The organism is Nonomuraea sp. PA05 (genome assembly GCF_008086045.1).
Taxonomy (GTDB): domain Bacteria; phylum Actinomycetota; class Actinomycetes; order Streptosporangiales; family Streptosporangiaceae; genus Nonomuraea; species Nonomuraea monospora.
Window position 1 is genome coordinate 168,086 of record NZ_VSEY01000023.1, and the last position, 49,186, is coordinate 217,271.

The following is a 49,186-nucleotide window of genomic DNA, read 5'->3' on the forward strand; positions in this document are numbered from 1 at the left end:
GCTTCTCCGTGCAGGAGGTGATCTCGGTCTGCCGCGAGGTCACGGGGCACGAGATCCCGGCCGTGGTCGGCGACCGGCGGCCGGGCGATCCGGCGGTGCTGGTGGCCTCGTCCGCCAGGATCCAGCGTGAGCTGGGCTGGAAGCCCGAGCGGGCGGCGCTGCGCGACATCGTTTCCGACGCCTGGGGAGCGCTTTCTGGGAAATGACCATACGGAGCGGGAATGTGTGCTGTGATACCGAAATGTGAGGAGCTTTTCACCAAGGGTCACGAAGCTGATCTTCGGTGCCCTCATCATGGTCTGCAGCGCCCTGGCCGCGGCAGGCGTCGTCTTCGCCACCCCGCCGCCCGCTCCGGCCACCGAGCCGGCGTCCTGCCCCGAAGTCGTGCCGCCGTGACGAACGCGGAACGCGCGCCCCACGGCCGGGGGCGCGCGTTCTGAACAAGCAGCTCAGATGAGGCCCAGGTCCTTGACCGCCTGGCGCTCCTCGGCCAGCTCGGCCACGCTGGCGTCGATGCGCTCGCGGGAGAAGGCGTCGATCTCCAGGCCCTGGATGATCTCGAACTTGCCACCCGCCGCACGCACCGGGAACGACGAGATGAGGCCCTCCGGCACGCCGTAGGAGCCGTCGGAGACCACGGCGGCCGAGGTCCACTCGGTGCCGTTGACCCAGTCGTAGACGTGGTCGATCGCGGCGTTGGCGGCCGAGGCGGCCGAGGACGCGCCACGGGCGTCGATGATGGCGGCGCCACGCTTGGCCACCGTCGGGATGAACGTGTCCTTCAGCCACTCGGACTCGACCTGCTCGGCCGCGACCTTGCCGCCCACCTCGGCGTGGAACAGGTCCGGGTACTGCGTGGCGGAGTGGTTGCCCCAGATCGTCATGTTCCTGATCTCGGAGACGGGGACCTGCAGCTTGGCGGCGAGCTGCGACAGCGCGCGGTTGTGGTCGAGCCTGGTCATCGCGGTGAAGCGGTCGGCCGGCACGTCGGGCGCGTTCTGCTGGGCGATCAGCGCGTTGGTGTTGGCCGGGTTGCCCACGACCAGGATCTTGATGTCGTCGGCGGCGTGGTCGTTGATGGCCTTGCCCTGCGGGCCGAAGATGCCGCCGTTGGCGCCGAGCAGGTCGCCGCGCTCCATGCCGGCCTTACGCGGCATCGCGCCGACCAGCAGGCCGACGTTGGCGCCGGCGAAGGCGACGTTCGGGTCGTCGGTGATCTCGATGCCGGACAGCAGCGGGAACGCGCAGTCGTCCAGCTCCATCGCGGTGCCCTCGGCCGCCTTGACCGCCTGCGGGACCTCGAGCAGGCTGAGCTTGACCGGCACGTCGGCGCCGAGAAGCTGCCCCGACGCGATGCGGAACAGCAATGCGTAGCCGATCTGGCCGGCGGCTCCGGTGACGGTCACCTTGACGGGCACAGTGGCTGACGACGCCATGGCCTTCCCCTAACTCCCAGCACGATTCGTTGACGCCTGGGATGTTACCCGCTCGTCATCAGCAGGTTTCCATCGCGGGCACCTTCAGCTCCGCGTCGAACTCCACCTTCTCGAAGTACCTGGTCAGAAGCTGCTGGATGTAACCCTTGGCGTAGAAGTCGGCGATGAGCGCCTGCACCGCCTGGCAGGTGCGCACGTCGCCGTTCCTGATGCCCACCCCGTAGCGCTCGTTGGTCAGCTTCGCGCCGAGGATCTTGTAACGCATGTTCTCCCTGGCCGCGAACCCGGCCAGGATCAGGTCGTCGCCCGGCACCGCGTCGACCTTGCCGCTCCTGAGCAGGTCCATGCAGGCGGCGTAGTCGCTGGCCGTGACCGGCTGCACCTTCACCCGGTCCTGCACCGCGCCGACCGACGGGCTGTTGGGCGCGCAGATCCGCTTGCCCTTCAGGTCGCCGAGCTCGTCGACGCCCGCGCCCGCGCGGACCAGGATGTCCTGGTGCGCCAGGTAGTACGGGCCCGCGAACTGCGTGTCGCCCTCGTCGATCGAGTACGTGGCCACCACCAGGTCGACCCGGCCCTCGGCCAGGGCGGGCGCGCGGTCGTCCCTGCCGACCCGGACGAACGTCGTCTGCTTGGCGCCCAGCTCCGTCGCGATCCGCTGGGCGATGTCGATGTCGAAGCCCTGGAACAGGTCGCCGTTCTGCAGCGCGACGCCCGGCAGGTCGCCCTTGACGCCGATCACGATCTTCCCGGTCTGCGCCACCTTGTCCGCCACCGTGGAGTAGCCGGTGCCCGACTTGGGGCCGGGTGTCTCGTCGGCGGGGTCTGATCCGTTCAGGAAGGTCAGTCTCGACAGGCCGCCGTTCAGCACCAGCGCGATCACCGCGGCGGCGATCAGCACGATCGCGGTGGTCAGCGCCAGCCACACCTTCGCCCGCCCGCGTCGCGGCGGTTCGACGGGCTGCTCGGGCATCGGGTACGGGTGCCCCGGCCCGCCCGGCTCCGGCGGCGCCGTGGCCGTGTGGCCGCCCGACTGCGCTGTCATGGCGGGCTGCTGCCCCGAGGGATCCTGCGGCGCCACGCCCGAGGCGGCGGTCGGCGCCGACCGCACCGGCGAGGCACCCGTGTGCGGGCCGGACCCGCCGGAAGGGCCAGGCACGGGGGAAGGTCCGGACGTCGGGGAAGGCCCGGACACGGGGGAAGGGCCGAGCGTCGGGGAAGGGCCTGTGTGCGGGGACGGCGCGGCAGGGGCACCCGTCTGAGTGGACGGCGGCACCACGGACCCCTTGTGCCCCGGCTGGTCGGTGATCGACCTGGCCGACACCCTGATGAACGGCATGGTGTCGTCACTGGCCACCTCGACACCCCTGGCGAGCACCGCCGTGGACGCCCCCACCGTGGACGACTGCCCCAGCAGCCGCAGCAGGATCTGGTCGGCCGACGGCCGCTCGGCGGGCGACTTGGCCAGCGCCTCGCGCACCACGCCCCGCAGCGGCTCGTGCAGCATCTGCACGTCCACCTCGTGGTTGAGGATGCGGTTGAGCACCGTCGCGATGGACTTGCCCTCGAAAGCCACCTTCCCCGTCGCCGCGAAGGCGATGGTGGCCCCCCACGAGAAGACGTCGGTGAACGGCCCGATGTCGTCGCCGGCGATCTGCTCGGGCGCCATGTAGGCGGGGGTGCCGATGGCGCGGCTGGTGATCGTGCCGGTGGAGTCGATGATCCGGGCGATGCCGAAGTCGACCACGCGCGGCCCGTCGGCGGCGATCAGCACGTTGTCGGGCTTGAAGTCGCGGTGCACGATCGAGGCGTGGTGGATCGCGGTGAGCGCGGTGGCGGTGCCGATGGCCAGCCGGTCGAGCACCGTGCCGGTCAGCGGCCCGTCGGTCTCGACGACCTCCCGCAGCGGCCGGCCGTCGATGTACTCGCTGGCGATGTACGGCGTGTTGCCGTCGAGGTCGGCCTCCATCACCCGGGCGGTGCAGAACGACGCCACCCGCTGCGCCGCCTTCAGCTCCCTGGCGAAGCGCGACCTGGCGATGGTGTCGCCGCTGAACTTGACGTGCAGCAGCTTGATCGCGGCCCGCTCACCCTGGTCGTCGACGCCCAGGTAGACGATGCCCTGGCCGCCTTCGCCGATCCGCCCGGACAGCCGGAAGGACCCCAGCTCGGTGGGATCGCCGGCGACCAGCGGCGAAATTTGCGGCATTCGTCATCCCCACGTGTACAGAACCCCATCGACGCAAACTTTACGACGCTCGGCTACTTCTGAGGGATCGGTTAAGGTTTGGCTACATCACGGCTTCGTGTCTTTCGTGCGGCAGCTTGCTTCCTCACCCCGTTCGGGGAAGCCTCAGGATCATGGATCGCCCCTATGACATCGTGCTGTTCGGCGCCAGCGGGTTCACCGGCGCGCTGACGGCCGCCTACCTCGCCAGGGCCGCCGGCCCCGGCACCCGCTGGGCGCTGGCCGGACGCGACAGGGCCAAGCTGGAGCGCCTCGGGCTCGACGTGCCGGTCCTGACCGCCGACGCCACCGACGCGGCCTCGCTCGCCGCGCTCGCCCGCCAGACGCGCGTGCTGGCCACCACGGTCGGCCCGTACGTGCTGCACGGTGAGCCCCTCGTCGCCGCCTGCGCCGACGCCGGCACCCACTACCTCGACCTCACGGGCGAGCAGGAGTTCGTGGACCGCGTCTACGTGCACTACCACGAGCGGGCCGTCAGGAGCGGCGCCAAGCTGGTGCACGCCTGCGGCTTCGACTCCATCCCGTTCGACCTCGGCGTCCTCCACACGGTCAGCCGGCTCCCCGAGGGCGAGCCGCTGAAGATCAGCGGCTTCCTGCGGGTCAACGGGCGCCCCTCGGCCGGCACGGCGGCCAGTGTGCTGACCATCATGGGCCGCGCCCGCCAGGCCGTCGCCCAGGGCACCCAGCGCCGCTCCGCCGAGCCCAGGCCCAAGGGCCGCAGGGTCAGCTCGCTGCCGGGCGGCCTGCGTTACGTGGGCGGCTGGGCGCTGCCCATGCCCAGCGTCGACCCGCACATCGTCGGCTACTCCGCCCGCCTGCTCGATCGCTACGGCCCCGACTTCACCTACCGCCAGCACTACGCCGTGCGCACCCTGCCGAAGGCCCTGGCCACGGTGGCGGGCGCGGGCGCGTTCGCGGCGCTCGCCCAGATCCCGCCGGCGCGCCGCTGGATGCAGGGGCGGGTGCGGCCCGGCGAGGGGCCGTCACCCGCGCGGCGGGCCAGGAGCTGGTTCAAGGTCACGTTCCTGGGCGAGGGCGGGGGCGAGCGCGTGGTCACGGAGGTGTCCGGGGGTGACCCCGGCTACGACGAGACCGCCAAGATGCTCGCGGAGTCGGCGCTGTGCCTGGCCTTCGACGACGTCCCTGACCGGGCGGGGCAGCTCACCACGGCCTCGGCCATGGGGCAGCCCCTCATCGACCGGCTGCACCGCGCGGGTATCAGGTTCATCAGGAAATCCTGATTCCGGCCTGGCACCCCAGATCACAAGATCGCTAACCTGGCCTCCCCTCTCCTGAGAGGAGCGCTCCAGCATGCGCCGATCCAGCACGGTGGCAGTGGTTCTCCTCGCCATGGCCCTCAGCTCGTGCAGCGCCCCGGCCACCACCGCCGCTGCCGGGCCCACCACCCCCAGCCCCACGCTCGGTCCATGGGATCATCCGCGCACGGAGTTCGTCGTCCACTACGCGCTGCCCAAGAAGGACGGCTGCCGCGCCGACCTCGAAGCCTGGCCGCCTCCTGGCACGGCCACGTGCGTGGGCTGGCAGCTTCACCTGATCGCCAAGGAGGGCGTCCACGCGGGCGAGCTGGGCGGCAAGGCATGCGACCTGAACGACTGCAGGTCCGGCAACGTCATCCCCGACGCCGTGTCGGGGGTCAGCACGGGGCCGGGGGCGTCGCGCTCGGTGACCATGGCCGTCAGCGCGGACGGCCGGCGAGTGGCCTACCTCAGCGCCGTCGAGCGCCGCTTCGTCGGCGTCGACCTGCGCAAGAAGCTCAAGCGCCACCTCTCGCCCGTCCTGACCCCGGACGAGATGACGAAGACCTCGATCCTGGCCGACGGCGACACCTTCACCGTCTGGTACGGCGCCAAGGGCCTGCGCACCGACTTCACCACGGGCAGGACCACGCCACGCCCCGAGCCGAAGGAGGAGTGGGGCTACGACGCCTCACCCAGCGGCGAGCGCGACGCCGGCGTGAACGACGAGGCGTCCAGGAACGGCACCCTGGAGTTCCGTGACACCGCCACCAGGCGCGTGACCAGGCGACTCGTGCTCCCAGGTCTCGGCGGTGCCACCGACTCGTCCGTCATGGAGTGGCGCGGGAACGACGAGATCCTCCTGAAGATGGAAAGCGCCGAAGGCGGCGACCATCTCGGCTGGTTCCTCGTCAGCGCCACCTCCGGCGGGCTGCGCCGCCTGCCCGGGTTGCCGGCCGGCGACGAGACCGTCGTCGGCGCGCCCCGCCCTCAGTAGGGCAGGCTCCACGTGGTGAAGGACTTGCGCAGGTACGGAGCCTTGTACTTCGGATAGGCCACCGTGCGCGGATCCCCGTCCGAGGTGTAGCGCATGTCCGGGTTCTTCTTCAGCCAGTCGAGCCAGGCGTGCGAGCAGAACTGCGCGCAGTCGCCCTTCTTGTCCATGGCCTTGATCCGCGGGATCCCGGCCGCGTCGAAGGACTTGCTGAACGGCGCCGGCGCGGGCGTGTACCCGGCCAGGAAGGCGCCCTGGTGGTTGTAGAGCTTGCCGCGCATCGCCCAGTCCTTCTTGTTCGGCTGGTTGCCGTACGGCAGGGCGATCGTGGTCGGCTTGGTGTAGGACAAGGAGTTGATCTGCGCGGCGATCTTGCCGATCTGGTCCTCGACCTCCTTGTGCGAGCGGCCACGCAGGTTGAGGTGGTCGCTGGTGTGGTTGCCGATCTCGTGGCCGTTGTCCTTGAGCCAGAGCAGCATCTGCGCCTGCTCCTCGCGCACGGTCTTGCCGAACATGTCGCGCGTCACGTAGAAGGTGCCCTTGGGCTTCCAGCCCGGGTGCGCGTCGGCGACCTCCTTCATGATCGCCACCGCGGTGTCCTTCTGCGGCTCTCCCATCTGGTTCAGCGTGAGCTGCGAGGGCGAGGAGTCGTCGAAGGTCAGCACCACCGGGTGCTTGCCCGCCGGGATGTCGATCTTCCCGGCCACCATCTCGGCGGCCGTGATCGGCACGTAGTCCTCCTTGACCAGCCGCTCCAGGTCGGCCTTGAACTGCTGCGGCGACCTGTCGTCCGTCGTCTGCGGCTTCGGCACGATCCGGTGGAACATCAGCACCGGGATCTGGCCGAGCTCGTTCGCCCGCACCTGGGCGGCTTGCTTGACCTTGGCGGCCTTGGTCGCCTTGAGCTTGGCGGCGGCGTCCACCTTGGTCTCGGCCAGCTTGGTGGTGTCCGGCTGAGAGTCGCAGCCGGTCAGGATCGCGGCGGCGGTGAGCGCCCCCAGCCCACTCAACATTCTCAGTCGCATCCGAACCCCCCGAAACGCGTACGACTGTCTTGAGCTGCCTCATACCCACGTGATCAACAGCGCCACGCCGCCGTACGCGTCAAGACATGGAAAAGGGCCGCACAGGGGCGGCCCTCGTCCTGGGGGTCACTACTTCAGGCGCGCCTCGATGGCCTCGATGACGCGCGGGCGCAGCTCGGCCGCGCCGATGACGGCGTCCACGGAGCCGACCTCGACCGCGCGCCGGATGTTGTGCACCCGGTCGAACTCCGCGGCCACCTCGCCGAGCTTCTCCGCCCGTACGGACGCGCGCAGCTCGTCCAGCTCGGCGGTCAGCGCGGCGCGGTCGGCACCGGCGGCGGCCGCGACGCGCGCCTCCAGGCCCTGTACGCGCCCGTCGGCCGCGGTCCTGGCGTTGACCTCGCCGGAGAAGACGACCGCGGCGGCGGGGGCACCACCGAGCACGGAGGCGAACGAGCCCTCCAGCGCCAGCACGGTCATGTTCGGGTTGAGCGCCTTGGAGAACACCACGAACGCGCCACCGTGGTACCGCGAGATCACGCAGAACACGATGGGCCCGCGGAAGTTCACGATGGCCCGGCCGATCTCGGCGCCGTACTCGAGCTGGAGCTTGCGCATCGACTCCGGCGAGCCGTCGAAGCCGGACAGGTTCGCCAGCACCACCAGCGGCCGGTTGCCGCTGGCCGCGTTGATCGCCCGCGCGGCCTTCTTCGACGAGCGGGGGAACAGCGTGCCCGCGGTGTAGGTGTCGGGGCCGTCCGTGGGAGGGAAGCCGCGCCGCGGCACCGAGCGCGACTCGATGCCGAGCAGGCACACCGGCATGCCGCCGAGGTGCACGTCCTGCACCACCGCGGTCTCCGCGTCGGCCATGCCCGCCCAGCGCTCCAGCACCGGGTGGTCCTGGTCGGACAGCGCCCGCATCACCGTGCGGATGTCGAACGGCTTCTTGCGGTCGGGGTTGGCCGTGCTGGAGAAGATCTCGCCGACCGTGGTGAAGTCGCTGCCCTCCACGACGTGCGGGAAGTCGGAGACGTCACGGTCGATCGGGTCGTTCGTCCTGGCCCGTCGCGGCCCCTGCTCGCCCGGGGCGACGTAGGTGTGGTCGTAGTGCGACATGAGCACGTCGCGGGCGGCGGACAGGTTCGGCGCCCAGTACTGGGCCTGCCCGTTCGGGCCCATCACGCGGTCGTAGCCGCCGATGCCGAAGTTGTCCTCGGCCGAGACGCCGCCGGAGAAGTCGAGCGACTGCTTGCCGGTGAGCACCATCGCCGAGTCGGGCGTCATGACGAGGATGCCCTTGGTGTGCATGAGCATCGTCGCCTCGGCGTTCCAGTACGGCTGCGCGCCGACGTTGATGCCCGCGACCACGATGTTGATCTCGCCGCCGTCCTGGGTGAACTCCACGATGCGCTTGAGCGCGGCGGCCACCCAGTCCATGTTCTCGGTGCCCGACTCCATGGAGATCCGGGCGCCGGCCGACAGCGCGTACCACTCCAGCGGCACCCGCATCCGCTCGGCCAGGTCGAGTGCGGCGATCACGCGGCGGCACTCGGGCTCCGACAGCGCGCCGAGGGACTTGGTCGGGTCGCCGAGCAGCACGACCCTGGTGATGCCCTCGGGGTGGAGCCTGGTCCGCGTGGTGACCACGCCGGCGACGAGCGCCGCGGTGTTGCGGCCCTTGGGCCGATCGACCGGCACCAGCGTGTGGTCCGCGTCGAGGTCGTGCTCGGCGAAGTCGCCGAGCACGCCGGTCAGCTCGTACGGGTAGACGGTGTTGCGGCTGCTGGCGCGCAGCACCTTCTGCCGGTAGTCGTCGAGCGGCTCGATCGGCTCGTCCGACGGCTGGCTGATCGTCAGCTTGGGCGCGCCGGTGGCGTCGAGCGAGATGCGCACGGCGACCTTGGTCAGCGCGCCGGTCTCCGGGTCGCGCTGCCGGGCGATGAACAGCGTCTCCTCCAGGCCCGCGCCCGCCGTGGTCGGCAGCACGCGCCTGGCGAGCATCTCCATCTCGGCGCGGGTGAGGTTGCTGGGCGGCCAGACGTAGATCACGATCCGGTTGGTGTTGAGCCGCTTCTTGGACGGCCTGCGGGCCTGCGCGCGGCGGATCGAGTCGACGCAGGCGGCGATGATGTCCTCGGCCGTGGGCAGCGCGACGAGCCTGCCGTCGTGCTCGCGCAGCTCGGTCAGGTCGCGGACCTGCGCGAAGGCGATGAGCCTGTCGTCGGACGGGTTCTCCCTGGCCACGCACTGGAAGAGGTAGACCTCCTCGTCCGACGACGGGAGCCGGGTGAGGTCGAACTTGTTCAGCCGCTCCAGTTGCATGCGCTCGGCGATGTACGGGTGCAGGCCGCGGATCAGCCGCTCCTCCGCCATCCCCTCGGGCGACGGGCGGAAGGTGAAGTGGTGGTGCATGACCGCCCCGCCACGGCCCGCGACGGTGGTGGTGATCCTGCGGACCTGCTCGGGCAGCGGGTGCGCGGCGATGACCTCGTGCAGGGCTGCCGCCGCCGCGTCCGGGTCCTCGGGCTGGCCCTCCCAGACGAGGTAGATGTCGGCGTCCACGACGTCCTCGCGGGCGCCGGTCAGCTCCGCCAGGCCGCGCAGCGCGCCGCCCAGGGCGTCGAAGCCGACGGCGGAGGAGACGACGCACGAGCCCGCGCGCTCGGCGATCAGGAACGTGCAGCCCGCGACCTCGCTGGTGCGAACGGCGATGAGCGGCTTGTTGCCGTAGTACCGCCGGGTCAGCACCTCCAGCATGACCGCGTTGTCCAGGTTCTCGCGGACCAGGCGCTGGCCGAGCAGCCGCACCAGCGGCTCGGTGCTGCGGACCATCTCGGCGACGCGCTCGGCGCGGTCGGGCGCGCCGGGGTGCGCGTCGAGGTGGCGCAGGTGCTTGCGGACGCCGGCGTAGACGCGGGCGCGGTTGCGGCGCAGCAGCGGCTGGCCGAACCAGGCGAACACCACGCCGCGCGCGAGGTCGGAGATGACGGGGAAGCGGACCTGGGTCGCGGCCAGCAGCCGCTCCAGCACCAGGCCTGCGGGCTCGCGCAGCGCCTCGTCCGGCGGCGGCTCGCGCAGCCAGGAGCGCAGCAGGCTGACCAGCACCGCGGCGTCGGCGGACGCGCGCTGCTGGGCCAGGAAGATTCGGAACACGGCGCCTTCCAGCTCGCCGGTGCGCTCCAGCTCAGTGACGCCGTAGTGGCGCAGCGCCTTGGCGAGCCTGGCCTGGAAGGTGGAGGGCAGCCCGGCCCGCTCGACGTCGAGGCTCTGCAGGTAGGTGTGGAAGTACTCGCGCGGGCTGTGTACGTGCTCGTCGCCGTCCTCGCCGGCGAGCCGGTTGCGGCTCAGCTCCGCCAGGTCGGCGAAGACCTCGAACAGCTCCAGCTCCTCGGCCAGCGGCCGGTGGCCTTCCTCGATGAGCGTACGGCGGGCGGCGAGGTAGTCGTCGAGCACGCGGCGCTCGTCGTGCGGGTCGAGGTCGTAGCCCAGCAGCAGGCTGCGCAGGCCGTCCTGGCCGCGCCTGGCGCGCTCGATCGCCGGGACGGTCTCGGGCGCCACGGGCAGGTCCAGCTCGACGGCGCCCGCCGCCGAGACCTCGTCGGCAGCGGCGTCGTCGGCGAGCGGCTCCAGCCGCAGCAGCGGCGCGCCGGTCTCGACCTGGCTGCCCACGGAGACGGCGATCTCCTTCAGCCTGGCCTTGAACGGCGCCCGCAGCACCGTCTCCATCTTCATGGACTCCAGCACCAGCACCGGAGCGCCCGCCTCGACCTCGGCGCCCACCTGCAGCGGCGTGGCGACGACCAGCGCGGGCGCGGGCGAGCGGACGACGCCGCCCTCGTCGCGGCTGACGCGGTGCGCCACGCCGTCCACCTCGATCAGGTGGGTGGCCCCGTGCGTGCCGATGAGCAGGCGGTAGCGGCTGCCGTTGACGACGATCTGCCCGGTGTAGCGGTCGAAGCGGTCGAGCTCGACGTCGGCGGTGCGCAGCTCGCCGCCCGCCTCGACGGCGACGCGGAAGCGGTGCGCGCCGACCCGGGCGACGCGCACGCGGTAGCCGGCGCCGCGCAGCTTGAGGTCCAGCGGGCGGCTGCTCTTGTGCTGCACCTGCGGGCGCCCGCCGAACGCCGTGGCCAGCAGCCGCTGCCGCTCGGCGCGCTCCTCCTCCTCGTACGCCTCGATCGCGGCGGTGGCCAGCGCGACGCCGGAGTGGCGGTGGGAGACGAGCCTGCCCTCGCCGCGGACGCGGTCGATCCAGCCGGTGTCGGCGCTGGCGTCGATCACCTCGGGCTGGTCGAGCAGGTCGAGCACGAAGCTCTTGTTGGTGGCGCCGCCCTCGATGATCACCGAGGTGCGGGCCATCGCCCGGCGCAGCCTGCCGAGGGCCTCCTCGCGGTCGCGGCCGTAGGCGATGATCTTCGCGATCATGGAGTCGAAGTCGGCGGGGATGGTGTCGCCCGCGCTGACGCCCGTGTCGACCCGGATGCCGGGCCCCGCGGGCAGGTCCAGCCGCGCGATGCGGCCGGGGGACGGCGCGAAGTCGCGGTCGGGGTCCTCGGCGTTCAGCCGGGCCTCGATGGCGTGCCCGCGCTCCGCCGGCGGCGCTCCTTCGAGCCTGCCGCCGGAGGCCACGTGGAGCTGCGCCTTGACCAGGTCGAACCCGGTGGTGGCCTCGGTGATCGGGTGCTCGACCTGCAGCCGGGTGTTGACCTCCAGGAAGGCGAACATCCGGTCGCCCGGGTGGTAGAGGAACTCGACGGTGGCCGCGCCCCGGTAGCCGACCGCGACGGCCAGCCGCTCGGCCGACGCCTTCAGCTCGGCCGCCTGCTCGGGGGCGAGCACCGGCGACGCCGACTCCTCGATGACCTTCTGGTTGCGCCGCTGCACCGAGCAGTCGCGCACGCCCAGCGCCCACGCGGTGCCCTGGCCGTCGGCGATCACCTGCACCTCGACGTGCCTGGCGCCGGTGACCAGCCGCTCCAGGAACACCACGCCGCTGCCGAACGCCCGCGCGGCCTCCTGGCTGGTGCGCTCGTAGGCGTCGTCCAGCTCCGCCTCGTCATGGATCACGCGGATGCCGCGTCCGCCGCCGCCCGCGGTGGCCTTCAGCATCAGCGGATAACCGATCTGCGCCGCGACCGTGCGGGCGGCCTCCAGGCTCTCGACCGCGCCGCGGCTCCACGGCGCGACCGGCACGCCGACCTCCTCGGCGATCAGCTTCGCGCCGATCTTGTCGCCGAGCTTGCGCATGGCGTCGGGGCTCGGCCCGACGAAGGTGACCCCGATCCTGTCGCACAGCTCCGCGAACGCCGGATCCTCGGCGACGAAGCCCCACCCGACCCACGCGGCGTCGGCCCCCGTCTCCACCAGGGCGCGCTCCAGCGCCTTCAGGTCGAGGTAGGGGCGCGCCGAGGCGGGGCCGAGGTCGTAGGACAGGTCCGCCTCGCGGACGAAGGTGGCCGTACGGTCGACGTCGGTGTACAGGGCGACGGTCTCCATCCGCGTCCCGGTCTCCGCGGCGAGGTCCCGTACGGCGTGGATGAGGCGCATGGCGGCCTCACCACGATTGACGATGGCGACACGATTGAACACCCGACCGAGCCCTCCTGTAGACCAACCCTGTAGATCAAGATGCGTGCCTCACGGCACGACAGCCCCGTGCAGTATCAACTCTTCCGTCTCTCCGCCACTGACGCCCATGTCGTACACAGCGCACGCTGCGGGGCTGCATTTGTGGGAAACCCCCAAAAAGCCGACTGCGCGCGAAGCGGCGGCAGACAGTGAAACGACCTCTACCATGCGGCGTAACCGCAGGTAGAGGTCGTTTTCGACGGCGTTTAGGCCGACATCTTCTTCTTGAGGTTCTCGTCGAGAGCCGCCAGGAAGTCCTGAGTGGTGAGCCACTTGGCGTCGCCGCCGACGAGCAGCGCGAGGTCCTTGGTCATCTGACCGCCCTCGACCGTCTCGACGCAGACCTGCTCCAGCTTGTCGGCGAACTCGGTCACCGCGGGGGTGTTGTCGAGCTTGCCGCGGTGGGCCAGGCCACGGGTCCACGCGAAGATCGAGGCGATCGGGTTCGTGGAGGTGGGGTTGCCCTGCTGGTGCTGGCGGTAGTGGCGGGTCACGGTGCCGTGCGCGGCCTCGGCCTCGACGGTCTGGCCGTCGGGGGTCATCAGGACCGAGGTCATCAGGCCGAGCGAGCCGAAGCCCTGGGCGACCGTGTCGGACTGGACGTCGCCGTCGTAGTTCTTGGCGGCCCAGACGTAGCCGCCCTCCCACTTCAGCGCCGCGGCGACCATGTCGTCGATGAGGCGGTGCTCGTAGGTGAGGCCGGCCTTGTCGAACTCGTCCTTGAACTCGGTCTCGAAGACCTCGGCGAAGATGTCCTTGAAGCGGCCGTCGTAGGCCTTGAGGATCGTGTTCTTCGTGGAGAGGTAGACCGGGTAGCCGCGGTTGAGGCCGTAACGCATCGACGCGCGGGCGAAGTCGCGGATCGACTCGTCCAGGTTGTACATCGCCATCGCGATGCCGCTGCCGGGGAAGTCGTACACGTCGAGCTCGATCGGCTCGGAGCCGTCCTTGGGGGTGTACGTCAGGGTCAGCGTGCCCTCGCCGGGGATCTTCAGGTCCGTCGCGCGGTACTGGTCGCCGAAGGCGTGACGGCCGACGACGATCGGCTTGGTCCAGCCGGGAACGAGCCGCGGCACGTTCGACATGATGATCGGCTCGCGGAAGATCACGCCGCCGAGGATGTTGCGGATGGTCCCGTTGGGGGACTTCCACATCTTCTTGAGTCCGAACTCCTCGACGCGCGCCTCGTCCGGGGTGATGGTGGCGCACTTCACACCGACGCCGTACTTCTTGATGGCGTTCGCGGCGTCGATGGTGACCTGGTCGTCCGTGGCGTCCCGGTGCTCGATGCCGAGGTCGTAGTACTTCAGGTCGACGTCGAGGTAGGGAAGGATCAGCTGGTCCTTGATGAACTGCCAGATGATCCGGGTCATCTCGTCGCCGTCAAGCTCGACGACGGGGCCCTCCACCTTGATCTTGGGCATGCGAATGGTTCCCCTTCAATGAATGGATGCGTTGAGGCTATCGGACCGCCAGGTCACGGTGCGAAAAGGGACAGGATGAGCGCCTTCAGCTCGTTGTTGTAAAGCAGGAGCGAGGTCAGGACCAGCACGAACCCGAACACGGACAGCGTGATGACGTCGGCCTTCTTGCTCCTCAGCGCGAGCTGCCCGCCGTACCCGGCGAAGCGCAGCGCGGCGGCGACCATGATGACGGCGCCCAGCACGAACCCGCCCCAGCGCGGGTTCACGATGACGACCACGAGCATGCCGACGGCCGCACCCGCCAGGATCAGCGGGTACGGCCCCCAGCTCTCGCGCTTCTCAGTCCCGTGGCTCAACGTTCTTCTATCGGCTTCCACTTCTGGTCGGTCTCACCGATGTACTCACTGTCGGGGCGGATCAGCCTGTTGTCGGCGTGCTGCTCGATCACGTGAGCGGTCCAGCCGGACATCCGGCTGATGGAGAAGACCGGCGTGAACAGATCGGTCGGGATGCCCAGGTAGTGGTAGACCGAGGCGGCGTAGAAGTCGACGTTGGGGTAGAGACCCTTGGTCTCGAAGACGACTTCCTCCATTTCCTTGGACATCCGGTAGTACGTGTCGTCACCGCTGGATTCGCCCAGCTCCGCCGACATCCTACGCAAATGCGTGGCGCGCGGGTCCTCGGTCTTGTAGACGCGGTGACCGAAGCCCATGATCTTCTCGCCGGCGGCGAGCTTGTCGCGCACGGCCTGCGCCACGCCTCCCGGCGACAGCGACTCCAGGGTCTTCATGACCTGCTCGTTCGCCCCGCCGTGCAGCGGGCCCTTGAGGGTGCCGATGGCGGCGACGATGGCGGAGTGCATGTCCGACAGGGTCGCGGCGCAGACGCGGGCGGCGAAGGTGGAGGCGTTCATGGTGTGGTCGGCGTGCAGGACCAGGCACTCGTCGAAGATCTCGACCTCGCGCGGGCCCGGGGTGCGGCCGGTGACCTGGAGCAGGAAGTTCGCGGCGATGCTCAGCGACGGGTCCGGCTCCGGCACGTCGGTGCCGTTGCGGGCCGCGTGGTAGCGGGCGACGAGCAGCGGCTGCTGGGCAACCAGCCTGGCCGCCTTGCGCAGGTTGGCGTCGGGCGCGATGGAGTCCTTGTCGGGGTCGTCGGCTCCCGACAGGGAGACCAGCGAGCGCAGCGCCTCCATGGGTTTCTGTTTCTCGGCGATCTCGGCGATGTTCGCGGACACCAGGGCGCCCAGCTCCCGGCCCCGTGCCAGCTCGGCGCCGTACGCGTCGAGGTCGGAGCGGGTGGGCAGCTTGCCACGCTGGAGCAGGTGTGCGGTCTCCTCGAACGTCGCGCGGCCGGCCAGGTCGTGGATGTCGTATCCACGGTAGAAGAGGCGACCGGCCTTTCCGTCGATGTCACTCAGCGCTGTGGACGCCGCGACGACATCGGCCAGACCTTTCGTGGGCTTGTCCGCCATGAGTGTTTCCTCCGCTTATCTTCGCCCGAAGTCTACCCGTGAGCAGGCAAAACCGACCGCAAAGGTCCAGACCAATTTCACGTCGGATTCTCCTTTCGGCAAAGGAGATTCCGCATCCCCTCGGTTGGGTAAGCCGGAGCTGTAGTAATAGTTACGGCGGGCTACCTGGGGAGGAACTGCCGTGGAGGGGCCGTTCATACGCATCGAGGACACTGGCGAGGTGGTCCCGTTGCGCCCCGAGATCACGACGGTCGGAAGGGGCCGGGGTGTAGACATCCGGCTCACCGACCCCAGCGTGTCTCGACTCCATGCCGAGTTCGTCAGACGAGGACCCTACCTGTACGTGGTGGACCTGGGCTTGTCCAGGAACGGCACGCGGGTGAACGGCAGGCCGATCGCCCGGAGGGTTCTTGACGACGGCGACGTCGTCTCCTTTGGCGCGGCGCGGGGTCGCATCGGTGGAGTCCCCCGAGAGGACTTCACCCCCGAGGTCGAGCTGCGCAGGGCGGCGGCGCCCGAGCTGACCAGGCGCGAGGTCGATGTGCTGACCTCGCTCTGCAGGCCGGCGCTGTCGGACGAGGCGTTCGTCGCTCCGGCGACCGCTCGCGAGATCGCCGACGACCTGGTCGTGACGGAGGCCGCGGTGAAGCAGCATCTGCTGCGGCTCTACCAGAAGTTCAGGATCCCGGAGGGCACCAACCGGCGCACCCGGCTGGCCAACGAGGTCGTGGCGCTCGGTCTGGTGCGCCCGACCCCTGTGGTCCCGCCACAGCGGGCGTCGGGCAACTCGGCCGAGCAGCCTTCGGCGGCCGGGCGCAGGGCGTCTTAACAGGGATTCTGAGTTCGCGACCGGGGCTACGGCGAGGGGTTCCGGCAGCGTCGGACCCCGAGCCCCCACCGTGCCGGTGAAACGGCACGGATTCGAGCAGCGGTGACCGTCCGAAAGGGCGTGTACGCCGGGCTCGTCGCCGGTCAGGAAAACGGCCAGCGACGCGCGCAGGCGTAGCACGCCCTCACTTCAACTCAGTTCAATCCGGGCAGCACCCCTCAGATCGCCCGGAACCCGTTGCTCGGCTTGCTGGTCCGGTTGGCCCGGTCCACCGCCACGGCGTAGTAGTGGTCGCCACGCTCGCCGTCGGGGTCGGTCCAGCGGATCTGCCGGTCGCCTGGCACGATCGCGACGAGGTTGCGCGCATCGGCGAAGGCGCTGGCGGAGTGCGCGTGCCGGTCGAAGCGGTAGATGGCGAACAGGAACGGCTCGTCCCTGCCTGTGGCCACCGCCCGCACCTCGACCCCGCCGGAGCGGCGCTTGGCGTAGGCCAGCACCGGCCGCCTCGGCGGCTCCCCGTTCGCCAGCCTGGGCAGCACGGGCGCGAGCGCGGGCCGCTGGTAGTGGTCGTTGACGGCCGTGGAGATGGACCCGATCCTGTCCACCTTGACGTCGTTGGCGTTGTACCAGATGTCGCCGCCGATCTCGGGGTGCTCGCGGTTGAGCGTGAGATGCCTGGACAGCTCGTCCGGCACCTGCCACTCGGCCGCCTGCGCGGGGTCGCCCGCCTTGTACGCGGCCTGCCCGATCCACAGCAGCGTGCTGGTGCCGCTCGCCACGTCCGACCACCAGGGCACGAGCTTGGAGTAGTCGGCCGGCGGCTGCCCGATGTACCAGTAGAGCTGCGGCGCGATGTAGTCCAGCCAGCCCTTCTTGACCCAGCCGCGGGTGTCGGCGTGCAGGTTGTCGTACGACTGACCGCCGTTGGTCTCCGAGCCGAGCGGGTCGGTGGCCTTGTTGCGCCAGATGCCGGACGGGCTGATGCCCCAGGCGATCTCCGGCTTGGCGGCCAGCACGCGTTGCTGCATCTCCTGCACCATGAGGTCGACGTTGTTGCGCCGCCAGGAGGCCAGGTCGGGGAAGCCCGCGCCGTACTTGGCGAACTCCTCGGCGTCGTCGAAGGCCGTGGTGTTGGTCGGGTAGAAGTAGTCGTCGAAGTGCAGGCCGTCGATGTCGTAGCGGGTGACCGCGTCCATCATCGCGTCCTGGCAGAACTTGCGGACCTCGGGCATGCCCGGGTTGTAGTAGAGCTTGCCGCCGAACGGCAGGATCCAGTCGGGGTGCTGACGGCCGGGGTGGTCGGGGTGCAGCTTGGCGGGGTCGGCCTGCATCGAGACGCGGTACGGGTTGAACCAGGCGTGGAAGGCCAGGCCGCGCTTGTGCGTCTCCTCCACGGCGAACCCGAGCGGGTCGTAGCCGGGGTCCTGCCCCTGGGTGCCGGTCAGGTACTGCGACCACGGCTCGTACGGTGACGGCCAGAACGCGTCGGCGGTCGGCCTGATCTGCACGAACACCGAGTTGAGCTTCCTCTGGACGGCCACGTCCAGCCAGGCGAGGTACTCGGCCTTCTGCTCGTCGGCGCTCAGCCCGGGCTTGGACGGCCAGTTGATGTTGACCACGGAAGCGATCCACATGCCCCGCATCTGCCGTAACGGCGGCACGTAGCCGGCTTCTGCGAAGGCGGGCAGCGGGACGGCGGAAGCGGCGGCGGCGAGGGCGAGACCCTTCAGGAGAGTCCTTCTGCTGGGCATGGGGGGTGGCCTCTCGGAAGTGGTTGTGTCGAGGCCGACGATGACAGAAAATTACCTTCAGATCAACAACCGTGAAGGAAAATGCCGATGAGCCGTGACCTGTGCAGACTGGCGATGACGGTGCTGCATCCGGGGTTCGACGGGACCTCCGCCCCCGACTGGCTGCGCCGCGCGCTGGGAGAGGGTCTCGGCGGCGTCGTGCTGTTCGCGCGCAACGTCGTCAACCCCCGGCTCGTACGGGAGCTGCGCGCCGAGCACCCCGGCACCGTGATCGCCATCGACGAGGAGGGCGGCACCGTCACCCGGCTGGAGGTCATGGCCGGCAGCTCCTTCCCCGGCAACCGGGCACTGGGCGTCGTGGACGACGTGGCGCTCACCGAGCAGGTGGGCCGCCAGATCGGCCGGATGCTCGCGGATCTCGACATCACGCTCGACTACGCGCCCTCCGCCGACGTGAACGCCAACCCCGCCAACCCGGTCATCGGCGTGCGCTCGTTCGGCCCAGAACCGGACCTCGTCGCCCGCCACACCGTCGCCTACGTGCGCGGCGTGCAGGGCGCGGGCGTGGCGGCCTGCGCCAAGCACTTCCCCGGCCACGGCGACACCGTCACCGACTCCCACCTGGCGCTGCCCACCGTGCACGCCTCGCGCGAGGTGCTCGCCGAGCGCGACCTGCCGCCGTTCCGGGCCGCGATCGACGCCGGGGTGCGCTCGATCATGTCCGGCCACCTGCTCGTGCCCGCGCTCGATCCGTCGATGCCGGCGACGCTCAGCCGTACCGTCCTGACCGAACTCCTGAGGGGCGAGCTCGGATTCGACGGGATGCTCGTCACCGACGCGATCGAGATGCGGGCGGTGGCCGCCATGTTCGGCCCCGGCGAGATCGCGGTGCGCGCGATCGCCGCCGGCGTGGACGCCATCTGCGTCGGCCTGACCACCGAGGACGGGCTGCGCGAGCTGCGCGACGCGCTCGTGGACGCCGTCCGCGACGGCAGGCTGCCCGAGGAGCGGCTGGCCGAGGCCGCCGCGCGGGTGAGCGCGCTGTCCGGCTGGTACGACGGGCAGTCCCGCGCCAGGGCCGAGGCGCACGACGACCTCGACGAGGGCGTCGGCCTGCGGGCCGCCCGCAGGGCGCTGACCACGTCGGGGGCCGCCGGGCTGGACCGGGCGCCGCTGGTCGTCGAGATCAACACCCGGCTCAACCAGGCCGTGGACCCCGCCACGCAGACCGGCGTCACCGCCGCGCTGGCCGCCCTCCTGCCGAACACCGGCAGCGTCCGGCTGGGCCCCGACGGCGAGCTGCCCGTCTTCGACGAGCGGCCGGTCGTGCTGGTGGTGCACGACGCCGCCCGGCACCCCTGGGTCCGCGACACCGTGGCCAAGGCGCTGGCCGTCCGGCCCGACGCGATCATCGTGGACACCGGCGTCCCGGCCCCGCCACCGGGCGCCACGCACGTCGCCACGCACGGCATCTCCAGGGTCTCCGCGCTGGCCGCCGCCGAATGGCTGGTCGCATGAGCGCCGAACCGGCGAACCCGGTCGCGGCCGTACGCGCCGTGCTGCCCTCGCTCACCCCGGCGGCCCAGTCGATCGCCCGCCTCATCCTGGACGACCCCGGGCTGGTCGTGCGCAGCACGATCACCGAGTTCAGCGCCGTGTCCGGGACGAGCGAGGCGACGATCGTGCGCACGGCGCGGGCGCTGGGCTTCACCGGCTACTCGCAGCTCCGCTTCGCGCTGGCCGCGGCCGTGGCCAAGGAGCCGGAGCGGCTGGTGCCCGGCGACCTCGGGCCCGACGACCCGCTGACGGACGTGATCGCCAAGGTGGCGCGGGCCGAGTCGGAGGCGCTGGCCGACACCGCCGCCCAGCTCGACCCCGACCAGCTCGGCGAGGTCGTGACCGCGATCTCCGAGGCGCGGCGGGTGGACGTGTACGGCGTGGCGGCCTCGGGGCTGGTGGCGGCCGACATGTCGCAGAAACTGCTGCGGATCGGGCTGTCCAGCCACCCGTTCAGCGACGCCCACCTGGCGCTGACCAGCGCGGCGCTGCTGAAGACGGGCGATGTGGCCGTCGCGATCAGCTGCACAGGAGAGACGCCCGACGTGCTGGTGCCCGCCCGGACGGCGGCCGCGGCGGGGGCGATGGTGGTGGGCATCACGAACAATCCCCGGTCGTCGCTGGCCGAGCTGGCGGATCACACACTGGTGTCCGCGGGGCGGGAGACGGCGTTCCGGCCGGGGGCACTGGCCAGCCGGATCAGCCAGCTGCTGATCGTGGACTGCATCTTCGTGGGGCTCGCCCAGCGGCGCTACGAAACGGCCGACGCGGCGATCCGCGCCACCCGGCTGGCCACGGACCGCTACCGTGCCCGCTGACCCGCCCACCCCGAGGTGGCCGCGATCTGAGGTGCAGGTCCTGAGTGAAGAGGGCAGGTGGGCGGTGATCAGGCGCGGGTGGGGGACAGCGAGGCGAGGTCGGCCTCGATCCGGCCCGCCGTGGCCAGCAGCGGCGGCAGCAGGTCGCGCTCGGCGGCCTGCAAGCTCGTCCGGGTGGCGTGCGTCGAGACGTTGACCGCCGCCACCGTCCGTCCCGTCCGGTCCCTGATCGGGGCGGCGATCGAGCGCAACCCCTCCTCCAGCTCCTGGTCCACCATCGCCCACCCGCGCTCCCGCACCCCGTCCAGCTCCGCCCGTAACGCCGCGGGCAGCACGATCGTGCGGGAGGTGAGCCGCCGCGGGCAGACCCGCGACAGGTACGACTCCAGCTCCTCCCCGGGCAGCGCCGCCAGCAGCACCCGCCCCATCGACGTGCAGTAGGCCGGGAACCGGGTGCCGATGCTGATGCTCACGCGCATGATCCGCGCCGTGGCCACCCGCGCCACGTACACCACGTCCTCCCCGTCGAGCACCGCCACCGAGGCCGACTCGCGCACCTCGGCGGCCAGCCGTTCGAGGTGCGGGTCGGCCACCTCGGGCAGCGACAGGCTGGACAGGTAGGCGTAGCCCAGCTCCAGCACGCGCGGCGTCAGGGCGAACAGCCGCCCGTCGGCGCGCACGTACCCGAGATCGGTCAGCGTGATGAGGAACCGTCTGGCCGCCGCCCTGCTGAGCCCGGTCGCGCGGGCCACCTGGCTGAGCGTGAGCTCGGGCTCGGCGGCGCTGAACGCCCGGATCACCGCGAGCCCGCGGGCCAGCGACTGCACATGATCGACCATGGTGATCCCCTTGACAGGAGCCGACAAAGGCGTAGCTTCCGCGATACGGGGTTGTTCGAGCAGAGAATACCTGTGCGCATCGCGAACAACTAGGAGCAAGCCGTGCGTCGCGCTCTCGTGATCCTCGCCGCCTTATCCGTGACCGCCTGCGGCGGCTCCCCGCCCGCCACGCCCACCCAGGGCGCGGGCCCGACCAAGGTCAACGCCGGTGTGATCGCCATCGTCGACACCGCGCCCATCCACCTCGGCAAGGCCAAGGGCTACTTCGCCGAGCAGAACATCGACCTCACCATCACCCCCGTCCAGGGCGGCGCGGCGGCCATCTCCGGCGCGGTGAGCGGGCAGTTCCAGTTCGCCTTCGCCAACACCACCTCGCTGCTGACGGCGACCCAGCAGGGGCTGGACGTGAAGGTCGTCACCAACGGCGTCTCCTCCACCGGGGAGCAGGGCAAGGACTTCAGCGCCGTGCTGGTCAAGCCCGACAGCCCGATCAAGACGGCCAAGGACCTGGCGGGCAAGAAGATCTCCGTCAACCAGCTCAAGAACATCGGCGACACCACCGTGCGCGCCTCCGTGCGCAACGCCGGCGGCGACCCGACCGGCATCGAGTTCGTCGAGCTGCCCTTCCCCGACGCGCCCGCCGCGCTGCAGAGCGGCCGGGTGGAGGCCATCTGGGTCGTCGAGCCGTTCGTCAGCCAGGCCAGGAGCCAGGGCGCCCGCCCCGTCGCGTGGAACTTCGTGGACGCCGCCCCCGACCTGACCGTGGCCATGTACTTCACCACCGGCAAGGCCGACGCCGACCTGACCAAGCGGTTCACGGCGGCGATGACCAAGTCGCTGGAGTACGCCGACTCGCATCCGGACGAGGTGCGCGAGGCGCTGAAGACGTACACCAAGATCGCTCCTGAGGTGATCGCGCAGATCGTGCTGCCGAAGTGGCCCGTGGCGGTGAACAAGCAGTCCGTGCAGACCATCGCCGATCTGGCGGCGGCGGACGGGGTGCTCAAGGAGAAGGTCGACGTGTCGGCGCTGGTGCCGTGATCCGTCGCAACGGCCTGCTGCCCAGGCTCGGGTACGGCGCCGCCGGGCTCGCCGGCCTGCTGCTCCTGATGGAGGCCGTGCCCCGGCTCGGCCTGGTGGACCAGCGTTTCCTGCCGCCCGCGTCCGAGATCCTGGCCACGCTGGCCGGGCAGCTCCGCACGGCCGGGCTGTGGCTCGCGCTGGGCGAGACCATGCGCGGCTGGGCGATCGGGCTGGCGCTGGCGTTCTGCGCGGCGGTCGTGACCGGGGTGATCATCGGCATCGTGCCGGGCCTGCGGGCGCTGACGAACTCGACCGTCGAGTTCCTGCGCCCCATCCCGTCGGTCGCGCTGGTGCCGCTGGCCACGCTGCTGTACGGGCCCTCGCTCGGCTCGACGCTGATGCTGGTCGTCTACGCCTCGTTCTGGCAGGTGCTCATCCAGGTCCTGTACGGCGTGGCGGCCGTCGACCAGGTGGCCTTCGACACCGCCAGGTCGTACGGGCTGTCGGCCTGGGCGCGGGTCAGGCACGTGGTGTGGCCGACCGCGCTGCCGTACGTGATGACCGGGTTGCGGCTGGCGGCGGCGGTGGCGTTCATCCTGGCGGTGACGGCGGAGCTGGTCATCGGCAGCCCAGGGCTGGGCGCCGAGATCCAGGTGGCGCAGAGCAGCGGCGCGGTGCCGTCCGTGTACGCGCTGATCGTGGTGGCCGGGCTGGTCGGCATCGCGGTGAACGCGGCCGTGCGGCTGCTGGAGCGCAGGGTGCTGGCCTGGCATCCGGCCGTGCGCTCGGAGGTGGCGGCGTGAGAAGTGAGGCCGGCCGTGCGCTCGGAGGTGGCGGCGTGAGGGTCGTCCGCTTGCTGGCGCTTCCCGGGTTGCTGGTGCTGTTGTGGTGGGCGGTCAGCGGGAGCTCCTTCTACCTGCCGAGCCCGGCCGCCGTGGGCCGGGCGTTCGCCGAGACCTGGTTCTCCGCGCGGATCGTGGACGACGTGCTGCCCAGCGTCGGGCGGCTGCTGGCGGGCTACGCGGTGGCCGCGCTGCTCGGCGTGGGGCTGGGCGTGCCGATCGGGCTGTCGCGGCGGCTGCGCGCCACGCTGGAGCCGGTGCTGGAGTTCTTCAGGGCCGTCCCGCCGCCCGTGCTGGTGCCGCTGATCATGCTGCTGGCCGGCATCGACACCCCGATGAAGGTGCTGGTCATCGTGTCGGGCTGCGTGTGGCCGATCCTGCTCAACACCGTGGAGGGCGTGCGGGCGCTGGACGAGGTGCTCTCCGACACGTGCCGCATGTACGGCATCAGGGGCGCGTCCAGGATGCGGCGGTTCGTGCTGCCCGGCGCGAGCCCGCAGATCATGACGGGGCTGCGGCAGGCGCTGTCCATCGGGATCATCCTCATGGTCATCAGCGAGATGTTCGCCAGCTCCAGCGGCCTGGGCTTCACGATCGTGCTGTTCCAGCGGCAGTTCCAGATCGCCGAGATGTGGAGCGGGATCCTCCTGCTCGGGCTGCTGGGGCTCGGGCTGTCGCTGCTCTTCCGCCGTGTGGAGCGGTGGGTGCTGGCCTGGTACTACGGCAGTGGAGCCGCCCGTGCTTGAGATCCACGACCTGCGCAAGGTGTACCAGAGCCCGGGCCGCCGGGTGGAGGCCATCGGCTCGATCACGCTGAGCGTGCGCGCAGGCGAGCTGGTCTGCGTCGTCGGCCCGTCGGGCTGCGGCAAGACCACGCTGCTGCGCTGCGTGGCCGGGCTGCTGCCGGCCACCGGCGGCGAGGTGTGGCTGGACGGCAGGCGCGTGACCGGCCCGCCGCCGTCCATGGCCGTGGTCTTCCAGGAGTACGGCCGCAGCCTGTTCCCCTGGATGACCGTCCGCCAGAACGTGGAGCTGCCGCTGAAGGAGAAACGGCTGCCCGCGAGCAGGCGGCGGAGCCTGGTCGCCGAATCCCTGCACGCCGTCGGGCTCGCCGACGCAGCCGGCGCGCATCCCTGGCAGCTCTCCGGCGGCATGCAGCAACGGGTAGCGATCGCCCGCGCGGTCGCGTACGAGCCGCAGGTGCTGCTGATGGACGAGCCGTTCGCCGCCGTGGACGCCCAGACCAGAGCGGACCTGGAGGACCTGATCCTGCGGCTGTGGCGGGACCTGGAGATCACCACGCTGTTCGTCACCCACGACATCGACGAGGCCGTCTACCTGGGCCGCCGGGTCGTGGTGCTGTCCTCGTCGCCGACCACGGTGCTGGAGGACGTCAAGATCGACCTGCCCGCCGAGCGCGACCAGCTCACGACGCGGTCACTGCCCCGCTTCGGGGAGCTGCGCGGGCACCTCTACCGGCAGATCCAGCGAGCCAGAAGGGCACCATGAGAACCGTCAGGGACGCCGTCTTCGACATCTTCCGGCGCTACGAGCTGACCACCGTCTTCGCCAACCCGGGCTCGACCGAGGTGCCGCTGCTGGCCGGGCTGCCCGACGACCTGCGGTTCGTGCTGGCCCTGCACGAGGGCTCGGTGGTCGGCCTGGCGATCGGGTGGGCGCTCGGCCGCGAGACCCCCGCGCTGGCCCTGCTGCACAGCGCGGCCGGGCTGGGCAACGCCGTCAACGCCATCACCACCGCCAGGGAGAACCGGGTGCCGCTGGTGATTATCGTCGGCCAGCAGGACCGGCGGCACCTGGCGCTGGAGCCGTTCCTGGCCGGGCGGCTCGACAGGCTGGCCGGCGACTACCCGGTGCGCGTCGACCAGCCGGTGCGGGCGCAGGACGTGCCGGGCGCGGTGCTGCGGGCCTTCCACGAGGCGACCACGTCCAGGGGGCCCGCGCTGGTAGTGGTGCCGATGGACGACTGGCAGGCGCCCTTCGACGACGAGACCGTGGCGGCGCCCGCGCGGCTGCTGCGCCCCGTGGCCGTGGCGGACGCCGACCTCGCACCCCTGGTGGAGCTGCTGTCGAAGGCGCGCAGGCCCGCTCTCGTGGCGGGGTCCGGGGTGGGGCCGGGGTGGTTCGCGCTCGTGGCGCTGGCCGAGCGGCTGGGCTGTCCGGTGTACCAGGAGTCGTTCGGCGGGCGGGCCGGGTTCCCGCAGGACCATCCGCAGTACGCGGGGGTGCTGCCCGACGACCGGATCCGGCTGCGGGAGCGGCTGCGGCCCCACGACGTGGTGCTGGCGGTCGGGGCGCCGGTGTTCCGGCAGTACTCCTACGAGCCTGGGCCGCTGGTCGAGCCCGGCACGGCGATCGCGCTGGTCACGGACGACCCGGCGGTGGCGCACCGCAGCCCTGCCGACCTGGCCTACCTCGCCTCGCCCGAGGCCGTCTGCGCGTGCCTGGCCGAGCTGCTGCCCGTCCCCGCGCGCGGCGGCGCCTTCTCACGGGTGTCCGGCCACGAGCCCTACGCGGGCGGGCCGCTGCGGCACGTGGACGTCCTGCACGAGCTGGCCGGACGCCTCCCGCACGACGTCGTGCTCGTCGAGGAGGCGCCCTCCGCGCGGCCCGACCTGCATGCGATCGTGCCCGCCAGGACGTCGTTCGGCTTCATCTCGGCGGCCATGGGCGGGCTCGGGTTCGGCGTGCCCGCCGCCGTCGGCCTGCGCATGGCACTGCCCGACCGGCCCGTCGTCGCGGTGCTGGGCGACGGCTCGACCCTGTACGGCGTGCAGGGCCTGTGGAGCGCCGCCCACTACCGGGTGGGCGTGCTGTTCGTGGTGCTCTCCAACGGCCGGTACGCGGTCCTGGACCGGCTGGCCGACAAGCACGGCGGCGGCAAGGGCCCGTGGCCGCCGTTCACCGAGGTGGACCTGGGCGCCATGGCCAGGTCGCTCGGCTGCCCCGCGCAGCGCGTCGAGACGTACGCCGACCTGACACGAACCCTCGACGAGGTCCTGCCCGCGCTCGCCACCCGCGAGACACCCCTGCTGCTCGACGTGGCGGTGGGCGTGGATCCGTAGCCCCATGAGGGGACATCGCCCGGTATCCGTTCTGAAACACTTCGCCCGGTATCGTCACTGAATGGGGAAACGTCTGGAAGCCGAGCCTCCGTTCAGGGCCAGGCTCACGGTGGACGCCGGTCAGCGCGTGCTCACCGGCGCCGGCGCGTTCTTCGCCCGCAACCAGGCCCTCGTCCAGCACGCCCGGCGGGCCGGCCGGGGCACGTCGCGGTACTACTGGCGGGGGGCCGACCGGGAGCTGTACCGGGTGGTCATCGAGAGCCACGACACGGAGCGCGGGCCCGTCACCGGGCTGGAGGCCCTGCGGTGCGGTGGGGCGCCGTGGGGGTTGACGCAGCGGGAGCACGAGGTGCTGACCTGTGTGGCCGTCGGCATGACCAACCCCGAGACGGCCGCGCGGGTGGGGTGCGGGACTCGGACCGTGGCCACGCATGTGGAGAACGTGCTGGCCAAGCTGGGGGCGCCGACGCGAGCGGCAGCCGCGGCGCTGGCCATGGCCGAGGACGCCCTGCTCGCCCCGTTCGCCGAACCCGGCGGGCGCGCGGCCGAGCAGGCGGGCGCGGGCGACGGCAGGCGCATGGCTGGGCAGGCGGGCGACGGCAGGCGCATGGCTGGGCAGGCGGGCGCGGGCGACGGCAGGCGCATGGTCGGGCAGGCGGGCGCGGGCGACGGTGAGCGTGCGGCCGGGGAGGGCGGCGGCTGGGGGGTGGTGGCGCCGAGGGGGGAGGCGCGGCGGCGGCCGATCCGGCTGGGGGCGATCTACCCCACGGACGGCCCGCGCCGCTTCGACGCGCTGGCCATGCGCCGCGGCGCCGCCATCGCCGTGGACGAGCTGAACGCCAGAGGCGGGGTGGCGGGCCGCCGCATCGACCACCTGGCCATCGAGGTGTCCGGCGACACCGACGCCGACCTGCTGGCCGCCGTCGACTACCTGCGCTCGCACGACGTGGACGCCATCACCCTCGGCAACGTCAGCCCCCGCCACCACCTGGACGCGATCACGCGGGCCGCCGAGTACCGGGCGCCGCTCATGCACTCCATGGTGACCCCGGCGATCGCCGAGCACGTCCACGACAACCCCGGCGTGCTCGGGCAGACGTTCCAGGTGTGCGCCACGGAGACCGCCTACCTGTCCGGATTCGTCAGGACGCTGGATCTGCTGGCGACGTCCGGCCAGTGGCGTCCGGACAACCGGCGGATCATGGCCGTGGTGCGGGCCGACGGCTGGGACACCGGCCAGGCGTACGGGCTCGACGAGCTGGCCTCCGCGTGCGGCTGGGAGCTGGCCGCCGTCGTGCCCGTCCCTGACACGGGCGTGCCGTGGCCGTCCGTCGTGGCGACGCTCCAGGCCGGCGATCCGGCCGCCGTGCTGGTCTGCACCTACGTCGAGGACGAGCTCCGCCTGTTCCTGCGCGAGCTGCGCGGCACCGGCTCCCGCGCGCTCGTCCACACCGTCTGGACGCCCACGATCCCCCGCTTCGAGGAGCGCATGGAGGGCTTGGCGGAAGGCATGCTGTGGTCCACGGTCATCGGGACGTACGGCGACCCGGTGAGCGCCAGGTTCATGGAGCGCTACCGCCGCGCGTACGGGGACGAACCGGGCAGCGGCAGCGCGGCCATCCACTACGACATGATCCACTTGCTGGCCGGCGCCTGGGCCTCGGTGGGCCGGCCGTGGGACTTCGGCGCGATGGTGCGCGACCTGCGCGAGACCGTGCACAGGGGCGCCGCCGGGCCGTACTGGTTCGGCGGGCGCGGGCAGCGGGCGCTGGCCTACCCCGACGACACGTTCGACGCCTCGCTCGCCCACGCGCACCTCGTCCACCAGGTGCAGGACGGCAGGAGCCGGGTCATCTCACCCGTCGAGCTGGCCAGGCACCGCTTCAGGCCCCCGCCCCCGGGCCACTAAGCCCGAGGTTCGCCCAGCCAGGACGGCATGCCCGGCGAGCCGAGCCCCGCGCCGCCGTCCGCCGCCAGCACGTGACCGTTCACCCAGGCGGAGTCCGGCGAGCACAGCCACAGCAGGCTGGGCACGATGTCGTCCGGCGTGGCCACCCTGCCCGCCGGACTGGCGGAACGCACGGCCTCGACGTACGCCGCGGGCACCGGGTTCAGCGGCGACCCCACGTCCACGAACCCGGGCGCGACCGCGTTGACCCGCACCCCCAGCGGCCCGAACTCCAGCGCCAGTCCCCTGGTCACCGCCTCCAGCGCCGCCTTCGACGCCGCGTAGACGGTGGTGCCGGGCCGGGGCCGCGACGCGCCGCCCGTACTGGTGAACACGACGGAGGCGGGACGGCGGTGCCGTACGCACAGCTCGGCCAGCGCCGTCGCGGCCATCAGCGCCGAGCGCGTGTTGACCGCCATCACCGTGTCGAACAGCTCCTCCGTCGTCTCCAGCGCGCGCCGCGCCGGGAACAGCCCGGCGACGTGCAGCAGCGCGTCCAGCGGCCCGTACGACTCCCACGCCCGCGACACCGCGGCCCGCGCCGCGCCCGGCTCGGCCAGGTCGGCCGCCACGTCCACCGGGACAGGGGAACGCGGCGAGTCAGCCGTCACCACCTCGTGGCCCGCCGCCGACAGGGCGGCGCAGGCGGCCGAGCCGATCCCGCCGCCCGCGCCCATGACCAGCGCCCGCATCAGGCCGCCCGGAACGCCCGCGCCGCCGACACGCAGGTGCGGAAGTCCAGCGGCCGACGCAGGCAGGCGTCGAGGAAACGTTCGAGGCCCAGCAGGCGGTGGCCGCGTCCGATGACCTGGGGGTGGAAGGTCAGCACGCACATCCCGCCGGGCTCGTCGCGCAGCATGTAGTCGATGTCGTCGAGGAAGTTGCGGAACACCGCCGCCGGGTCGCGCAATCCAGGCAGGACGGCGTTGTCCAGCCGCAGGTACTCGAACTGCGGGTAGTCGTCCAGCGTCCACGACACCGGCAGCTCGACCAGATCGGTGGGCTCGCCGAACCGGTACGGGCCGTCGGGGTCGGCCACGTCGCCGCGCCTGGCGTAGTAGGGGGTGTAGTCGGTGGCCATGAGGCTGGAGTCGTACTCGCAGCCCAGCTCCAGCAGCACATCCACGGTCGAAGGGGTGAAGTCCCAGCTCGGCGTGCGGTTGCCGACGGGCTCGTACCCGGTGACCTTGACGATCGACTCGCGGGCCCGCACGGCCGCCGCCAGCTCCCCGGCCCTGTCCAGCTTGGAGACCGGCTCGTGCGCGTACCCGTGCAGCGCGATCTCGTGGCCCGCCTCCGCGATGGCGGCGCATTCGGCGGGATAGGTGTCCACCGTGTGCCCCGGGATGAAGAACGTGGCGGTGATGTCGCGCTCCCGCAGCATCCGCAGGATCCGCGGCACGGCGTGCGCCCCGAACTCGCCGCGCGACACCGGCCCCGGCGAGGTCATGCCGCGCGCCAGCCAGAGCGAGATCGCGTCGAAGTCGAACGTGAGGCAGATCGTCGAACGGTCAGGCATGGTCCTCCTCGATGGCGAAGCAGGTCTCGGGCGCGGCGCCGGGGGCGAACAGGTCGTCCAGCCGCCACCTCTCGTACGGGCGCTCGCAGGGCGGGTGCTCGGCGATATACAACTCGCGGGCGTCCAGGTCCATCACCACGGAGTAGACGGACGCGATCTCCTCGCCCTTGGCGACGTCCGGGTCCACGTGGCGGCAGATGCTGTCCGGGTAGGAGTAGTGGTCGCGCAGGGCCGCGACGACGTCCTTCAGTTCCAGGGTCCTGGCCGCGGCGGCGTCCTCCAGCAGGTGCCTGGCGCGGGCGGGCCGCAGCAGGGTGAGCGCCGAGGTGGCGGCCTTCCTGTCCACCAGCGGCAGCGGGGCCTGGAAGTGGTTGGAGTGCGTGATCAGGCCGTCCTGCGGCAGCAGCGCGCCGAAGACGTCCGGCGCCACCTCCAGGTCGATCGCCTCGCCGCCGGCGTCGGCGATGAGCAGGTTGCCGGACGAGATGCGCACCACGTCCAGCGCCTTGCGGTGCGCCTGGCTCATCGTGCGCGACTGCAGCACGCCGCGCAGCAGGAAGTGGTACGGAACTCCGGCGCCGCCCCTGTCACGGTCGGAGACCAGAAGGTTCGCGCACACGCCCAGGCCCGCCGAGTTCAGCCCCGACTTGGCCAGCATGCCCGCCTCGGCCAGCGTCAGCACCGCGAAGCCCGCGGTGTCCCTGGTCGCCAGCAGGAACGTGACCGGGCCCTGCTCGGGATGCCAGTCCCAGTTCTGGGCGAGCAGCGTGTGGCCCTGCCTGGTGTGCTTGGGAAGCACGGCGACCGAGGTGCAGCCCTCGTCGCGGTAGCCGGTGCCGTACAGCATCTCGGTGCGGGCGTTCAGCGCGGTGATGTGCTCGATGGGCTGGCCGGCGCCGGCCGCCAGGCCCTCCAGCATGGCGGCGATGCGGGCGTCGTACCGTCTGGCCACGTCGAGGTAGGTCGCGCCCCAGCGGGTCACGTCCTGCGCGGACAGGCCGGCGTCGTCGCGGAATCGGCGCAGGTAGGTCTGCACGCTGCGCTCGACCAGCTCGCGCGTGCGGCGGCCCAGCTCCGCCCCCATCTCCTCGTACGTGCCCTCGACCGCGATGAGGTTCGTCATGATGCCCTCCTAGTGAAGGCGCCCGTGGGCGCTCTCCTTCATGCCCGCCACCACCGCGAGCGTGACCGCCGCCGACACGATCGGCAGCAGGGCCGTCGCCATCCCCGAGCCGGTGAGCTGCACCAGCCCGGTCGCCACGAACGGCGCCGTGCCGCCGAAGGCCATGACCGCGAAGTTGTATCCGATGGACATCGTCGAATACCGCAGCTTCGTCGGGAACAGCTCCGACAGCGCCGCGGGGCCCGGCCCCGAGAACATCGCCAGGATCACCCCGATCGCGATCTGCCCAGCGAACACCCCGAACACTCCCCCGTTCTGGATGAACGCCATGACCGGCCAGCTCAGCACCAGGAATCCGGCCGCGGCGGCGATCAGCAGCGGCTTGCGGCCGATCCGGTCCGACAGCGCGCCGAACGCCGCGATGCACACGGTCAGCGTCACCAGGCCGACGAGGTTCGAGACGCGGGCCACGCCCGCGTCCACGCCCGCCACGTCGGTGAGCCAGGTGGGCAGGTAGGTGAGGAAGAAGAAGTACGCGACCGTCCACAACATGGTGAACCCGAAGCCGCGGGCGATGCCGGCGAACTGCGTGCGCAGGCCCTCCCGCAGCGGGCTCGCCGCCGTCTCCCCCTTCGCCTGCTCCTCGGCGAACGCCGGCGTCTCCGCCAGGCCGTACCTGAGCCAGAGCGCCGCCACCGCCGTGAGCGCCGACAGCAGGAACGGCACCCGCCAGGCCCACTCGGTGACCTGCTGCTCGGTGAAGATCGTGCTGTTCAGCGCCACGACCCCGGACGCCAGCAGGAACCCGGCCGCCGTCGAGACCTGGTTGAAGCTGCCGAAGAAGCCGCGCCTGCGCTCGGGGGCGTACTCGACGAGGAACGCCGCCGACCCCGCCCACTCGCCCGCCACCGAGAAGCCCTGCACCATGCGCAGCACCACCAGCAGCAGCGGGGCCAGCACGCCGATGCTCTCGTACGTCGGCAGCAGGCCGATCAGGGTCGTGGCCGCGCCCATCATCAGCACGCTGACGACCAGCGCGATCCTGCGGCCGAACTTGTCGCCGACGTGCCCGAACGTGATCGCGCCGAGCGGTCGCATGAGGAAGCCGACGGCGAAGACGGCGAAGGTGTAGAGGGTGCCCGCCAGGCCGTCGGAGTCGGGGAAGAACAGCTTGCCCAGGGTGGTGGCCGTGTAGGCGTACACCAGGTTGTCGTAGTTCTCCATGACGTTGCCGAAGCTGCCGGCCACGACGGCGCGCACTTTCGAGGTGGCTGCCGGGGCTGTCTTGGTGGTGGTGTTGTCGCTTCTCATCGCGACCTCTCACTCATGGGGGGATTCATCAGGACGCGGTGTATCCGCCGTCCACGGGCAGCAGGACGCCCGTCACGAACGACGCCTCAGGAGAGGCCAGGTAACAGACGGCGGCGGCCACGTCGGCCGGATCGCCTGGACGGCCCATGGGGGCCCGCTCGATGCGGGGGCGGAGCTGGTCGGCGGGCAGGTCCTGAAGGAGCGGGGTGACGAAGACACCCGGCAGGACGCTGTTCACGCGGATGCCGCGGGGGGCGAGCTCCACCGCGGCCGTCCTGGTCAGCATGTGCAGGCCGGCCTTGCTGACCTGGTAGGCGATCGAGGACGGGGGTGCGGGGGGTGGTGGCGGCGGGATGTGGCCGTAGATGGAGCCGATGTTGACGACGCTGGCCCGGGGGCTGGTGGTCAGGTCTTCGATGAAGGTGCGGATGCCTGTCCAGGGGGCCCACAGGTTGGTGCGGAGTATGCGGTCCCAGTCGGCGTCGGTGGTGGTCAGGAGGTCGGCTCGGGTGCTGACGTCGGCGTTGTTGACGAGGATGTCGAGGCGGCCGTACGTGGTGCGGATCTTGGTGGCGAGGGCTTGCCAGGAGCCGGGGTCGCGGACGTCCAGCGGGTGGAAGAGGGAGCGGTGCGCGCCGTCCACGCGGTCGTGCAAGTCGCCGTAAACGACCCTGGCCCCACGGGACGCCAGCCGATCCACGATGGCGGCGCCGAGCCCGGAGGCGCCGCCGGTGACGACGGCGACCAGCCCGTCCAGCTCCATGGACACCTCCTCAAGCCCGAGCCCTGCCCGCATTCGTGCAGGCAGAGCGCTTGAGGACCATCCTGGAGCGACGCGGCGGCCCGGACCTCCGTCAAATGACGGAGGCGGCACTCACCGGAGCTGGCGCTCGGCGGCCTCCACCACGTTGGACAGCAGCAACGCCCGGGTCATCGGCCCGACCCCGCCCGGGTTGGGCGTGAGGTACCCGGCGACGTCCTCCACGTCCAGCGCCACATCACCCGCGATCTTGCCGGCGACCCGGGAGACCCCGACGTCGAGCACGGCGGCCCCGGGCTTGACCATGTCCTTCTTGATCAGCTCCGGCACCCCGGCCGCGGCCACCACGATGTCGGCCCGCCGCACGTGGGCGGCCAGGTCCTGCGTGCCGGTGTGACAGAGGGTGACGGTCGCGTTCTCGCTGCGGCGGGTCAGCAGCAGGCCGAGCGACCGGCCCACCGTGATGCCGCGCCCGACCACGGCGACCTCGGCGCCCTTGATCGGCACGCCGTACTCCTGCAGCAGCAGCACGATGCCGTGCGGCGTGCAGGGGAGCGGGGCGTCGACCATGTGCACGAGCCGCCCGAGGTTGACGGGGTGCAGGCCGTCGGCGTCCTTGGCGGGGTCGATGCGCTCCATCAGCGCCATCGTGTCGAGGTGCTTGGGCAGCGGGAGCTGGACGATGTAGCCCGTGCACGCGGGAGAGGCGTTGAGCTCGTCGATGGCCGCCTCCACGTCGGCCTGGCCGGCGGTGGCGGGCAGGTCGACGCGGATGGAGGCGATGCCCACCTCGGCGCAGTCGCGGTGCTTGCCCGCGACGTAGATCTGGCTGCCGGGGTCGTCGCCCACGAGCACGGTGCCCAGGCCAGGGGTGACGCCTCGTTCCTTGAGCGCTGCCACCCGGTTCTTGAGGTCTGCCTTGATCTTGGCGGCGGTCGCCTTGCCATCGAGTTTCACTGCGCTCATGCCGCAATCCTTCCATGCCCGTCTCGTTTCTCCGCACCGGACCACGCGCACACCGCCCCACCCACCCTCACCGGGTTATCCACAGGCTCCAGGCAGTCGGCCCGAGTTATCCACAGCCCCGCGATGACATCGTTGTCATCGATCATCCAAGGGCTTAGTGTTACGGGCGCCAGCAACAAGTGCACGGAGGTCCCCTTGCCTTTCCGCCTGTTGTCCGCAGAGTCGACCGACCTGTTCGTGGGCACGCCCGGCGAGCCGCGCCAGGTGCTGCGCGTCACCGTCGCCGAGGGCGCTCACGAATCGTCGCTGGAGCTGCGCGGCGCGGGCGTACGACTGGCCGGCGAGACCACCGTTCTCCCCGCCGCGGCGACCTTCGAGGTCCCGCCCTACCGGGAGCCGACCAGCCGAAACCACGACCGAGAACCGCCCGGCCGAGCACAGAACCGCGAACCGACCCACCAGACCCACGACCGCGAGCCCCACCCCCCAGACCACGACCTCCTTAGGGCCGCCCGCCGGAAAGCCTTCGCGCGGTGGCTCGACGACCTGCGTGCCAGGAGAGTAAGACTGATGCCCGGACTGGAGCACCCTGGCGACCCCCGCCAGCCCGACAACCACCACAAACACTGATGAGCTGCGTACTTGCCATAGACATCGGAGGAACCAAGCTCGCCGCCGCACTGGTGGACGAGGCCGGTTCGATCCTGCGTTCCGCGACCCGTCCGACGCCTCGTGAGGAGGTCATGTCCGCCCTGGCGGCCCTCGTCACGGAGGTCATGGACGGCGGCCCGCCACCCGAGGCCGTCGGCATCGGCTGCGCGGGCCCCGTGGACCTCGCCTCGGGCACCGTGAGCCCGGTGAACATGCCGAGCTGGCGCGGCTTCCCGCTGCGCGAGGAGGTAAGGAAGCTGACCACGCTGCCCACCGTGCTGGCGGGTGACGCCCAGTGCTTCGCCCTGGGCGAGCACTGGCTGGGGGCGGGCCGCGGCTGCTCGTCGTTGCTGGGCGTCGTGGTGTCGACCGGCATCGGCGGCGGGCTGGTGCTGGACGGCGTCCCGCTCCTCGGCCCCACCGGGAACGCCGGACATGTCGGCCACATGAGCATCGACCCTTACGGGGAACGTTGCGAGTGCGGCGGCCGGGGCTGCGTCGAACGCTACTCCAGCGGCCCCAACATGGTCCGCTGGGCCCTGGAGAACAACTGGTCACCGGGCGCCGCCTCCCGCGCCGACGGCTCCACCCCACCGGACTCGCCGCAGGAGCAGGCTAAGGCCGGTACCCAGGGGAAGACCGATGCCCGAACGCCGGCCCAGGCCGACGCCCAGCCCGATACGCGGACGCCAGCCCAAGCCGACGCCCAGCCCGATACGCGGACGCCAGCCCAAGCCGACGCCCCGCCCGATACGCGAACGCTGGCCCAAGCCGATGCGCGCACGCCAGCCCAGGCCAATGTCCGGACGCCGGTCCGGGCCGATGCTCGCGCGCTGGCCCAGGCCAATGTCCGGGCGCCGGTCCAGGCCGATGCCCACGTGCTGGCCCAGGCCGATGCGCGGATGCTGGCTCAGGACGCCGCCGCCGGAGACCCCATCGCGGTGGCGGCCTTCCAGCGCAGCGCCAGGGCCCTCGCCGGCATGATCGCGTCCACCGCGGCGGCCGTGGAGCTGACGGCGGTGGTCATCGGCGGTGGCGTGTCGGCCGCCGGTGAGGTGCTCTTCGAGCCGCTGCGGCACGCCCTGGACGACGTGACGGGGCTGCCGTTCGTGCGGAGCGTGGAGGTCAGGCAGAGCTCGCTGGGGGTGCGGGCCAGCTTGGCGGGTGCCGCCCAACTGGCGTGGCGATCGCACCCGTCGATCACGACGCCCTGAGGGGATAGCAGCCCGTATTCATCACAACGCCCTGAAGGGGTAGCGGCCCGTATTCATCACAACGCCCTGAAGGGGTAGCGGCCCGTGTTCATCACAACGCCCTGAGGGGGTAGCGGCCCGTGTTCGACGGTTTCGACACGTTCGACCTCCCGACCACGCAAACGACGATCCACGGCGTCCGCGGCGGGTCGGGCCCCGCGGTCCTGTTGCTGCACGGCATCCCCGAGACCCACCTGATGTGGCACCGCGTGGCACCGGCCCTCGCCGAGCGATTCACCGTGGTGGCGACCGATCTGCGTGGTTACGGCGCGAGCGGAAAGCCGCCCAGCGCGCCCGATCACGGGCCGTACCGGATGCGGGCCATCGCCGCCGACCAGGTGGAGGTGATGGCGGCGCTGGGGTTCGAGCGGTTCGCGGTGGTCGGGCACGACAGGGGCGCCCGGTGCGCGTACCGGATGGCGCTCGACCATCCGGACGCGATCAGCCGCCTGGCGGTGCTGGACGTCGTGCCCACCGGTGAGGCCTACGCCCGTGCGGACGCCGAGTTCAGCCTGGGTTTCTGGGTCTGGTCGTTCCTGGCCGCTCCGGAGCCCGTCCCCGAGCGGCTGATCGCGGCGGCGCCGCAGGTGCTGGTCGACCACATGCTCGATGCCTGGTCGGAGGTGCCGGGGGCGTTTCCCGAACGGGTGCGGGCCGCTTACGTGGCGGCCTTCGCCGATCCGGAGACCGTCCATGCGATCTGCGAGGAGTATCGCGCCGCGGCCACGCTGGACGTGGCCGATGACGAGGCCGACCGGGGACGTCGGCGCATCCGGTGTCCGACGTTGGTGTTGTGGAGCGCGTCAGGTGCGGTCGGGCAGTGGTATCGCCCGCTCGACGTCTGGCGGGAGTGGGCCGAGGACGTCCGGGGCGGGGCGATCCAGGCTGGGCACTTCCTGCCGGAGGAAGCGCCCGGGGAGACGCTGCGTCACCTGCTGGAGTTCCTCGGGAAGAGGGATCCTTAGTCTTGGAGTTCCTGGGGAAGGGCGACCCTTCGTCTTGGAGCTCCTGGGGAAGGGGGACCCTTAGTCGCGCTCGGCGGCGGCGGCCTGGGCCTCGCGGCGCTCGATGATGCGGCGAGTGTAGGGGATGACCTCTACGACGCGGCTGCCGAGGTAGGCGCCGATGAAGGCGAGGACCAGAAGCACGAAGGGGCTGGTGGCCAGGCCGTTCAGGGTGACGAACGCCTGCAGGATCGCGTCGAGCGCCATAGGTGAACTCCGGGGAAGAGGATCGGGGAGGAGTTCAGGGTAGCCCGGACGCGGGGATGCTCGCCGCAAAAACCGAACTTAACCGCAAAAACGGATAAAGGGGCGACATGGTGATCATGTCGCCCCTTGTGGAACATCAGTGGAAGAAGTGGCGCGTGCCGGTGAAGTAGAGGCTCGCCCCGGCCTTCTTCGCCGCCTCGATGACCAGCTCGTCCCGGATGGAGCCGCCCGGCTCGACGATCGCGCGAACGCCGGCCTCCAGCAGCACCTCCAGCCCGTCAGGGAAGGGGAAGAAAGCGTCGGAGGCCGCCACGGAGCCGGCCACGTGCTCCCCTGCCCTGGTGACCGCCAGGCGGCAGGAGTCGACCCGGTTGACCTGGCCCATGCCAACGCCCACGGTGGCGCCGCCGCTGGCCAGGAGGACGGCGTTCGACTTCACCGAGCGGCAGGCGCGCCAGGCGAACTCCAGGTCCGCCAGCACCTCGGCCGAGACCGGGTCGCCGGTCTTGAGCTCCCACTGCGACGCCGCGTCGCCGGGCGCGTCCACGCGGTCCACGGTCTGCACGAGCAGGCCGCCGTCGATCCTGCGGAACTCGGTCGGCGAGGACGGGCCCTGCGCGCAGGCCAGCAGACGCAGGCTCTTCTTGGCGCGCAGCACCTCCAGCGCCTCCTCGTCGTACCCGGGGGCGATGACGACCTCGGTGAACACGTCGGCGATCTGCCGGGCCAGCTCGGCCGTGACAGACCGGTTCACGGCGATCACGCCGCCGTAGGCCGAGACGGGGTCGCAGGCGTGCGCCTTGCGGTGCGCGTCGGCGACGTCGGCGCCGATGGCGATGCCGCACGGGTTCTGGTGCTTGATGATGGCGACGGCGGGCTCGGCGAAGTCCCACGCCGCGCGCCAGGCGGCGTCGGAGTCGAGGTAGTTGTTGTACGACATCTCCTTGCCGTGCAACTGCTCGGCGCCTGCCAGCCCGCCGCTGCCGGCCGTGCCGCCCGCGTAGAGTGCCGCGCGCTGGTGCGGGTTCTCGCCGTAGCGGAGCGTGGCCTTGCGCTCGTACGCCGTCCCGGCGAACTCGGGGAACTCCTCGCCCTCGCCCACGTACGTGCCCGCGAACCAGTTGGCCACGGCCACGTCGTACGACGCGGTGTGCGCGTACGCGATGCCGGCCAGCCGCTTGCGGTCGGTCAGCGTGAAGCCGCCCTCGTCGAGGGCGTTGCGCACGTCGCCGTAGAAGCTCGGGTTCACCACGACCGCGCAGGTGTTGTGGTTCTTGGCGGCGCCGCGGATCATGGCGGGGCCGCCGATGTCGATCTGCTCGACGCACTCGGCGTCGGTCGCCCCGGAGGCCACCGTCTCCTGGAACGGGTACAGGTTCACCACGACGAGCTGGAACGGGTCGATCTCCAGCTCGTCGAGCTGCGCCACGTGGTGCGGCTTGGTGACGTCGGCCAGCAGCCCGGCGTGCACGCGCGGGTGCAGCGTCTTGACCCGCCCGTCCAGGCACTCGGGGAACCCGGTGAGCTGCTCCACCTTCGTCACCGGAATGCCGTAGGAGGAGATCGCGGCGGCGGTGCCACCGGTCGAGACGATCTCCACTCCGGCGCCGTCGAGGGCTCTGGCCAGCTCTTCGAGCCCGGACTTGTCGTAAACAGCGATGAGCGCGCGCCGGATGGCGATGCGAGTCACGTGGATTCCCCTCCTGTGTGGTTGCCGATTCGGACGGTACGTCCGCTGACCGTCCAGCCCTCGCGAGCCATCCGGCCGACGGTCTCGACGAGCAGGCGGCGCTCGACCACCTTGATGCGCTCGTGCAGGACCGCCTCGTCGTCGTCTGGTTGCACGGGCACCGCCGCCTGCGCCACGATCGGCCCCGTGTCGACTCCCTCGTCGGCCAGCATGACCGTGCAGCCGGTCACCTTGACCCCGTGGGCCAGCGCGTCGCGCACGCCGTGGGCGCCGGGGAAGGACGGCAACAGTGCCGGATGCGTGTTCAGCACAGGGAACGCGTCGAGCGTCGGCGTACCCAAAATTTTCATGAAGCCCGCGGACACGACCAGGTCGGGCTCGTACGATGCGATCTTGGCCGCGATGGCGGCATCCCAGTCCGCCCGAGCCGCATAATTGCCCACTTTTTCGACAAAAGTCGGGACATTCGCCCTGGTAGCCCTGGCCAGTCCTTCGATCCCCTCCCTGTCGGCGCCGACCGCGACCACTCGAGCCCCGTACGACGGGTCGGCGGAAGCGTCCAGCAGGGCCTGTAGGTTGGTTCCAGAGCCGGAGACGAGGACGACGAGCCGCCCAGCCTTAGACACACACACTCCAATGAGGAAACAGGGTGGGGGTCACAGGGTATCTGTTCATCGCCCGGCGACGCAGAGGAGGTCAGGTGTCGACACCGGTGAAGGCACCGGCAGGCCAGCAGCCCGCGGATTCAGCGGGCCGCCGAGCGATCTGGTTGTCCATCGCAGCGCTGGCCATGACGTTCATGTTGCCGCTGGCCGGCCTGGTCATGGCGCTGTTCGCGCTGATGGCCGGGATCCGGGCGCTCCCCCTGCTGAAGGGCGCGGGCAGGCCCACGGGTGTGGCGGTGGGCGGCATCACCGTCTCCTCGCTCGCCCTGGCCCTGTCGGCCGGGGCCACGGCGATGCAGCTCTACCTCATGGACGAGTACTCCGCCTACCAGGAGTGCATGAAGGGCGCCGGCACGGTGGCGTCGCAGGGCGAGTGCTTCACGCAGTTCAGGGACGCCGCGCAGCGGAAGCTGCCGGCCGACGTGCTGGAGGTACTCGGGGCGATGCAGCCGTGATCACGGCCCGCACGTGCTGAGGCCGCACTCCCGAAGGCTCGCGATCGCGGACATAGGGGCCGGGTCAGTCACGGTCTGAGGCGGAAGGGGTTGAGTCGGCCGCGGTCCCAAGCACAGGGGCCGAGTTCGCCGCGATCCCAAACACACAGGCCGAGCTGGCCGCAGGCCGAGCGCAGGAGGGTCGAGCCGGTCGCGATCCCAAGCACAGGGGCCGAGTCCGCCGCGATCCCAAGCACACAGGCCGAGCTGGCCGCAGGCCGAGCGCAGGAGGGTCGAGCCGGTCGCGATCCCAAGCGCAGGGGTCGGGTCAGTCGCGGTCCCAGGCGTACGGGTCGACGTAGATGACGTGACCGCCACGGTCGTCCGACTCGTCCACGATGTCCTTGCGCGGCGGCCGGGCGACCGGCGCCGGCTCCGGCGGGCGGGGGCGGGCCTGGGCCTGGGTCTCCGCCTCGGCTGAGGCATGCTCGTCCTGCCAGTCGTCCCTGATGACCGGGATCTCCTGGGTGTCGGCCTCGGTGGCGTCCATCCAGTGACCGGGCAGCGGCCGCGGGTCCGACTCGGCGAGCCCCACCCTGCTGGCCGCCTTCGCCAGCGCGGCCCCCGCCTTCCGTACGGGAGCGGCCGCCTTGTCGAGCGGCGCCCTGGCGCGCTTGTTGAGCAGCAGCAGGTTGGTCACGCCCGCCGAGATGCCGGCGGCCACGCCGACCTCCAGCGCCACCGACAGCGCCACCTCCCACGGCGAGGGCCCGACCGTGGCCAGCCGCCCGCCGCCCATGGGCCCGCCGGACAGCGCCGCGAGCAGCCCCGCCACCAGCCCCGTCGTCACCCCGGTGAGGAACCCCCACAGCGGCGCCGCCTCGTACGACGGCGACGGCGAGATCCTCGCGACCATCACCCCCGCCACGGCCCCGGCCGCGAACGGCACCGCGACCACCGCCATCATCCACGCGGGCACGGGCCCGCTCTCCGGCAGCGCCCCCAGCAGCGGCAGGCTGGGCACGGTGCCGAGCTGCACACCGGTGGGCGCGACGAGGGTGTCGGCGCCGATGGCGAACCCGGGCCCGGCGATGTAGGAGAAGGCCCAGACGACGGCGTTCAGCAGGTAGAGCAGTTGCAGCAGCGCCAGCAGCACGCCACCCACGAACCCGGGCGACAGCACCCCCGACAGTTGCTCGACCTGCTCGAAGTTGATCACGAAGGCGATCAGCACCAGCGCGAGCCCGGCCACGACCAGCAGCGCCGTGGCGACCGCCGTGCCGACCGTCAGCGCGCGCACCCGCTCGGGCAGCAGCCGCAGCATCACCCGCCAAGGCCCGATCATGCGCGCCGTGGCCAGCGAGCCCGCCAGGAACGCCAGCACGAAGTGGCTGAGCAGCGCCTCCCCGATGAAGGGCTGGGTGATCTCGTTGCTCGTCACGAGCGCGATCAGGCCCGCGAGCAGCGCGTACGGTGCCGCCAGCGACACTCCGGCCTGCACCACCAGCACGAGCTGGGCCCGGCGGCGGGCTCCCGCCTGCTCCTTCGGGCTGTTCTTGGGCAGCCGTGCGGGCAGGCGCAGCCGCAGGTCGGCGTCACGGGCCATCCACCGGCCCGCGCGGTAGAGGAGCACGGCGGGCAGGATCATCAGCCCGAGCGGCAGCAGCCCGACCCGCCCGCCGGGGATGGCGAACCCGGCGTGGTGCGCGGCCAGCCACAACTGCGCCGCCGTACGGAACACGCCAGGCAGCCCGGCGCCCAGCGTGCCGCGCGGCGCGGCGATCCACCCGACCAGGGTGAGCGTGGTGAGCGCGGCCAAGCCGACGCCCAACGTGAACACGGCAGCCAGCATCCCGGAGACCGGCAGGGGGCGCCTGGTCTCGTCGTCGTCGCCCGCGAGCTTGCCAAGCATCGACCGGGGGCCTGTACGAAGCTGGTCGAGGATCGCCGTCACGAGGCGATTTTCTCAATCTTTCCCAACCAAAGCTTGGTTGACGCGCCGGGATTGGAGCACTTCTGATCCCACGGTGCCCGATTCGGTGTGCGTCGTAACGGCGGCGCGCCACTGATCGGGTCAGAAAGCGTCTCCCTGGACGGGGGCGAGCCCGCGACGGCGGGTGGGGTAGGCCCGCGAAGCCGTACAGATTGGAAGACGCGAACCTCCGCGCGGTCGTACAGGATGAAAGACGCGAAGACCCCGCACGGCCGGAACCGGGCGGGGTCTTCGCCGGAAGATCACCCGCGCGGGGACCGGGCGGGTGACTTCCAAACGCTCAGCGGGTCTGCATGATCTCGCGCATGAGGCGGGCAGTCTCGGAGGGGGTCTTGCCGACGCGGACGCCGACCTTCTCCAGGGCCTCCTTCTTGGCCTGGGCGGTGCCCGCGGAGCCGGACACGATCGCGCCCGCGTGCCCCATCGTCTTGCCCTCAGGCGCGGTGAAGCCCGCCACGTAGGCCACGACCGGCTTGGTGACGTGCTGCTCGATGTAGGCCGCGGCCCGCTCCTCGGCGTCGCCGCCGATCTCGCCGATCATGACGATCGCGTCGGTGCCCGGGTCGTCCTGGAACGCCTGGAGGGCGTCGATGTGCGTGGTGCCGATGACCGGGTCGCCGCCGATGCCCACGGCCGTGGAGAAGCCGAAGTCGCGCAGCTCGTACATGAGCTGGTAGGTGAGCGTGCCGGACTTGGAGACCAGGCCGATGCGGCCGGCGGTGGTGATGTCGGCGGGGATGATGCCGGCGTTGGAGGCGCCGGGCGAGGCGATGCCAGGGCAGTTGGGGCCGATGATGCGGGTCTTGTTGCCCTTGTCGACCGCGTACGCCCAGAACTCGGTGGAGTCGTGGACGGGCACACCCTCGGTGATCACGACGCAGAGCGGGATCTCGGCGTCGATGGCCTCCTTGACCGCGTCCTTGGTGAACTTCGGCGGCACGAAGACGACCGACACGTCGGCGCCGGTGGCCTCCATGGCCTCGGCGACCGTGCCGAACACGGGCAGGCCCTCGTGCGTGGTGCCGGCCTTGCGGGCGTTCACGCCGCCGACGACCTTGGCGCCCGAGGCGAGCATGCGGCGGGTGTGCTTGGTGCCCTCACCGCCGGTCATGCCCTGGACGATGATCTTGCTGTTCTCAGTCAACCAGATGGCCATGGGTCACGCACCTACCGCAGCGAGCTCGGCGGCACGCTTGGCCGCGTCGTCCATCGTGTCTACCAGCTCGACGCGCGGGAGCGCGGCGTCGGCCAGGATCTGCCGCCCGAGCAGGGCGTTGTTGCCGTCGAGGCGGACCACCAGCGGGTGGGTCACGGCCTCGCCGCGGCTCTCCAGCAGCTTGAACGCCGAGACGATGCCGTTGGCGACGGCGTCGCAGGCGGTGATGCCGCCGAAGACGTTCACGAAGATCGACTTGACGCTCGGGTCGGAGAGGATGATCTCCAGGCCCGCGGCCATCACCTCGGCCGAGGCGCCGCCGCCGATGTCGAGGAAGTTGGCGGGCGACGGCTTGCCGGGGAACGCCTCGCCGGCGTAGGCGACCACGTCGAGGGTGGACATGACCAGGCCCGCGCCGTTGCCGATGATGCCGACGTTGCCGTCGAGCTTGACGTAGTTGAGGTCCTTCTCCTTGGCCTTGGCCTCGAGCGGGTCCTCGGCGGCCTTGTCGGCCAGCGCCTCGTGGTCGGCCTGGCGGAAGCCGGCGTTCTCATCGAGGGTGACCTTGCCGTCGAGGGCCTTCACCTGGCCGTCGGCCGACAGGATCATCGGGTTGACCTCGACGAGCGTGGCGTCCTCGTCGACGAAGCAGCACCAGAGCTTCTCGATGAGCTCGGCGGCGCCGTCGAGCGCCTTCTCCGGCAGGCCGCCGGCCACCGCGATCTCGCGGGCCTTGGCGCGGTCGATGCCGGCCAGCGCCGAGACGGGCACCTTGGCGACCTTCTCCGGCGAGGTGTGCGCGACCTCTTCGATGTCCATGCCGCCGGCGGCGGAGCAGATCGCGAGGAACGTACGGTTGGCGCGGTCGAGCAGGAAGGAGAAGTAGTACTCCTCCGCGATCGCGCTGGCCTCCTCGACGAGGACCTTGTGGACCGTGTGGCCCTTGATGTCCATGCCGAGGATGGCCTCGGCCTTGGCCACGGCGTCGGCGGCGTCGTCGGCCACCTTCACGCCGCCGGCCTTACCGCGACCACCGGTCTTGACCTGGGCCTTGACGACAACGCGGCCGGTCAGTTCCTCAGCGGCCGACCGTGCCTCCTCCACAGTGTGGGCGACGATGCCGCGCGGCACAGGGATGCCGTAGTCAGCGAAGAGCTCCTTCGCCTGATGTTCGAACAGGTCCACGAGGGTCCGTCCTTGCTTATCCGACTGATGTTCGACGCCCCGGGCAACCCGTGCGTGCCGGGCGTTTCCGCCAGTGAAGCCTAGCCCGAAGCTTGACCTGCCCAGGTCACCGGGTCGCGGTTCTTCCGGTATGTGACGGTGATCTCACTTCCTCAGGATGACGTCTGCACGGAAATTGCATGAATTAGACGCCGTATGACCCGACGCTCGATATATGGTCGTGATCTTCCAATGGCAGGCTTGCCCCCCGCTCCTCTTGGTAATGCTGAAGGAAACCCGAATGAAGCGAATTCTCGCGGGTCTGACGCTGGCTTCGTCGGCCGCGCTCATGACCGCCGCTCCGGCCCAGGCCGCGCCCGTGAACCCGGTGAAGGCCCTGCAGAAGCAGTACAAGGCCGGGCACGGGGTGCGCGTCTCGGAGACGTACCGGACGAAGACCAACGGGAAGTCCGGGACCGTGCGGACGACCAACGGCTCCCTGGGATTCGGCAAGTCCGGAGTCGTCGCCGCGGATCTGCGCTTCCGCGAGAAGGGCGGGCTCGCCGGCCTCTCGCCGACCCGGAGTATCACCGTGGGCAAGCACACGTTCGTCCAGGGCGGGATTTACAGCGAGGGTTTGCCTGAGGGCAAGAAGTGGATCCGTTACCAGGACGCTTCGGTCATGTACACCAGCCAGCCGCTCGACGTCTTCAACGCCAAGGTGCTCAAGGCGCTGGTGTCCAAGGCCAAGAGCGTCAAGGGTGGAACGTACCGAGGTGTGCTCACGTTCGGGGACGTGAGCAAGATCTACGGCGAGAAGATCGACAAGAGGCTGGCCGGAATCAAGATCAGCTATGCCCTCGATCTGAACGCCAAGGGCCTGGTGACGGGGGTCCGCAGCGCCTACACGCTGGACTACGGCATCCTCGGGAGCACGACCGCCACCGCGAACACCAAGTTCACGGGCTGGGGCGCCAAGATCTCGATCAAGGCCCCGCCATCCGACCAGGTGGTCGACCTCGACGAGCTCGGGAGCGACACGGAAGTGCCGCAGGAGATCCCGAACGGCTCGCTCAACTCGCTCGGCAGGATCGGCTGACGCCGATCCACCGGGCCGTTCGACGGGGCCGGCCCGCCGGCCCCCGACTCCCCCTCAACCTCTGAAGGAAACTGCGCATGAAGCGAATCCTGACGGGCGTGGCGTTAGCCACGACCGCCGCACTGGTGACCGCCACCCCGGCGCTGGCAGCAGCGCCCAAGGACCCGGTGGTCGCCGTCAAGAAGCAGCTCGTCGCCGGCAAGGGCGTCAAGTTCACCGAGCGTACGACCGTGAGCGAAGGCGACGTCCGCGACATCTTCCTGCGCCGCTCGGGCACGCTGCAGTTCAAGAAGTCGGGCATCGCGGCCTCCGACATCACCGGCAAGCTCAACATCAAGGCCAGCGACCTCGAAGGACTCGACGAGAGCGGCGAGAACGCCGAGCTCGCGGCGATGGTCAAGGCCATGGCGCAGCCCGAGCGCACCATCAGGATCGGCACCACGTCCTACATCTCGGGCAACATCTGGGCGACGATGCTCCCCGAGGACAAGACCTGGTTCAAGGCGGCGAACGGCCCCACCGGCGGCCTGCTCGGCACCTTCGGCCAGCCGCTCAACCTCGCCGAGCCCGCCACGGTCAAGACCCTGCTCAAGGGCGCCAAGACCACCGGCAGCGGGTACACGGGCAAGACGCTGGTCCGCGACCTGTGGAAGGCCTCGCCCTGGCTGCGCGCCACCTGGGTCGACAAGCCCTCCGCCAAGGTCCAGAAGACCGCCATCAGCTGGCGCATCACCGTGAACAAGGCCGGCCTGCCCACCCGGGTCGTCGCCACGTTCCCGATGTCCGTGCTCGGCGCCGGCAAGGGCACCGTGAGCGTGGACACCAGCTACACCGGCTGGGGCTCCGCCGTATCGATCAAGGCTCCGCCCGCGGACGAGGTCGCCAGCCAGTTCAAGGACGGCGAGAGCGACATCTCCGACGCCCTCGAACTGCCGCTCGGCAGCATCGCCGGCTGACCTGACCGATGATCGAGCCCCCTTCCGCCTGGCTGGCGGGAGGGGGCTCCTTCCGTTGCGGAGGAGTCTCCATGAAGAAGGCATTAGCGGTGGCGGTGGCCGCCGCGTCCCTGATCAGCGCCGTTCCCGCCCAGGCTGCCGCTCCCGATCCGGTACGGGCGGTGAAGCGGCAGTTCGTCGCAGGGCACGGGGTGAAGTTCTCCGAGACGGTCATCTCGGAGAGCGAGGGCAAGAAGGAGGTGTACATGCGGGTGACGGGCACCTACGGGTTCGGCCCGTCCGGCGTCGTCGCCGCCGACCTGACCCTCCGCATGCTCGCCAGCAAGAAGCCGAGCACCGTGCGCCTCCTGGCGGTGGGGAGGCGGGTGTACATGCAGACCGACGACCTGCGGAAAGACGCTCCCGAAGGTGTCAAGTGGATTCGCATGGAGGATGTCGAAGGTCGGCTCAGGGCTCCGTCCAACCAACCTGTGGACATCTTCCAGCTTCCCCAGCTCAAGGGGCTCCTCTCGCACGCCACCTCCGTACGCGGCGGCGTCTACCGGGGCACGCTCACCGGTAAGCAGGGGAACCAGATCAAGGCGAGCTCGTCCACGAGCGGGTTCGACTACCGGCTGAGCACCGGCTCCACCGGGCTGCCCACCCGCCTGCGCATCGCCGTCAAGGACCCGATCTTCACCTATCTGACGCACGTCGACACCAGGTACAGCGCCTGGGGGCATGCGGTGACCATCGTGGAACCGGCCGAAGACGAGGTGGCCGAGCTCGACGATCTCAGCCCGGAGCTCGCCGACGATCTTCCTGATTTTCAGGAGCTTCCTGATGGGGCGGTTGGATCGCTCGCGTCCTAGATATTTCTAACATTGAGGATTTCGTGTGAAGAAGGCACTGGCGGCGGCGATGGCCGCCGCGTCCCTGATGGGCGCCGCCCCCGCGCAGGCTGCCGCTCCCGATCCGGTACGGGTGGTGCAGCGCCAGTTCGTCGCAGGGCACGGGGTGAAGTTCTCCGAGGTCATGACCATGAAGGGCCGGGACAAGAAGCCGGAGTACCTGAGGATCACGGGGACGTACGAGTTCGGTGCGTCGGGGGTCGCCGCCTACGACGTGACCGCTCGGATGACTCTAAAACCGGGCAAGCTGACGACCATGAGGATCCGCTGGACGGGGGGTCGGATCTACATGTACGGCAGTGCCTTCGACCTGCCCGAGGGCAAGAGGTGGGTGAGCGCCGATGACGACAGTCTGGGCATGGACAAGCTGAGCCCCTCCAGCCAGCCTGCCAACATCTTCCGGCTCTCCCAGCTCAAGAGCCTGGTCTCGCACGCCGACTCGGTGCGGGGCGGTGTGTACCGGGGCACGTTCGGCAGCAAGCAGGCGGTGAGGGCCGGATTCGGACGCGATGCCGGATTCGGGCCCGCCCTCGTGTCCGGGTTCAGCTACCGGCTCAGCACCGACTCTGCCGGTCTTCCCAGCCACCTTCGCACCGACAGGCAGTTTCCGGTCACCACGCTGCAGCAGTACACCGACACGAGGTACAGCGGGTGGGGTGATGAAGTGAAGATCACGGCGCCGCCTGAGGAGCAGGTGGAGGACATGGACGACGTTCTAAACTCCACTCTCGAGGAGACGTTCCAGGAGGTTCTGGAGATCGCTGATGATGCGCTGGCATCCATGCGCCAGTGAGTCCTCCCGGCTCCGCGCTCCGGAACGCGGTCGGGTTCCGGAGCGCGGTCGGCTTCGCGTGCGCGGTCGGCTTCGCGTGCGCTGGCAGCTCCGAAACGCGGTCGGCTCTGAAGCGCCGTCAGCTCTGAAGCGCCGTCAGGCCTTGGAGCGCCATCACTCAGCCCAAGCGGGAGTCCCGGATGCCCGCCCACTGCAGCGAGTGCCTGATCCCCTCTTCAACCGAGTACCCGGCCCGCCACCCCAGCAGCCGGTGAGCGCGATCGCTGCGGGTGTAGGCGCCCGCCACGTCACCGGGCCGGGCCGGTGCCTCGACGACCTCGATGGGATCGTCGACCACCCGGTTGAACGCGTCGACCAGCTCGCGCACCGTGGTGCCCGCCCCGGTGCCCAGGTTGATCACGTCGGCCTCCAGCTCGTCGAAGCGCCGCAGTGCTTCCACGTGGGCGGTGGCCAGGTCCCAGACGTGGATGTAGTCGCGGATGCCGGTGCCGTCGCTCGTGGGCCAGTCGGTGCCGGTGATCCGGAACGGGACGCGCTCCTCGTACGCCTCGATCATCTTGCCCAGGGCGTGGCTGGGCCGGCGGAGCTGCAGGCCCGTGCGCATCTGCGGGTCGGCGCCGATCGGGTTGAAGTACCGCAGGGACAAGATCCTGATGGGACGGCCGGCGGCGATGTCGGCGAACATGCCCTCGCAGACCGCCTTCGTCCGCGCGTACGGGCTCTGGGGGTCGAGCGGGGACTCCTCGGTCACCGTGTGGTCGGCGCCGGTCTGGTAGATGGACGCCGAGGAGCTGAAGATCATGCGGGTGCAGCCGTTGCGGATCAGGTGGTCGGCGAACTCCAGGCTCTTGGTGACGTTCGCGCGGTAGTAGCCGATGGGGTCGGCCACGGAGTCGGGGACCACGATGAGAGCCGCGCAATGGATGACGGCCTCTATATCGGGATTTTCCGCAAATATCTTGTCAATCAGTGGGCCGTCGCTGATATCGCCCTCATAGAACAACCGGCCCTCGGCGAACTCTCGCCGACCCGTCACCAGGCTGTCCAGAATGACGGGATCGACCCCGGCGTCCAGGCACGCCGATGCGATCGTGCTGCCGATATAACCCGCCCCGCCAGTAATCAAAACGCGCATTCCTGAACCCTAGCCATCCGCGACCGTAGGTGTGGGCAGCCTGTGGATAACTGCGGGGTATGGGGTGGCGCGTTGGGGACAACCCCGATCCGGCACGTACCGTAGCTCGGTCCTGCCAGGCACACAGCCCAGCCCCAGCCCCCGGCTCAGCGCACCAGCGGCACCAGCGCAACGCGGCGCACCCGAGCCCGCCCACACGCAGTACAGCTCAGCCCGTCACAAACACAGCGCTGCCCAGCGCA

General features: G+C 70.8%; 42 protein-coding genes (1 of these 42 only partly in view). 20 read left to right on the forward strand and 22 right to left on the reverse strand.

Annotated elements, in window-relative coordinates; genetic code table 11:
• Positions 1 to 206 carry the 3' portion of a UDP-glucose 4-epimerase GalE gene (galE, locus tag FXF51_RS33250; RefSeq protein WP_148438644.1) on the forward strand. It extends 742 nt beyond the left edge of the window, so the window shows 206 of its 948 coding nt (coding positions 743-948); the start codon falls outside the window, past its left edge; the stop codon is at positions 204 to 206.
• Between the two features lie 243 nt (positions 207 to 449).
• Here galE (FXF51_RS33250) and FXF51_RS33255 read toward each other — a convergent pair whose 3' ends face one another.
• Positions 450 to 1,436 (reverse strand): malate dehydrogenase, encoded by a 987-nt coding sequence (locus FXF51_RS33255; protein ID WP_148438645.1) that lies wholly within the window; start codon positions 1,434 to 1,436, stop codon positions 450 to 452.
• A 58-nt stretch (positions 1,437 to 1,494) separates the two neighbouring features.
• A complete protein-coding gene (locus tag FXF51_RS33260) occupies positions 1,495 to 3,645 on the reverse strand; it encodes a serine/threonine-protein kinase (protein WP_148438646.1) in 2,151 nt (716 codons plus the stop codon).
• A 152-nt stretch (positions 3,646 to 3,797) separates the two neighbouring features.
• Between FXF51_RS33260 and FXF51_RS33265 the strand changes: the two genes are divergently transcribed.
• Both FXF51_RS33265 and FXF51_RS33270 read left to right on the forward strand, forming a co-directional pair.
• On the forward strand, positions 3,798 to 4,925 hold the full coding sequence (locus tag FXF51_RS33265) for a saccharopine dehydrogenase family protein (RefSeq protein ID WP_148438647.1): 1,128 nt from the start codon (positions 3,798 to 3,800) through the stop codon (positions 4,923 to 4,925).
• Between the two features lie 70 nt (positions 4,926 to 4,995).
• Complete coding sequence (locus FXF51_RS33270; RefSeq protein ID WP_148438648.1) at positions 4,996 to 5,937, forward strand: hypothetical protein; 942 nt, start codon at positions 4,996 to 4,998, stop codon at positions 5,935 to 5,937.
• Here FXF51_RS33270 and FXF51_RS33275 read toward each other — a convergent pair.
• The 5 genes from FXF51_RS33275 to FXF51_RS33295 form a co-directional block, all read right to left on the reverse strand.
• On the reverse strand, positions 5,931 to 6,959 hold the full coding sequence (locus FXF51_RS33275) for a polysaccharide deacetylase family protein (protein ID WP_187414697.1): 1,029 nt from the start codon (positions 6,957 to 6,959) through the stop codon (positions 5,931 to 5,933). The genes FXF51_RS33270 and FXF51_RS33275 overlap by 7 nt on opposite strands.
• A gap of 129 nt (positions 6,960 to 7,088) precedes the next feature.
• The gene (locus tag FXF51_RS33280; RefSeq protein WP_148438649.1) at positions 7,089 to 12,548 is read right to left on the reverse strand and encodes a carboxyl transferase domain-containing protein; all 5,460 of its coding nucleotides are present in this window, start codon (positions 12,546 to 12,548) and stop codon (positions 7,089 to 7,091) included.
• A gap of 245 nt (positions 12,549 to 12,793) precedes the next feature.
• Positions 12,794 to 14,011: an NADP-dependent isocitrate dehydrogenase gene (locus FXF51_RS33285; RefSeq protein ID WP_148438650.1), complete on the reverse strand. Its 1,218-nt coding sequence runs from the start codon at positions 14,009 to 14,011 to the stop codon at positions 12,794 to 12,796.
• 53 nt (positions 14,012 to 14,064) lie between these two features.
• Positions 14,065 to 14,367, reverse strand: coding sequence for a DUF3017 domain-containing protein (locus FXF51_RS33290; RefSeq protein ID WP_148438651.1), 303 nt, complete (start codon positions 14,365 to 14,367; stop codon positions 14,065 to 14,067).
• Positions 14,364 to 15,485, reverse strand: coding sequence for a citrate/2-methylcitrate synthase (locus FXF51_RS33295; protein WP_148438652.1), 1,122 nt, complete (start codon positions 15,483 to 15,485; stop codon positions 14,364 to 14,366). The genes FXF51_RS33290 and FXF51_RS33295 overlap by 4 nt, the downstream gene beginning before the upstream one ends.
• A 181-nt stretch (positions 15,486 to 15,666) precedes the next feature.
• Here FXF51_RS33295 and FXF51_RS33300 point away from each other — a divergent pair, with 181 nt between their 5' ends.
• Entirely contained in the window at positions 15,667 to 16,314 is a 648-nt protein-coding gene (locus tag FXF51_RS33300; RefSeq protein ID WP_148438653.1) for an FHA domain-containing protein, read from the forward strand.
• A 218-nt stretch (positions 16,315 to 16,532) separates the two neighbouring features.
• On the opposite strand, the gene FXF51_RS33305 is transcribed toward FXF51_RS33300, so the two are convergent.
• Positions 16,533 to 18,065, reverse strand: coding sequence for a glycoside hydrolase family 10 protein (locus tag FXF51_RS33305; RefSeq protein ID WP_148438654.1), 1,533 nt, complete (start codon positions 18,063 to 18,065; stop codon positions 16,533 to 16,535).
• A gap of 87 nt (positions 18,066 to 18,152) precedes the next feature.
• Between FXF51_RS33305 and FXF51_RS33310 the strand changes: the two genes are divergently transcribed.
• Together FXF51_RS33310 and FXF51_RS33315 are read left to right on the forward strand one after the other, a co-directional pair.
• The gene (locus tag FXF51_RS33310) at positions 18,153 to 19,583 is read left to right on the forward strand and encodes a glycoside hydrolase family 3 protein (RefSeq protein WP_148438655.1); all 1,431 of its coding nucleotides are present in this window, start codon (positions 18,153 to 18,155) and stop codon (positions 19,581 to 19,583) included.
• Positions 19,580 to 20,440 carry a MurR/RpiR family transcriptional regulator gene (locus FXF51_RS33315; RefSeq protein WP_148438656.1) on the forward strand — a complete coding sequence of 287 codons (861 nt, stop codon included), beginning with the start codon at positions 19,580 to 19,582 and terminating at the stop codon, positions 20,438 to 20,440. The genes FXF51_RS33310 and FXF51_RS33315 overlap by 4 nt, the downstream gene beginning before the upstream one ends.
• Positions 20,441 to 20,508: 68 nt before the next feature.
• On the opposite strand, the gene FXF51_RS33320 is transcribed toward FXF51_RS33315, so the two are convergent.
• Entirely contained in the window at positions 20,509 to 21,279 is a 771-nt protein-coding gene (locus FXF51_RS33320) for an IclR family transcriptional regulator C-terminal domain-containing protein (protein ID WP_148438657.1), read from the reverse strand.
• Between the two features lie 102 nt (positions 21,280 to 21,381).
• Between FXF51_RS33320 and FXF51_RS33325 the strand changes: the two genes are divergently transcribed.
• From FXF51_RS33325 to FXF51_RS61095, 6 genes are all read left to right on the forward strand, one after another.
• A complete protein-coding gene (locus FXF51_RS33325) occupies positions 21,382 to 22,320 on the forward strand; it encodes an ABC transporter substrate-binding protein (protein ID WP_148438658.1) in 939 nt (312 codons plus the stop codon).
• Positions 22,320 to 23,105 (forward strand): ABC transporter permease, encoded by a 786-nt coding sequence (locus tag FXF51_RS33330; RefSeq protein WP_262380014.1) that lies wholly within the window; start codon positions 22,320 to 22,322, stop codon positions 23,103 to 23,105. The genes FXF51_RS33325 and FXF51_RS33330 overlap by 1 nt, the downstream gene beginning before the upstream one ends.
• A gap of 35 nt (positions 23,106 to 23,140) precedes the next feature.
• A complete protein-coding gene (locus FXF51_RS33335; RefSeq protein WP_148438659.1) occupies positions 23,141 to 23,890 on the forward strand; it encodes an ABC transporter permease in 750 nt (249 codons plus the stop codon).
• On the forward strand, positions 23,883 to 24,653 hold the full coding sequence (locus FXF51_RS33340; protein ID WP_148438660.1) for an ABC transporter ATP-binding protein: 771 nt from the start codon (positions 23,883 to 23,885) through the stop codon (positions 24,651 to 24,653). Before FXF51_RS33335 ends, FXF51_RS33340 begins: the two co-directional genes overlap by 8 nt.
• Positions 24,650 to 26,227, forward strand: a complete 1,578-nt coding sequence (locus tag FXF51_RS33345) for a thiamine pyrophosphate-dependent enzyme (protein ID WP_148438661.1) — start codon at positions 24,650 to 24,652, stop codon at positions 26,225 to 26,227. The genes FXF51_RS33340 and FXF51_RS33345 overlap by 4 nt, the downstream gene beginning before the upstream one ends.
• 61 nt (positions 26,228 to 26,288) lie before the next feature.
• Positions 26,289 to 28,136: an ABC transporter substrate-binding protein gene (locus FXF51_RS61095; protein ID WP_187414698.1), complete on the forward strand. Its 1,848-nt coding sequence runs from the start codon at positions 26,289 to 26,291 to the stop codon at positions 28,134 to 28,136.
• On the opposite strand, the gene FXF51_RS33355 is transcribed toward FXF51_RS61095, so the two are convergent.
• The 6 genes from FXF51_RS33355 to FXF51_RS33380 all read right to left on the reverse strand — a co-directional run bounded on the left by FXF51_RS33355 (position 28,133) and on the right by FXF51_RS33380 (position 33,854).
• On the reverse strand, positions 28,133 to 28,867 hold the full coding sequence (locus FXF51_RS33355) for an SDR family NAD(P)-dependent oxidoreductase (protein WP_148438662.1): 735 nt from the start codon (positions 28,865 to 28,867) through the stop codon (positions 28,133 to 28,135). The genes FXF51_RS61095 and FXF51_RS33355 overlap by 4 nt on opposite strands.
• Positions 28,867 to 29,694, reverse strand: a complete 828-nt coding sequence (locus tag FXF51_RS33360) for a polysaccharide deacetylase family protein (protein ID WP_148438663.1) — start codon at positions 29,692 to 29,694, stop codon at positions 28,867 to 28,869. Before FXF51_RS33360 ends, FXF51_RS33355 begins: the two co-directional genes overlap by 1 nt.
• Entirely contained in the window at positions 29,687 to 30,817 is a 1,131-nt protein-coding gene (locus FXF51_RS33365) for a C45 family autoproteolytic acyltransferase/hydolase (RefSeq protein ID WP_148438664.1), read from the reverse strand. Before FXF51_RS33365 ends, FXF51_RS33360 begins: the two co-directional genes overlap by 8 nt.
• Before the next feature lie 9 nt (positions 30,818 to 30,826).
• Positions 30,827 to 32,128 carry an MFS transporter gene (locus tag FXF51_RS33370; protein WP_148438665.1) on the reverse strand — a complete coding sequence of 434 codons (1,302 nt, stop codon included), beginning with the start codon at positions 32,126 to 32,128 and terminating at the stop codon, positions 30,827 to 30,829.
• A gap of 28 nt (positions 32,129 to 32,156) precedes the next feature.
• Positions 32,157 to 32,891 (reverse strand): SDR family NAD(P)-dependent oxidoreductase, encoded by a 735-nt coding sequence (locus FXF51_RS33375; RefSeq protein WP_148438666.1) that lies wholly within the window; start codon positions 32,889 to 32,891, stop codon positions 32,157 to 32,159.
• A 111-nt stretch (positions 32,892 to 33,002) separates the two neighbouring features.
• Complete coding sequence (locus FXF51_RS33380; RefSeq protein WP_148438667.1) at positions 33,003 to 33,854, reverse strand: bifunctional methylenetetrahydrofolate dehydrogenase/methenyltetrahydrofolate cyclohydrolase; 852 nt, start codon at positions 33,852 to 33,854, stop codon at positions 33,003 to 33,005.
• A gap of 210 nt (positions 33,855 to 34,064) precedes the next feature.
• Between FXF51_RS33380 and FXF51_RS33385 the strand changes: the two genes are divergently transcribed.
• From FXF51_RS33385 to FXF51_RS33400, 3 genes are all read left to right on the forward strand, one after another.
• A complete protein-coding gene (locus tag FXF51_RS33385) occupies positions 34,065 to 34,484 on the forward strand; it encodes a hypothetical protein (protein WP_187414702.1) in 420 nt (139 codons plus the stop codon).
• The gene (locus FXF51_RS62905) at positions 34,484 to 35,719 is read left to right on the forward strand and encodes an ROK family protein (RefSeq protein ID WP_262380011.1); all 1,236 of its coding nucleotides are present in this window, start codon (positions 34,484 to 34,486) and stop codon (positions 35,717 to 35,719) included. Before FXF51_RS33385 ends, FXF51_RS62905 begins: the two co-directional genes overlap by 1 nt.
• Positions 35,720 to 35,838: 119 nt before the next feature.
• Entirely contained in the window at positions 35,839 to 36,723 is an 885-nt protein-coding gene (locus tag FXF51_RS33400) for an alpha/beta fold hydrolase (protein ID WP_148438669.1), read from the forward strand.
• Between the two features lie 60 nt (positions 36,724 to 36,783).
• On the opposite strand, the gene FXF51_RS33405 is transcribed toward FXF51_RS33400, so the two are convergent.
• The 3 genes from FXF51_RS33405 to purN all read right to left on the reverse strand — a co-directional run bounded on the left by FXF51_RS33405 (position 36,784) and on the right by purN (position 39,285).
• Positions 36,784 to 36,969 (reverse strand): hypothetical protein, encoded by a 186-nt coding sequence (locus FXF51_RS33405; RefSeq protein WP_148438670.1) that lies wholly within the window; start codon positions 36,967 to 36,969, stop codon positions 36,784 to 36,786.
• A gap of 136 nt (positions 36,970 to 37,105) precedes the next feature.
• On the reverse strand, positions 37,106 to 38,659 hold the full coding sequence (gene purH / locus FXF51_RS33410; protein WP_148438671.1) for a bifunctional phosphoribosylaminoimidazolecarboxamide formyltransferase/IMP cyclohydrolase: 1,554 nt from the start codon (positions 38,657 to 38,659) through the stop codon (positions 37,106 to 37,108).
• The gene (purN, locus tag FXF51_RS33415) at positions 38,656 to 39,285 is read right to left on the reverse strand and encodes a phosphoribosylglycinamide formyltransferase (protein WP_222871573.1); all 630 of its coding nucleotides are present in this window, start codon (positions 39,283 to 39,285) and stop codon (positions 38,656 to 38,658) included. Before purN ends, purH begins: the two co-directional genes overlap by 4 nt.
• 74 nt (positions 39,286 to 39,359) lie before the next feature.
• Here purN and FXF51_RS33420 point away from each other — a divergent pair, with 74 nt between their 5' ends.
• A complete protein-coding gene (locus FXF51_RS33420) occupies positions 39,360 to 39,779 on the forward strand; it encodes a hypothetical protein (protein WP_262380012.1) in 420 nt (139 codons plus the stop codon).
• Between the two features lie 307 nt (positions 39,780 to 40,086).
• Here FXF51_RS33420 and FXF51_RS33425 read toward each other — a convergent pair whose 3' ends face one another.
• From FXF51_RS33425 to sucC, 3 genes are all read right to left on the reverse strand, one after another.
• Positions 40,087 to 41,712: a DUF6350 family protein gene (locus FXF51_RS33425; RefSeq protein ID WP_148438673.1), complete on the reverse strand. Its 1,626-nt coding sequence runs from the start codon at positions 41,710 to 41,712 to the stop codon at positions 40,087 to 40,089.
• 319 nt (positions 41,713 to 42,031) lie between these two features.
• Positions 42,032 to 42,907 carry a succinate--CoA ligase subunit alpha gene (gene sucD, locus FXF51_RS33430; protein WP_148438674.1) on the reverse strand — a complete coding sequence of 292 codons (876 nt, stop codon included), beginning with the start codon at positions 42,905 to 42,907 and terminating at the stop codon, positions 42,032 to 42,034.
• A 3-nt stretch (positions 42,908 to 42,910) separates the two neighbouring features.
• Entirely contained in the window at positions 42,911 to 44,092 is a 1,182-nt protein-coding gene (gene sucC, locus FXF51_RS33435) for an ADP-forming succinate--CoA ligase subunit beta (protein WP_148438675.1), read from the reverse strand.
• Positions 44,093 to 44,372: 280 nt separating this feature from the next.
• On the opposite strand from sucC, the gene FXF51_RS33440 reads away from it, so the two are divergent.
• From FXF51_RS33440 to FXF51_RS33455, 4 genes are all read left to right on the forward strand, one after another.
• Positions 44,373 to 45,170 (forward strand): hypothetical protein, encoded by a 798-nt coding sequence (locus tag FXF51_RS33440; RefSeq protein WP_148438676.1) that lies wholly within the window; start codon positions 44,373 to 44,375, stop codon positions 45,168 to 45,170.
• 77 nt (positions 45,171 to 45,247) lie between these two features.
• Complete coding sequence (locus FXF51_RS33445; protein WP_148438677.1) at positions 45,248 to 46,126, forward strand: hypothetical protein; 879 nt, start codon at positions 45,248 to 45,250, stop codon at positions 46,124 to 46,126.
• Between the two features lie 71 nt (positions 46,127 to 46,197).
• Positions 46,198 to 46,977, forward strand: coding sequence for a hypothetical protein (locus FXF51_RS33450; RefSeq protein ID WP_148438678.1), 780 nt, complete (start codon positions 46,198 to 46,200; stop codon positions 46,975 to 46,977).
• Between the two features lie 25 nt (positions 46,978 to 47,002).
• Complete coding sequence (locus FXF51_RS33455; RefSeq protein ID WP_148438679.1) at positions 47,003 to 47,809, forward strand: hypothetical protein; 807 nt, start codon at positions 47,003 to 47,005, stop codon at positions 47,807 to 47,809.
• Positions 47,810 to 47,966: 157 nt separating this feature from the next.
• Here FXF51_RS33455 and galE (FXF51_RS33460) read toward each other — a convergent pair whose 3' ends face one another.
• Complete coding sequence (gene galE / locus FXF51_RS33460; protein WP_148438680.1) at positions 47,967 to 48,944, reverse strand: UDP-glucose 4-epimerase GalE; 978 nt, start codon at positions 48,942 to 48,944, stop codon at positions 47,967 to 47,969.
• Between the last annotated feature and the right edge of the window lie 242 nt (positions 48,945 to 49,186).

What these genes read in the sequence shown, in the direction of transcription:
- FXF51_RS33255 (WP_148438645.1), bottom strand. Translation starts at nt 1,436, where the DNA reads ATGGCGTCGTCAGCCACTGTGCCCGTCAAGGTGACCGTCACCGGAGCC.
- FXF51_RS33260 (WP_148438646.1), bottom strand. Translation starts at nt 3,645, where the DNA reads ATGCCGCAAATTTCGCCGCTGGTCGCCGGCGATCCCACCGAGCTGGGG.
- FXF51_RS33265 (WP_148438647.1), top strand. Translation starts at nt 3,798, where the DNA reads ATGGATCGCCCCTATGACATCGTGCTGTTCGGCGCCAGCGGGTTCACC.
- FXF51_RS33270 (WP_148438648.1), top strand. Translation starts at nt 4,996, where the DNA reads ATGCGCCGATCCAGCACGGTGGCAGTGGTTCTCCTCGCCATGGCCCTC.
- FXF51_RS33275 (WP_187414697.1), bottom strand. Translation starts at nt 6,959, where the DNA reads ATGCGACTGAGAATGTTGAGTGGGCTGGGGGCGCTCACCGCCGCCGCG.
- FXF51_RS33285 (WP_148438650.1), bottom strand. Translation starts at nt 14,011, where the DNA reads ATGCCCAAGATCAAGGTGGAGGGCCCCGTCGTCGAGCTTGACGGCGAC.
- FXF51_RS33295 (WP_148438652.1), bottom strand. Translation starts at nt 15,485, where the DNA reads ATGGCGGACAAGCCCACGAAAGGTCTGGCCGATGTCGTCGCGGCGTCC.
- FXF51_RS33305 (WP_148438654.1), bottom strand. Translation starts at nt 18,065, where the DNA reads ATGCCCAGCAGAAGGACTCTCCTGAAGGGTCTCGCCCTCGCCGCCGCC.
- FXF51_RS33310 (WP_148438655.1), top strand. Translation starts at nt 18,153, where the DNA reads ATGAGCCGTGACCTGTGCAGACTGGCGATGACGGTGCTGCATCCGGGG.
- FXF51_RS33315 (WP_148438656.1), top strand. Translation starts at nt 19,580, where the DNA reads ATGAGCGCCGAACCGGCGAACCCGGTCGCGGCCGTACGCGCCGTGCTG.
- FXF51_RS33320 (WP_148438657.1), bottom strand. Translation starts at nt 21,279, where the DNA reads ATGGTCGATCATGTGCAGTCGCTGGCCCGCGGGCTCGCGGTGATCCGG.
- FXF51_RS33345 (WP_148438661.1), top strand. Translation starts at nt 24,650, where the DNA reads ATGAGAACCGTCAGGGACGCCGTCTTCGACATCTTCCGGCGCTACGAG.
- FXF51_RS61095 (WP_187414698.1), top strand. Translation starts at nt 26,289, where the DNA reads ATGGGGAAACGTCTGGAAGCCGAGCCTCCGTTCAGGGCCAGGCTCACG.
- FXF51_RS33355 (WP_148438662.1), bottom strand. Translation starts at nt 28,867, where the DNA reads ATGCGGGCGCTGGTCATGGGCGCGGGCGGCGGGATCGGCTCGGCCGCC.
- FXF51_RS33360 (WP_148438663.1), bottom strand. Translation starts at nt 29,694, where the DNA reads ATGCCTGACCGTTCGACGATCTGCCTCACGTTCGACTTCGACGCGATC.
- FXF51_RS33365 (WP_148438664.1), bottom strand. Translation starts at nt 30,817, where the DNA reads ATGACGAACCTCATCGCGGTCGAGGGCACGTACGAGGAGATGGGGGCG.
- FXF51_RS33370 (WP_148438665.1), bottom strand. Translation starts at nt 32,128, where the DNA reads ATGAGAAGCGACAACACCACCACCAAGACAGCCCCGGCAGCCACCTCG.
- FXF51_RS33375 (WP_148438666.1), bottom strand. Translation starts at nt 32,891, where the DNA reads ATGGAGCTGGACGGGCTGGTCGCCGTCGTCACCGGCGGCGCCTCCGGG.
- FXF51_RS33380 (WP_148438667.1), bottom strand. Translation starts at nt 33,854, where the DNA reads ATGAGCGCAGTGAAACTCGATGGCAAGGCGACCGCCGCCAAGATCAAG.
- FXF51_RS62905 (WP_262380011.1), top strand. Translation starts at nt 34,484, where the DNA reads ATGAGCTGCGTACTTGCCATAGACATCGGAGGAACCAAGCTCGCCGCC.
- FXF51_RS33405 (WP_148438670.1), bottom strand. Translation starts at nt 36,969, where the DNA reads ATGGCGCTCGACGCGATCCTGCAGGCGTTCGTCACCCTGAACGGCCTG.
- sucD (WP_148438674.1), bottom strand. Translation starts at nt 42,907, where the DNA reads ATGGCCATCTGGTTGACTGAGAACAGCAAGATCATCGTCCAGGGCATG.
- FXF51_RS33440 (WP_148438676.1), top strand. Translation starts at nt 44,373, where the DNA reads ATGAAGCGAATTCTCGCGGGTCTGACGCTGGCTTCGTCGGCCGCGCTC.
- FXF51_RS33445 (WP_148438677.1), top strand. Translation starts at nt 45,248, where the DNA reads ATGAAGCGAATCCTGACGGGCGTGGCGTTAGCCACGACCGCCGCACTG.
- FXF51_RS33450 (WP_148438678.1), top strand. Translation starts at nt 46,198, where the DNA reads ATGAAGAAGGCATTAGCGGTGGCGGTGGCCGCCGCGTCCCTGATCAGC.
- galE (WP_148438680.1), bottom strand. Translation starts at nt 48,944, where the DNA reads ATGCGCGTTTTGATTACTGGCGGGGCGGGTTATATCGGCAGCACGATC.